The following is a 55,325-nucleotide window of genomic DNA, read 5'->3' as shown; positions in this document are numbered from 1 at the left end:
CAGGACACGCGTGACCTGATCGTCGAGCGCGGCGAGGAAGACAAGGCCAGCGAAATCGGCCGCTTTCCGCGCCTGTTCCAGAACGTCGAGACGGTGCCCCCGGGCCTGACCTGGCCCACCATGACCTTCACCGGCAAGATGACGCTGTGGCTGGGCAAGCTCGAAGTGCAGCTGCTGCAGCTGGGCCGCGGCCACACCAAGGGCGACACGGTCGTCTGGCTGCCGCAGGAGCGCGCGCTGCTGTCGGGCGACCTGGTCGAGTTCGGCGCCACGCCGTACGCCGGCGACGCCTACTTCCAGGACTGGCCGCAGACGCTGGACAACCTTGTCGCCCTGAAGCCCCTGGCCCTGGTGCCGGGCCGCGGCGCCGCGCTGACCACGCCCGAAGACGTGGCCAAGGGCCTGCAGGAAACGCGCGCCTTCATCGCCGACGTGTACGCCAGCGTGCAGGACGGCGTGAAAGCCGGCCGCGACCTGAACGCGGTCTACAAGGAGACCTACGAGAAGCTCAAGCCCAAGTACAGCCAGTGGGTGATCTTCGACCACTGCATGCCCTTCGACGTGAGCCGTGCGTATGACGAGGCCTCGGGCCATGCCGACCCGCGCGTGTGGACGGCGCAGCGCGACATCGACATGTGGAAGGCCCTGGAAGGCTGATCGCGCCGCGACCTTCCCCCGCGCGGGGAAGGCGACGGAAACGACAAGAACACGGAGACAACACGTGATCGACTACCAAAGCCTGCGCTTCGACTACACCCGCCACGCCGACCAGGACGCCGCCGCGCCCGCCCGCCACCCCGTGGTGGTCGTGGGCGCCGGCCCGGTGGGCCTCACGCTCGCCATCGACCTCGCCCTGCGGCAGATTCCCGTGGTGCTGCTCGACAACGACAACAGCCTGTCCAGCGGATCGCGCGCGATCTGCTTTGCCAAGCGCACGCTCGAGGTGTTCGACCGCCTCGGCTGCGGCGACCGCATGGTGGACAAGGGCGTGTCGTGGCACGTCGGCAAGGTGTTCTTCCATGACGAGCAGGTCTACCGCTTCGACCTGCTGCCCGAGCCCGGCCACGAGCGCCCGGCCTTCATCAACCTGCAGCAGTACTACGTCGAGGGCTACCTCGTCGAGCGCGCCGCGGCACTGCCGCTGATCGACCTGCGCTGGAACAACAAGGTGGTCGGCATCGAACAGCAGGGCGACGGCGCCGTGCTCACCATCGAGACGCCTGAAGGCAACTACGAACTGGCCGCCGGCTACGTCGCCGCCTGCGACGGCTCCCGCTCCAACCTGCGCCAGCTGCTGGGCCAGGAAGCCAAGGGCCGCACCTTCCGCGACCGCTTCCTCATCGCCGACATCACGATGGATGCGCACCTGCCCACCGAGCGCCGCTTCTGGTTCGACCCCTCGTTCCACCCCGGCCAGAGCGTGCTGCTGCACAAGCAGGCCGACGGCATGTGGCGCGTCGACTTCCAGCTCGGCTGGGACGCCGACCCGGTGGAAGAGCGCAAGCCCGAGCGCATCACGCCGCGCGTGCGCGCGCTGCTCGACAGCATCGGCTTCGAAGGCGTGCAGTTCCAGATCGGCTGGGCCAGCGTCTACACCTTCGCCTGCCAGCGCATGGAGCGCTTCCGCCACGGCCGCGTGCTGTTCGCGGGCGACTCGGCGCACGGCGTGTCGCCCTTCGGCGCGCGCGGCGCCAACTCGGGCGTGCAGGACGCCGACAACCTCGCCTGGAAACTCGCGGCCGTGCTGGCCGGCGACGCGCCCGACGCGCTGCTCGACAGCTACGCCAGCGAGCGCGAGTTCGCGGCCGACGAGAACATCCGCAATTCGACGCGCGCCACCGACTTCATCACGCCCAAGAGCGAGGTGAGCCGGCTGTTCCGCGACGCGGTGCTCGAACTGACGAAGCGCCACGCCTTCGCGCGCTCGCTGGTCAACAGCGGGCGGCTGTCGGTGGCCACGGTGCTGCGCGACTCGCCGCTCAACACGCCCGACGCCGACAGCTTCGCCGGCGCGATGGTGCCCGGCGCGGCCGCGGCCGATGCGCCCGTGCGGCGCGCCGACGGCAGCACCGGCTGGCTGCTGCGCGAATGCCATGTGGCGCGCTTCACCGCGCTGGTGTTCGGCACCGGCGACGCCGCCGAACGCAGCCTGCAAGCGCTGAACGCCAGCGACCTCGCGCTGCACGTCGTGCGCGTGGAAGGTGACGGCGCCGAACTCGCCACGCAGCGCTACGACGCGCAGCCCGGCACCGTCTATCTGCTGCGACCCGACCAGCATGTGTGCGCGCGCTGGCGGCACCCCACGGCGGCAAACATTCGCGCGGCCCTCGACCACGCACTGGCAAAGGCATGACCCCGATGCAACAACAGCTGATCACCACGCCGAACCTCGACGCGCCCGACGATTTCTACGAGGCGCTCATCGAAGCCCACCAGGGGCTTTCCACCGAAGAAAGCCACGCCTTCAACGCACGGCTCGTGCTCGTGCTGGCCAACCACGTCGGCTCGCTGGCCGTGCTGCGCGAAGCCTTCGACGCGGCGCGCGCCGGCTGAGCCGCGCCACATCCGCACACTCCCACCTCATCGCGATTTTCGAAAGAGAAGCCCATGACCCAACCCACCCCTGCCTCCGAACGGCGCTACCAGAGCGGCTTCGGCAACGAGTACGCCTCCGAGGCCGTGCCCGGTGCGCTGCCGCAAGGCCGCAACAACCCGCAGCGCGGCCCCTTCGACCTGTACACCGAGCTGCTCTCGGGCACCGCCTTCACGGCGCCGCGCCATGAGAACCGCCGCACCTGGCTGTACCGCCGCCAGCCCTCGGTGGTGTCGGGCCGCTACCAGCCCTACGCGCAGGCGCACTGGACCACCGGCGCCGACCGCGAGATTGCACTGCCGCCCGAGCCGATGCGCTGGGGCCCGCTGCCGCTGGACGGCGCGGCCGACGTCGACTTCATCGACGGCATGCACACGCTGGCCGCCAACGGCGATGCCGAATCGCAGGTCGGCATCGGCTCGCTGATGTACCTGGCAGGCCGCTCGATGGAACAGCGCGCCTTCGTCAACGCCGACGGCGAGATGCTGGTGATGCCCCAACAAGGCCGCCTCGTCGTCACGACCGAACTCGGCGTGCTCGACGTGAAGCCCGGCGAGATCGTGGTGCTGCCGCGCGGTATGGCCTTCAAGGTCGCGCTGCCCGACGGCCTCTCGCGCGGCTACGTGTGCGAGAACTACGGCGCGCACTTCCGCCTGCCCGAACTCGGCCCGATCGGCTCGAACGGACTGGCCAACGCCCGCGACTTCCAGGCGCCCGTGGCGGCCTTCGAGGAAGACGGCGGCGCCTACGAACTGGTGAAGAAATTCGGCGGCCGCTTCTGGACCGCACCGACGAAACAGTCGCCCTTCAACGTGGTCGCGTGGCACGGCAACCTCGCGCCGGTGAAGTACGACACGGCGAACTTCATGGTCATCGGCTCGATCAGCTTCGACCATCCCGATCCGTCGATCTTCACCGTGCTGACCTCGCCGAGCGACACGCCCGGCACGGCCAACTGCGACTTCGTGATCTTCCCGCCGCGCTGGATGGTGATGGAAAACACCTTCCGTCCGCCGTGGTTCCACCGCAACCTCATGAGCGAGTTCATGGGCCTGGTGCTGGGCGAGTACGACGCCAAGCCGGGCGGCTTCAAGCCCGGCGGCGCGAGCCTGCACAACTGCATGGTGCCGCACGGGCCGGATGAAGAAGCCTTCGACAAGGCCACGCACGCCGACCTCAAGCCGCACAAGCTGGACAACACGCTGGCCTTCATGTTCGAGAGCCGCTACCGTTTCATTCCGACGAACTTCGCGCTGCAAAGCCCGGCGCTCGACACCGACTACACCGACTGCTGGGCCGGCCTCAAGGACCAATTCAAGCCATGAAGATGAAGAAGAGCGCTTTCGCCCTCACCCGCCGCGCGGCGGCCGTCGCACTGCTCGCGGCGCCGTTCCTGCTGGCGCATGCGGCGGACTTTCCGTCGAAGCCGATCAAGTTCATCGTGCCCTACAGCCCCGGCGGCACCACCGACCTGGTGGCGCGCACCGTGGGCCAGAAGGTCTCGGAGAAGCTGGGCCAGCCGGTGCTCATCGACAACCGCGGCGGCGCGGGCGGCAACATCGGCATGGACGCCGTGGCCAAGGCCGCGCCCGACGGCTACACGATCGGCTTCGGCGCCATCTCGACCAATGCGCTGAACCCGCACATCTACAAGTCGATGGCCTTCGATCCGCGCAAGGACTTCACGGCCATCAGCCTGCTGGGCATGTCGACCATCGTGCTCGAAGTGCCCGCCAGCTCGGCCATCAGGACCGTGCCCGATCTCATCGCCGCCGCAAAGAAGAACCCCGGCCTGCCCTACGCCACCGCAGGCACCGGCACGTCGATGAACCTGGCCGGCGTGATGTTCGCGCAGATGACCGGCACCGAGCTCACGCACGTCGCCTACAAGGGCAGCGGCCCGGCCATCACCGACATGCTGGGCAACACCATCGGCGTGATGTTCGACAACCTGCCGGCGTCGCTGCCGCACATCCAGGCCGGCAAGCTGCGCGCGCTGGCCGTGGCAGGCGGCACGCGCTCGCCTTCGCTGCCCGACGTGCCGACAATGGCCGAGGCGGGCCTCAAGGGCTATGCGCTGGAGCCATGGTTCGGCGTGTACGGGCCGGCGAAGGTGCCAGCACCGATCGTGAAGGCGCTGAACGAAGCGTTTGTCGAAGCGCTCGCGATGCCCGACGTGAAGGCCAAGCTGCAGCAGGCGGGCTTCTCGCCGCGCGGCTCGACCGCACAGGAGCTGAGCACGCTCACCGACACCGAATACAAGCGCCTGGGCGATGTGGCCCGCAAGGCCGGCATGACCGCCGACTGATCCGATTCAAGAACCGAAAGACATCCATGACCGCACTCAACGCCACCCACGACCCGAAGCTGCGCAGCTGGGTCGCCGCCGCCAACGTGGCCGGCACCGACTTCCCGATCCAGAACCTGCCCTTCGGCCGCTTCCGCACCGCCGGCAGCAGCGAGGCCTTCCGCATCGGCGTGGCCATCGGCGACCAGATCCTCGACCTGCGCGCGGCCGGCCTCATCGACACCGACGACATGAACGTGCTGATGAACGCCAGCGTGAAAGACCGCCAGGCCCTGCGCGCCGCGATCTCCGCCGGCCTCGCCGAAGGCAGCGGCCAGCAGGCCGCGTGGTCGAAGGCGCTGCTGGCGCAAGCCCAGGCCGAGATGACCGTGCCTTGCCGCATCGGCGACTACACCGACTTCTACACGGGCATCCACCACGCCACCACCATCGGCAAGCTGTTCCGTCCCGACCAGCCGCTGATGCCCAACTACAAGTGGGTGCCCATCGGTTACCACGGCCGCGCCTCGTCGATCCGCGTGAGCGGCCAGACCTTCAAGCGCCCGCACGGCCAGACCAAGGCACCCGACGCAGAAACGCCGAGCTTCGGCCCGTCGAAGCGGCTCGACTACGAACTGGAGCTGGGCTTCTTCGTGGGCCGCGGCAATGCGCTGGGCGAGCCCATCGCCATCGCCGAGGCCGAAGACCACCTGTTCGGCGTGACTTTGCTCAACGACTGGTCGGCGCGCGACGTGCAGGCCTGGGAATACCAGCCGCTCGGCCCCTTCCTCTCCAAGAGCTTCACGAGCACGCTGTCGCCCTGGATCGTGACGGCCGACGCGCTGGCACCGTTCCGCGCGAAGTTCGAGCGCCCCGCCGAAGACCCGCAACCGCTACCCTACCTCGACGCGCCGTCGAACCGCGCCAGCGGCGCGCTCGACATCACGCTCGAAGTGCTGCTGCAGACCGCGAAGATGCGCGCCGATGGCGTCGCGCCCGTGCGCCTCACGCTCGGCAACACCACCGAGGCCGCCTACTGGACCGCCGCGCAACTCATCACGCACCACACGGTGAACGGCTGCAACCTGCAGCCCGGCGACCTGCTGGGCTCGGGCACGCTGTCGGGCCCCAAGCCCGACCAGGCCGGCTCGCTGATCGAACTCACGCTGGGGGGCAAGCAGCCGATCACGCTGGCGAACGGCGAGAAGCGCACGTTCCTGGAAGATGGCGACACGCTGGTGATGCGTGGCTGGTGCGAGCGCGAGGGCGCGGTGCGCATCGGCTTGGGTGAAGTCACCGGGACCGTGGTGGCCTGAAGTCCCGTGTTGTCCCCTCTCCCTCTGGGAGAGGGCTAGGGTGAGGGCAGTCGGCCTCACAACATTGCGCGGCCTCGATCGCCGCTCACCCTCACCCCCGCCCTCTCCCCAAGGGGAGAGGGCGTCAAACCTTCAGGGCGTAGCCGCCGCCGCCGATGCCGCACTCGCAGGCACCGGCGCAGCCGCTCCCGCCACGGGCCACACCACCTCGCTGGCCACGCGCGGCTTGCCCATCGGCGGGCCGGCGCGGCCGATGCGCACGGCGGCCATGTCGGCCTCGCTCGGGTACTGGTTCATGAGCCAGTAGTCGAACACGCGGCGCGCAATGGGCGCCGCAGAGCCTGCGCCCCAGCCCGCGTTCTCGACGATGACCGCGAGCGCGATCTTCGGGTTGTTGGCGGGCGCGTAGGCCATGAACAGCGCGTGGTCGCGCTGGTGCTCTTCGAGCGCGCGCGCGTTGTACTTGGTGTTCTTGGCCTGCGTCACGGCCTGCGCCGTGCCGGTCTTGCCGGCCGCCTGGTAGCCCGCGCCCGCGAACACGCCGCGCGCGGTGCCGCTGGTGACCACGGCGGTCAGGCCCTCGCGGATCACCGCGACATTGGCCGCCGTGTAGCCGAGGTTCTCGGCCGGCGGCTGCGGCAGCGGCACGACCTGTCCGCTGACCGTGTTGCGCATCGCCAGTGCCAGATGCGGCCGGTGCTTCATGCCGCCGTCGGCCACGATGGCCGTGGCCTGCGCGAGCTGCAGCATGGTGAAGGCGTTGTAGCCCTGGCCGATGCCCAGCGAGATGGTCTCGCCCGCGTACCACTTCTTGGCCTCGGGCCGCTTGTAGGCGTTGCGCTTCCACTCGGTGCTGGGCAGCACGCCGCGCACCTCGCCGCCCAGGTCGATGCCGGTGATCTGGCCGAAGCCCATGGGCTTCATGAAGTCGTGGATGAGGTCCACGCCCATCTCGTTGGCCAGCGAGTAGTAGTAGATGTTGCTCGACAGCTGGATCGAGCGGCGCATGTCGACGCCGCCGATGTTGCCCTCAGGGCTGCCGAAGCGGTGGCCGCCGAAGTTGAAGTAGCCGGGGTCGTTCACCACCACGTTGGCCGCGCGCTTGCCGGTCTGCAGCGCCGCCATCGCCATGAAGGGCTTGTAGGTCGAGCCCGGCGGGTAGGTGCCGCGCAGCGCGCGGTTGAGCAACGGCTTGTCGAGCGACTCGCTGAGCTCTTTCCAGCTCTCGGTGTCGATGCCTTCCACGAACAGGTTCGGATCGAAGGTGGGCTTGCTCACGAAGGCCAGCACCTCGCCGGTCTTCGGGTCGATGGCGACCAGCGCGCCGCGGCGCTCGCCGAACATGTCTTCCACCAGCTTCTGCAGCTTGATGTCCAGCGACAGCATGACGGTGTTGCCCGGCGTGGCCGGATGGCTTGCGAGCCGGCGCACGGCGCGCCCTCCGGCCGAGGTTTCCATCTGCTCGACGCCGGTCTGGCCGTGCAGCATCTTTTCGTAGCTCTGCTCGATGCCGAGCTTGCCGATGTAGTCGGTGCCTTTGTAGTTGGCCTGGTCTTCTTCTTCCCAGTCTTCCATCGCGGTCTTCTCGCGCTGGTTGATGCGCCCGATGTAGCCGAGCACGTGAGAGCCCGTCTCGCCGTTCGGGTAGTTGCGGAACAGGCGTGCCTTGATCTCCACGCCCGGGAAGCGGTAGCGCTGCGCCGCGAAGCGCGCCACTTCTTCGTCGCTCAGGCGCGTGCGGATCGGAATGGAGTCGAAGCTGCGCGAGTCTTCGCGCAGGCGCTTGAAGCGGCGGCGGTCGCGCGGCGACACCTCGAGCACGCTGGTCAGGCTGTTGATGGTTTCCTCGACATCGCCGACCTTCGAGGGCGTGATCTCCAGCGTGTAGGCCGAGTAGTTGGAGGCCAGCACGATGCCGTTGCGGTCGAGGATGAGCCCCCGGTTCGGCACCACCGGCACCACGGCCGTGCGGTTGCTCTCGGCCTGCTCGGCCAGGTCTTCATGGCGCACCACCTGCAGGTACACCAGCCGCGCCCCCAGCAGGCTGAAGGCGAACAGCACTGCCATGCCGATGACGATCACGCGGCGCTTGAAGCGCGCCAGATCGGCGGCAACGTTGCGGATTTCAGTCATGGCATCAGGAGCTTAGGCGTGCGCAGGTGCGATGGCAAATGCGGCGAAGGGCAGAACTTAGAGGGGCCGGTTCTCGTCGGGTTCAGGGGTGCGGCGCTGCGGTGCGAGCAGCAGCGCACTGGCCAGCGGCCACAGTGCGGCCTCGAGGGCCGGCGAGATCAGCACGCCCCAGCCCGGGAACACGCCGCCGCCGATCATGCGCGTGATCACCTCGATGAACTGCGACAGCGCAAACAGCGGCAGCACCTGCAGCGCCTGCGAGAGCACCGGGTACCAGAGCAGGCGCCGGTGGATCATGGCCGCGAAGAAACCCAGCGTGGTGTAGGACAGCGCATGCTGGCCCAGCATCGACGCCTGGTGCACGTCCATGAGCAGGCCGAACATGAAGGCCGCGCCGATGCCCACGCGCGCGGGCTGGTGCACGCCCCAGAACACGATCACCAGCGCCAGCAGGTCGGGCATCCAGGCGGCGCGGCCGATGGGAATCATGTTGACCAGCAGCGCCACGAGCAGGCTGGTCCACATGAAGACGGGGCTGACGGGCAGCAAGAGCTGCTGCTGGCCGGGACGCTTGATCATCGCGTGGCTCCCGCGGGCTTCTTTTCGTTCTTGCCGACGCCGGGCTTGCCGTCGGGGCGCTTGCGTTGGGTGGACGCTGCCTCGACGTGCGGCGGCGCCACGGGCGCGCCCGAGGGCTCGAGCACCAGCACGTAGCGCGCCGCGGTCACACGGGCCAGCGGCACGCAGTAGATGCGCGCAAAGGCCGAGTCGGCGCGGCGCTCGATGCGTTCGATCTTCGCCACCGGCAGGCCGGCCGGGTAGATGCCGTCGACGCCGCTGGTGGACAGCAGGTCGCCCTCCTGCAGGTCGGCATTGGCCGCCATGAAGCGCAGCTCCATGCCGCCGCCGTGCGCCGACGCGTCGCCGAAGGCCACGCTGCGCACGCCGGTGCGGGTGTTCTGCACAGGAATGGCCAGGTCGCGGTCGATCACGAGCGTGACCTCGCTCGTGAAAGGCAGCACCTGCGTGACCTGGCCCAGCACGCCGCGCGCGTCAATCACGGGCGAGCCGGCCGCCACGCCTTGGGTGAGGCCCTGGTCGATGACGATCTTGCGTGTGTAGGGGTCGGCCGCGTCGTACAGCACCTCGGCCGGGCGACCGGGCGTGGTGGTGGTCTGGCGCAGCTCGAGCAGTTCGCGCAGGCGGGCGTTGTCTTGTGCCAGCGTGTCGGCGCGGCTGGCGGTTTCGGCCTGCAGCATCAGGGCCTTGCGTGCTTCTTCTTCGTTGTGCTGCGCGGTCTGCAGCTCTTCGAAGTAGCGACTGCCGCCCATCACCAGCATGACGGGCTTGAGCGCCACCATCTGCACCGGGTAGAGCACCGCGCCGATGGCCGAGCGGATCGGCTTCACGAGGTGAAAGCGTGCGTCGGCCACCATCAGGAAGAGCGAGAGCGCGCCGAAGAAGATCAGCTTGCTGAGTGCCGATTGCCCCTGGTTGAACAGAGGTGGCGCTGTGCGATCGAGCGTGCCCAGAGGCATGTAGTCAGACCCGGCAGTGGTGCGGCATCAAATAACAAAAGGCCGGCCTGCGCAAGCAAAGGCCGGCCGATGGAGGCTTTCGCCTTTACTCGCTCGTGAAGATGCTTCCGAGACGGTCCATGCGCTCGAGCGCGATGCCGCAGCCGCGCACCACGCAGGTCAGCGGATCTTCGGCCACGAGCACCGGCAGGCCGGTTTCCTCGGCGAGCAGGCGGTCGAGGTCGCGCAGCAGCGCGCCGCCGCCAGTGAGCATCATGCCGCGCTCGGCGATGTCGGCGCCCAGTTCGGGAGGCGTCTGTTCCAGCGCGTTCTTCACGGCCGAGACGATGTTGTTCAGGGGATCGGTCAGGGCTTCCAGCACTTCGTTGCTGCTGATGGTGAAGCTGCGCGGCACGCCTTCGGAAAGGTTGCGGCCCTTGACTTCCATTTCCTTGACTTCGGAGCCCGGGAAAGCCGAGCCGATGTTCTTCTTGATGACTTCGGCCGTCGGCTCGCCGATCAGCATGCCGTAGTTGCGGCGGATGTAATTGATGATGGCTTCGTCGAAGCGGTCGCCGCCCACGCGGACCGAGCCCTTGTAGACCATGCCGCCCAGCGAGATCACGCCCACTTCGGTGGTGCCGCCGCCGATGTCGACCACCATCGAGCCCGAGGCTTCGCTGACGGGCAGGCCGGCGCCGATGGCCGCGGCCATGGGTTCTTCGATGAGGTAGACGGCCGTGGCGCCGGCGGCTTCGGCCGCGTCCTTGATGGCGCGGCGCTCGACCTGGGTCGAGCCGCAGGGCACGCAGATGATGATGCGCGGGCTCGGCGTGAGCAGCGTGCGCGGGTGCACCATCTTGATGAACTGCTTGATCATCTGCTCGGTGATCACGAAGTCGGCAATCACGCCGTCCTTCATCGGGCGGATCGCCTCGATGTTGCCGGGCACCTTGCCCAGCATGGCCTTGGCTTCGCGGCCGACGGCCTGGATCACCTTCTTGCCATGGGGACCGCCTTCGTGGCGGATCGCGACCACGGAGGGCTCGTCCAGCACGATGCCCTTGTTGCGGGCGAAGATCAGGGTATTGGCGGTGCCGAGGTCAATCGCCAGGTCGGTGGAAAAGTACCGACGGAAAGCTCCAAACATGTGCGGAATCCTCTGAGCACGGCCTGCGCATCGGCAGGACGTCGCTCTATTTTTGGGTCGTTTGACGGGGTGAATTGATCGTTTTTGGCGCAAAAGCCGGCGCGTTCGCGGGGGTTGCGGCAAAGGCGGGATAATAACCGAATCCCCTCTGAATCCCGTGTCGGCACCCTCTTCGGCGTGCGATTGCCTCTGGTTTTTTCGACCCGTCAGCCATCTATGTCTCTTTCCGCTTCCGATATTGCACGCATCGCCTCCCTGGCGCGGCTGCAGCTTGCCCCAGATGAAAGCGAGCGCATGCTCACTCAAATCAACGGCTTCTTCGATCTGGTCGAACGCATGCGCGCGGTCGACACCACCGGCGTCGAGCCGTTGGCGCACCCCGTGGCCGCGCGCGAAGACGTGACCTTGCGCCTGCGCGACGACGTCGTGAGCGAGCCGAACAACCGCGAAGCCAACCAGAAGAGCGCCCCGGCCGTCGAAGCCGGCCTGTTCCTCGTGCCCAAGGTGATCGAATAATGAGCAGCGGTGAACTGCACCAATTGAGCGTGGTCGCGCTGGCCAAAGCGCTGGCCGACCGCAAGGTTTCGGCCGTCGAAGCCTCGCAGGCCTTTCTGGGCCGCATGAAAGCCCACGAATCGCTCGGCACCTTTGTCGACGTCAACGAAGAAGTCACGCTGGCCCAGGCCCGCGCCGCCGACGCGCTCCTCGCGAAGGGCAACGCGCCCGCGCTGGCCGGTGTGCCGATCGCGCACAAGGACATCTTCGTCACCACCGATTTCGCCACCACTGCCGGCTCGAAGATGCTCGCGGGCTACCGCTCGCCCTTCGACGCGACCGTGGTGCGCCGCCTGGCCGAAGCCGGCGCGGTCACGCTCGGCAAGCTCAGCTGCGACGAGTTCGCGATGGGCTCGGCCAACGAGAACGTCGCCGTGCCCGCCGTCGGCCACGACACCGCCGTGCCGGTGCGCAACCCCTGGAACCTCGACCGCATTCCGGGCGGCTCATCGGGCGCCAGCGCCGCGGCCGTGGCCGCGCGCCTCGCACCCGCCGCCACCGGCACCGACACCGGCGGCTCGATCCGCCAGCCCGCCTCGTTCTGCGGCATCACCGGCATCAAGCCGACCTACGGCCGCGCCTCGCGCTACGGCATGGTGGCCTTCGCCTCGAGCCTCGACCAGGCCGGCCCGATGGCCCGCTCGGCCGAAGACTGCGCGCTGCTGCTGTCGGCCTTCTGCGGCCCCGACCTCGACCGCGATTCGACCTCGCTCGACAAGCCCGCCGAAGACTTCGGCCGCTCGCTGAACGACTCGCTCGACGGCCTGCGCATCGGCGTGCCGAAGGAGTTCTTCGGCGACGGCGTGGCACCCGGCGTGCGCGCCGCCATTGATGCAGCGTTGTTGCAGTACGAGAAGCTCGGCGCCAAGCGCGTCGAGGTCTCGCTGCCGCGCACCGAGCTGTCGATTCCCGTGTACTACATCCTGGCCGCGGCCGAAGCGTCGAGCAACCTGAGCCGCTTCGACGGCGTCAAGTTCGGCCACCGCGCCAAGCAGTACAAGGACCTGGCCGAGATGTACGAACGCACGCGCGCCGAAGGCTTCGGCGACGAAGTGAAGCGCCGCATCATGATCGGCACCTACGTGCTCTCGCACGGCTACTACGACGCCTACTACCTGCAAGCGCAGAAGGTCCGCCGCATGATCGCGGACGACTTCCAGCAGGCGCTGACGCAATGCGACGTGATCGCCGGCCCCGCCGCGCCGACCACCGCCTGGAAGATCGGCGAGCACGGCGACGACCCCGTGGCCGCCTACCTCGCCGACATCTTCACGCTGCCCGCCTCGCTCGCCGGCCTGCCCGGCATGAGCGTGCCCGCGGGCTTCGACGGCGGCATGCCCGTGGGCCTGCAGCTGATCGGCAACTACTTCGGCGAAGCGAAGCTGCTGAACGCAGCGCACCGCTTCCAGCAAGCCACCGACTGGCACACGCGCACGCCGGAGGGCTTCTGAAATGAGCGAGATCGTGAACACCTTCGAAGCACAACAACAAGGCCGCCCGACCGGCCCGCTGGTGCGCGGCTATGAAGTCATCATCGGCTTCGAAACGCACGCGCAGCTGTCGACGAACAGCAAGATCTTCAGCCGCGCCTCCACGGCCTTCGGCGCCGAGCCCAACACGCAGGCCTGCGCGGTCGACCTGGCACTGCCGGGCACGCTGCCCGTGATGAACAAGGGCGCGGTCGAACGAGCCATCAAGCTGGGCCTGGCGCTGGGCTCGCACATCGCGCCGCGCAGCGTATTCGCGCGCAAGAACTACTTCTACCCCGACCTGCCCAAGGGCTACCAGATCAGCCAGTTCGAGATCCCGGTGGTGCAAGGCGGTTCTGTCTCTTTCTTCCTCGGTGAAGAAAAGAAGACCGTGCGCCTCGTGCGTGCCCACCTCGAGGAAGACGCGGGCAAGTCGCTGCACGAAGACTTCATCGGCCAGAGCGGCATCGACCTGAACCGCGCCGGCACGCCGCTGCTCGAGATCGTGACCGAGCCCGACATGCGCTCCACCGCAGAGGCCGTGGCCTACGCGAAAGAGCTGCACAAGATCGTCACGTGGATCGGCATCTGCGACGGCAACATGCAGGAAGGCAGCTTCCGCTGCGACGCCAACGTGTCGGTGCGCAAGCCCGGCGACAAGCTCGGCACGCGCCGCGAGATCAAGAACCTGAACAGCTTCAAGTTCATGCAGCAGGCGATCGACTACGAAATCAACTCGCAGATCGACGAGCTCGAAGACGGCCGCGCGATCCAACAGGCGACCGTGCTGTTCGACCCCGCCACCGGCGAGACGCGCACCATGCGCACCAAGGAAGACGCGGCCGACTACCGCTACTTTCCCGACCCCGACCTGCCGCCGCTCGTGGTGGCTGCCGAGTGGATCGAGCGTGTGCGCGCCACCATGCCCGAGCTGCCGCGTGCCACGGCCGAGCGCTATGTGCGCGACCACGGCCTGTCGGAATACGACGCCGCGCAGCTCACGCAAGGCGCGGCGCTGGCGCACTACTTCGACGATGCGGTGAACGCCGGCGCAGCGCCCAAGCTGGCCAGCAACTGGATCACCGGCGAAATGGCACGCCGCCTGAACGCCGCCGAAATCGGCATCGAGGCCGCGCCCGTGAAGGCCGCGCAGCTCGCGCAGCTGGTGACGCGCATCGCCGACGGCACGCTGCCGAACAACGCGGCACGCCAGGTGTTCGAAGCACTGTGGAGTGGCGAAGGCAGCGATGTCGACGCGATCATCGAAGCGAAAGACCTGAAGCCGATGAACGACACCGGCGCGCTCGACAAGATCCTCGACGAGGTGATTGCCAAGAACGCGAAGAACGTCGAGGAATACCGCGGCGGCAAAGAGAAGGCGCTCAACGGCCTCGTGGGCCAGGTCATGAAGGCCAGCGGGGGCAAGGCGAACCCGGCGCAGGTCACCGAGCTGCTGAAAGCCAAGCTGGGCTGATCAAAAACCCCGGGGCCTTGCGCAAGGCCCCGGCCGGGTTCATTCGTTCAGCGGGGGTTGCCGCCGTTCTGCGGTGACCAGAGCGTCTTCAGGCGCCCGCGCTCCTCATCGAAGCGCGCATTCACGCGCTTCTTCTCGTCTTCCTGCTCCGCGACGAAGCGGTTCTGCACGGCCACGCTCTGCGTGTTGTCCTCGATCCTGCGGCGCACCGCGCCGGGCGCCTTGCTCGTGTCCTGCTTGTAGAACTCGAGCTCTTCGTCGATCTTCTTGCGCTCGTCGGCGAGCTCGGCGATGCGCTTCTTCGCGGCCTGGATCACGGCATCGATCTGCGACAGCGCCTCGGCGCGCTCGCGGTCGTGCGTGGTGGCATTGGGGTAGCGCACCAGCAGCGCGCGCTCGCGACGGCGTTCGTCGATGAGCCGTGCGGCCTGGATGGCGGCTTCGCGGGCGCGGTCCTCGCGCTCCTGCAGCTCGCGCGCCGTGTAGGTCGGCTCCAGCTTGCGGCGCACCGTGCCGCTCGGGCCCAGTTCGCGCTGCTCGCGGTCGCTGCACTCGGCGATCGGCCGGTCGGCCGTGAGCGTGCGTCCGCGCGCATCGATGCAGGTGTAGATGCCGACGCCGGGCGCGTCAGTCTTCGCAGGCTGCGCCAGCGCCACGCCGCACGACGACAAGGCCGCCAGGCCCAGCCACAGCGACGCCACGGCACAGGCAGAAGAAGAGGGATCGCGCGCGGGGCGTCGCATCGGCGCTGCGTCTCAAGCGCCGTAGCGCGTGCGGTAGGCCAGCACGCGCTCGCGGTGCGCGCCGAGGTCGGCAGCGGCATTGCCCGAGAGGTAGCTCAGCAGGTCGTCCAGCGTGGCGATGGCGACCACCGCGAGGCCGAGCTGGTTGCGCACGTACTGCACGGCGCTGTGGTCCACGTCGACGCCGTTCTCGGTGGCTTTTTCCTGCCGGTCGAGCGCGATGGACACGGCATGCGGCGTGGCGCCCGCGGCCTGGATGGCGGCGATCGATTCGCGCACCGCGGTGCCGGCCGACATCACGTCGTCGACGATGAGCACGCGGCCTTTCAGCGGCGCGCCCACGAGGTTGCCGCCCTCGCCGTGCGTCTTGGCTTCCTTGCGGTTGTAGGCAAAGGGGTAGTTGCGCCCGCGGCGGGCCAGCTCGGCGGCCACGGTGGCGCCCAGCGGGATGCCCTTGTAGGCGGGGCCGAAGATCATGTCGAACTCGAGCCCGCTTTCGATCAGGCGGTCTGCATAGAATCCGGCGAGCCGCGCGATCTTGGCGCCGTCGTCGAACAGTCCCGAATTGAAGAAATACGGGCTCATGCGACCGGCCTTGGTCTTGAATTCGCCGAAGCGAAGCACGCCGGCGTCGAGCGCGAACTGGACGAAGTCCTGTGCTACCGCGCTGCTTGTCTGACCGTCTACAGCCATTGGAAATTCCTTGTGTTCAAACTGACCAGTCTCAATCTCAATGGCCTGCGCTCGGCGGCCACCAAGGGCGTCGCCGACTGGGTGGCCGAACTCGCGCCGGATTGTATTTGCATGCAGGAGATCCGCGTCCAGGCCAGCGATGTCGAGGGCCGCTTCGAAAAGATGGCCGAGCTCCAGGGCCACTTCCACTTTGCCGAAAAAAAAGGCTACGCGGGCACCGCCGTCTACACGAAGCATGCGCCCAGCGCCGTGGTGGTGGGCTGGGGTGATCCCGAATTCGACGCCGAAGGCCGCTACCTCGAGCTGCGCTTCGACACGCCGAAGCGCAAGTTCTCGGTGATCAGCTGCTACTTCCCGAGCGGCAGCTCGGGCGAAGAGCGCCAGGCCGCCAAGTTCCGCTTCCTGAAGGGCTTCTTCCCGCACCTCGTGGCGCTGAAGAAGGAGCGCGAGTTCATCTTGTGCGGCGACATCAACATCGCCCACCAGGAAATCGACCTGAGGAACTGGCGCGGCAACCAGAAGAACAGCGGCTTCCTGCCCGAAGAACGTGCCTGGATGACGCGCCTGCTCGACGCGGGCACCGAAGGCGCGGGCCTGGTGGACGTGTACCGCCGCCTCAAGCCCGACACCACCGGCGACGCCTACACCTGGTGGAGCAACCGCGGCCAGGCCTACGCGAACAACGTGGGATGGCGGCTGGACTACCACCTCGCCACGCCGGCGCTGGGCGCACTGGCGCGCACCGAGGCGATCTACAAGACAGTCAAGTTCAGCGACCACGCGCCGATCACGGTGGAGTACGACTTCACGCTGTAAGTCGCCCGCCCGTCGATGCCCATCCCGACTCCGCGTCCTTCCACGAATCCCTCCGCGCCACCTGCCGCGACGGCGGTGTACCTGCCGCGCGACGTGGTGAACGCGCCCGAGGTCAAGGCCGCGATTGCGCGCCGCAGCGCCGAGCGCGGCGACGACGCCGACATGGCGGCCTGGCTGCTCAACCACTTCTTCCGCTGGGCCATCGGCAGCTTCGGCAACGTGCTGCCGGTGCAGTCGCCCGCCGACTACCTGGCCGCGGCCGGGCCCGACAAGCCGCTGCCCGAGTGGCTGGCCAAACAATTGCTGCCGCGCGCACCGGCCGTGCAGGACAAGGACAACAAGGACAAGTCCAAGGTCGGCAACACCGACCCGCCAGCCGCCGAAGCCAGTTCGAAGACTTTCTACTACCTCGACCCCGAGCACCTGCTGCTGGTCGACCGCGAACGCATGCTGGTCGAGTTCCTGCGCTCGCGGCGCGGCACGCGGCTCGAACAGAAGCTGCAGCGCATCACCTGCTTCATGGCCATGGCCCTGTGGGAGCAGGAGCACCAGCGCATGCAGGCCAAGCGCAAGAAGGGCTGGGTGCCCAGCAGCGGCCTGGCGCTGAAGGAGCTGCTGCGCACGCCCAACGGCGTGATCTTCGAGTTCATCGGCAGCCATGCGGCCTTGCGCGAGGAAATGGCCTACGAGTCGTTCCACATGCAGCACTGCCTGGGCCAGTTCGCCAACCTCAAGAAGCTGAACGGCGGCTACGGCGAGCAGTACGCCAGCGCCGCGCAGAGCGGCCGGCTGCGCCTGTTCACGCTGCGCAGCGCGGGCAACCTGCCGCACGTGACCATCAGCCTCGAAGTGCACGCCGACGGGCTGCGGGTCGACCAGATCAAGGGCAAGCAGAACCGCCACCCGGTGCGCAAGTACGCCGATGACGTGCTGCAGTTCCTGCGCACCCTGCCGCCGCGCGGCGAGCGCCACAGCGACTGCGAGGGCATGGGCCTGGTGTTCGAGCCCGAGACGGCGAACGATGCCAGCAGCACCACCCAGGGCCAGTGGAAGTTCGTCACCGACGTGCGCAGCCCCGACTTCCTGCTCAGCGTGATGAGCGGCAACTTCCACCTGATCGAGCACTTCGAGCAGCCGCCGCCGGCACTGCAGTGGCTGCTGCTGCGCATTGCGCCGCACGAGCTGGCGCGGCTGCGGCAGATGGACGTGGCGGTGGCCGCCGCCGCCCGCCTGACGCTGCCCGCGAACCGGTTGCCGCCGTCGCTGCAGGCCGCCTCCTCGGAAGCGCCCGCCGCGATGATGGAGATCGAAGGCATCTCGCTGAGCGCCGCCGTGTGCGCGCCGCTGCTGGGAGCCGCCTCGCCATGATGCAGGCGCTCCTCATCGTGATGCTGCTCGGGCTGCTGTACCTCGGGCTGCGCGTCGCATGGTTCGTCGTGCGCACCGCATTGCGCATCGTCGTGCGCGGTTCAGGCACGGCGATCGGCCACATGGAAAAGGCCAACGCCGACCTCGCGGCGCGCGCGGCGCAGGCCCGGGCCGACGCCGGCAAGGTGGCGCCCAACCGCCGCCGCTGGGCGCTGGCGCTCGGCGACATCCTGCTGCTGCGCAACGGCCTGCGCTGCGACAGCGACGCGCTGGCGCTCGAGCTGCCCGCCGAGCAGCGCCAGCGGCTGGCCAAGCAGGTGCTGCGCGAAATGAACATGGCCGCCGACCTGCCCGAGCGCGACATCGCCACGCAGATGCAGGCCGCGCTGGTCGGCTGGGTCAGCGGGCTCGGTCGCACCCACGCCAACTTCTACGAGCAGCTCGCGGCCGAAGGCAAGGTGCGCGACGCGCTGGCCTTCGACTGCGCGCGCACGGCCTTCCTGGTGCGCTGCATCGCGCTGCTGGGCTGGGTGCCCGAGTCGCAGGCCTGGCTGGTGCTGTTCCTCAATGCGCAACGCGCGCAGGACAGCTTCGAGAGCTGGGAAGATTTCGGCCACGCCTATGCGCGGGCGCGGCTGCACTGGCTGCGCATCAGCAGCCAGGACGGCCCCGCCTCGTCGCGCGCCACGCTGGAAGTGCAGGAGCACCTGCAGAACACCCAGGGCAACTGGCTCACGCTGCCGTGGAAGCGCTACCGCATCTTCGATCCCCAACCCACCCCGATCTCCATCCCCGCCCCTGCCGCGTCGGCCTGACGCGCGACCGCCGCCCATGACAACAAATACGCCTCCCGCCGCAGCGACCGTGATTCCCCCCGCGCCCGCGCGCTGGAAGCTCTGCGACATCGACGCCCTGCTGCGCGCCGGCGACTATGCCGCGCTCGACCAGCGGCTCGACGATGCGCTGGCCGCCAGCTTTCAGGACCGCGACGACGAAGAGCGCTATTACGGCGCCTTGCCCGACGACCTGGCCGGCTGCACCGCGGCCGGCGCCGAAGGGCTGGCCCGCCTGGCCGCGTGGCAGGCCGCGAATCCGCAATCGGCCCACGCCTGGCTCTGCGAAGCGCACTACTGGTACCACTGGGCCTACGAATACCGCGGCTCGGGCTGGGCCAGCTCGGTCACCGCGCTCGGCTGGGAATGCGCCCATGCCTGCGCCACGCGCTGCGCCGTCGCCGCGCTGCGGGCACTCACGCTCGCGCCCACGATGTGGACCGCCTGCGCCCTGCTGCTGCAGAGCACCTCGGCCTTCAACGAACCCGAGTGGCTGACCGAGCTGGTGCGCAGCGGCCGCGGGCCCGGCAACCCGCTGCAGCACGACTTTTCCCTGGACGATGCGGCCACCCGCGAAGAGTTGCTGGTGCAGCTCGCGCGCTCTGGCCTCTCGCACGACGAGCGCGTGGTTTGCCCCGAGGCCGTGCCCGCCGCCCTGCCTTCGCCCGTGCAGGGCAAGAAGGTGATCAGCGGCACGTCCTACTGGATCCACGCCACGATGCATGTGCATCCGCGCCTGTTCTTCTTCATGCGCCAGTGCGTCTGGTTCCAGCAGCCGCGCTGGGGCGGCAGCCACGAGCGCGTGCGCGCCTTCATCGCCTCGCCCGCCTGCGCCCATTTGAACCACGTCGAGAAAGACCGGCTGCGCCACGAGATCTGGCGTGACGAATACCAGGGCAACGCAGTCGACAAGGACGAAGACCCGGCCGAAGCGCAGCAGCGCATGGCCGCCACGCGCCAGCGCGCCAACGAGGCGCTCTACCCGTACCACCGCTGGGAAACCCAGCGCTGGCTGGCCGTGAGCCACTACATGCTCGACCAGCATGCCGAGGCGCTGGCCTGCCTGCGCGAAGCCGAGAGCCATCACCCCATCGACGACGAGTACGCGATGAACATGGCCGTGCACCTGGCACTGGAGCAGGAGCCCGACGGCCACTGGCTGGGCCAGGCCATCTGCAACAGCGCCAACGCCTACGAATGCAACACCGCGCTGATCCTGCACGGCTACTGCAGCCTGAAGGGCGCCTTCGGCTTCGTGCCCAACGAGGCGACGGGCAACGCCTGGCTGGCGGCCGCACGCGAACGCAACGCCGGCACCGAGAACTGGGACGACCTGGCGCGCGCGCTGTGGCGCGTGCCGCGCAACAAGGAAGCCTTCGAGATCCTGGAACTCGGGCTGGCGGCGGGCGACACCTCGTGCCTGCTCACGCTCGGCATCTTCCACGCGGGCGGCGAGCACGGCACCCAGGACCGACAACAGGCCATGCGCTGCTACGGCCAGGCGGCGGACGCCGGCAACAGCGTCGCGGCCTACAAGCTCGGCTACCTCTGCCACGACATGGCCTGGGAACCCGCCACACCCGTGGCGCAGCGCCCGGCGCTGCAGCTGCAGGCGGTCGAAGCCATGATGAAGGCCAGCGAACTGGGCCACGACGACGGCACCGAAGGCGCACTGATGTTCATCAGCAGCCTGTTCGACATCCCCGTGCGGCACCGCTACCTGGATTTCGTGCGCGAGCACGCCACCAACGGCGACGCCGTCGCCATGGCCGCGCTGTCGGCGCTGCTGGCCGACCCCAACGACAAGGTGCTCTACAACTACCGCGAGAGCGTGCGCTGGATCATGGGCGCGCAGGCCGTGGCGCCCGAAGACGAGTTCGTGGTGAACGTGACGAAGAACTCCCACCAGGACGGCTTTCTGTCGTCCACGCTCTACAAGCTCACGCGCCGGCAGATCAAGGCGCACGAGATCCCGGGCGGCGACAACGCGATGGTCTGAGCGCGCGAGGCGCTGAGCGGGGCGGCAGGCCGCCGCTCAGCCCTTCTTCGCGTCTCTGTACAGCTTCTCGACCTTCGGCACATTCGCCTCGAGCTTGGCGATGCGGTCCGGCCCGCTCGGGTGGGTCGACAAAAAGCTCAGGCCGCCCTGGTTCTTGGAGGCCGTGGCCATCTTCTTCCACAGCGACACCGACGCCTTCGGGTCATAGCCCGCGCGCGCGGCGAGTTCGAGGCCGACGAGGTCGGCGTCGGTTTCGTCGCTGCGGCTGAACTTCAGGGTGATGAGCTGCGTGCCGGCGCGCGCCGCGAGGTCGCCGACCTGGCCGAGCCCCAGCAGCTGCGCGCCGATGGACAGCGCCGCGCCGGTGCCGACGCTCTTGGCCATGCGGGCGCGGGCATGCTCGCGCAGCGCGTGCGCCATTTCATGGCCCATGACCATCGCGACCTCGTCGTCGCTCAACTTGAGCTGTTCGAGGATGCCGGTGAAGAAGGCAATCTTGCCGCCGGGCATGCAGAAGGCGTTGATCTGCTTGCTGCCGATCAGGTTGACCTCCCACTTCCATTCGCGTGCGCGGGCGTTCCACGGCAGGGCGAAGGGAATGAGCCGCTGCGCGATGGTGCGCAGCCGCTGCAGTTGCGCGTTGCCGTCGCCGGCCAGCGCGCCCTTGGCACGCGCCTGTTGAAGCAGCTGGCCGTACTGCTGCACGCCGGCCGACTCGATCTGGTCGGCGGGCACGAGGTTGCGCGCCACCGAGGCGTTGCCGACGTTGACCTGCGCCAGCGCCGGCGCGCTCAGCGCGGCACCGGCGGCGGCGAGCAGGAAGGCCCGGCGCGGGTTCCATGCCGAGGCTTCAGAGAGGGCAGAAAGGGGGCGTTCGCATCGTGTGCACATAGGTGCCCGGATGATAGGAACAAATGGAGACGAGCGCGCACGCCGATCTCCCCGACAGCTCATGGACAATCCCCCACTCATGTCCGCACCGCCCGCCGAAACCACCCAAGCCCCCGCGAGCGCCGCCCTGCCCTGGCGTGACGCGCTCAAGGTCTACCTCGAACCCGCCACCCTGCGCATGCTCGCGCTGGGCTTCTCGGCCGGCCTGCCGCTGCTGCTGGTGCTGGGAACGCTGAGCTTTCGGCTGCGCGAGGCGGGCATCGACCGCACCACCATCGGCTACCTGAGCTGGGTCGGCCTGGCCTATGGCTTCAAGTGGGTCTGGGCGCCGCTGGTCGACCGGCTGCCGCTGCCGCCGCTGACCACGCTGCTCGGGCGCCGGCGCGGCTGGCTGCTGCTGGCGCAGGGCCTGGTCATTGCCGGGCTGATCGGCATGGCGATGAACGACCCGCGCCTGGGGCTGCAGCCGCTGATCTGGTGCGCGCTGCTGGTGGCCTTCGGCTCGGCCACACAAGACATTGCGCTCGACGCCTTCCGCATCGAATCGGCCGAGACGCGCAAGCAGGCTGCGCTGGCCGCCGCTTATCAAACGGGCTACCGGCTGGCGATGATCTGGGCCGGCGCCGGCGTGCTGTGGGTCGCGGCCTGGGCCGAGGTGGCGCCCGCCGTGGCGGTCACCGGCGCGGCGGCGTACCAGAACGGCGCCTGGAAGACGGCCTACCTCGTGATGGCGGCCTCGATGGCGGTCGGCGTGCTCACGGTGCTGCTGTCGCCCGAACCCGCGCGGCGCGTGCTGCCGAAGGCAAAAAACGCAGGCGAATGGCTGCGAAGCGTGCTGATCGAGCCGTTTGCCGACTTCATCCGCCGCTACAGGTGGCAGGCGGCGCTGATCCTCGCGCTGATCGCCATCTACCGCATCAGCGACGTGGTGATGGGCATCATGGCCAACCCGTTCTACGTGGACATGGGCTTCACCAAGGACCAGGTGGCCACGGTCAGCAAGATCTACGGCGTGATCATGACGCTGGTGGGCGCCTTCGTGGGCGGCGTGCTGTCGATGCGCCTGGGCGTGATGCGCGTGCTGATGCTGGGTGCGGTGCTGAGTGCCGCGAGCAACCTGCTGTTCGCCTGGCTGGCCACGCGCGGGCACGACCTGACGGCGCTGATCGCGGTGGTCTCGGCCGACAACCTGGCCGGCGGCATCGCTTCGGCGGCCTTCATCGCCTACCTGTCGAGCCTGACCAACGTCAGCTACTCGGCCACGCAGTACGCGCTGTTCAGCTCACTGATGCTGTTGCTGCCCAAGTTCATCGCCGGCTACTCGGGCGCCTTTGTCGACGCCTACGGCTACAGCACCTTCTTCACCGCCACCGCCCTGCTGGGCGTGCCGGTGCTGCTGCTGGTGGCACTGGCCGCGCGTTCGGCGGCCCGCACAGGCGGCGGCGAGCGTCAATAGGGCCTACGCCGGAGCTGTCATCTATAGGAAACAGCCGACGCAACCCGATACGCATCGCTGGTAGGCTGTGACATTCATTGCGTGAAAATTGCGCTTTTCCGGTATTTCTTCTGTCGTTGACGCCTTTTCGCCTGTCGCCAGCCCCCACATCCATCGTGCCGTCCCGAATTTCTCCCCTTCAAATCAGTGCCTACACGGCCACCTCGGCCGTCGGCGTCGGCAAGGAAGCGCACGCTGACGCGCTCGCGCACTCGCGCAGCGGCCTGCGTGCCAACGATTTCGGCGATGCGCCGCTGCCGACCTGGATCGGCCGCGTCGACGGGCTGGAAGAAGTCCGCCTGCCCGAATCGGCGATGTCGTGGGACTGCCGCAACAACCGCCTGGCCTGGCTGGGCCTGCAGGCCGACGGCTTCCTCGAGGCGGTTGCGGCCGCGCGCGAGAAGTACGGCGCCACGCGCATCGCGCTGGTGCTCGGCACCTCCACGGCCAGCATCGGCGAGACCGAGCTGGCCTACACGCAGCTCGACGCCGACGGCAACTTTCCGCCGGACCAGCGCCGCGCGGCCGTCCACACACCGCATTCGCTGGCCATGTTCGTGCAGCAGGTGCTGGGCATCGACGGCCCGAGCGAGACGATTTCGACCGCCTGCTCGTCCAGCGCCAAGGTGTTCGCCTCGGCCGAGCGCCTGATCCGCCTGGGCCTGGCCGACGCGGCCGTGGTCGGCGGTGCCGACACGCTGTGCGGCAGCGTGCTGTTCGGCTTCAACGCGCTGGAACTGGTCTCCACCGAACCGTGCCGCCCGTTCGACGCCGGACGCAAGGGCATCAGCCTCGGCGAGGCAGCGGGTTTCGCGCTGGTCGAGCGCGTGCAGGCCGGTGACACCGCCACGCCGCTGCTGTTGGGCTACGGCGAGGCCAGCGACGCACATCACATGTCAACACCGCACCCCGAAGGCCTGGGCGCCGAGCGCGCGCTCGACGACGCGCTGGCGCGCGCGGGCCTGTCGACCGACGCCATCGACTACATCAACATGCACGGCACGGCGAGCCAGAAGAACGACGAGGTCGAGGGCGCGCTGGTGGCGCGCCGCTTCCCGGCGCGCACGCACGCCAGCTCGACCAAGGGCTTCATGGGCCACACGCTGGGTGCTGCGGGCATCGTCGAGGCAGTGGTCTGTCTGCTGGCGATCGAGCGCGGCCTGATGCCGGGCACGGTCAACACGCGCACGCTGGACGAGGGGTTCGGCCCCCAGATCAAGCTCGAGCCTGCGACGAGCGAGGTGCGCTACGCGCTCTCCAATTCCTTCGGCTTCGGCGGCAACAACTGCGCGCTGGTCTTCGGCAAGGCGGTGACATGACATTGCTCGCCCCCAGGCTCCGCACACTTCGTGTCGCTTCTCCAACCCCCTACCGGGGGCAACACCAGTGGCCCGGCAAAGCCGGTTCCACGGTGTTCCGCGAGGAAGCCATTCAATGACAACAACGATGAGCGTTCCCACGCCCCCCACGCTGTACATCGAAGGCCCCGCCTTCTGGACCCCCACGCTGCCCGGCTGGGACGCCGCCCGCGCGGCCTTCCGCGGCGAAGGCGCGCTGGCCGATCCGCCCGCCAAGCGGCCCTCGCCGCAGGTGCTGGCCCCGGCCGAGCGCCGCCGCGCGCCCGACACCGTGGCGCTGGCGCTCGAAGTGGCCGCCGCGGCCATCGCAGGCGCCGACCGCAACGCGGCCGACGTGCCCTGCGTGTTCACGTCGGCGCACGGCGACCTGTCGATCAACGACTACATGTGCAGCACGCTCGCGAGCGATCCGAAGATGCTGTCGCCCACCAAGTTCCACAACTCGGTGCACAACGCGGCCGTGGGCTACTGGACCATCGGCACCGGCTGCATGGCGGCCAGCAACGCCGTCTCGGCCTACGGCCACAGCTTTGCCGCCGGCCTGCTCGAAGCGGCCGTGCAGTGCGCGGCCGACCAGACGCCCGTGCTGCTCGTGGGCTACGACGCCCCCACGGTCGGCGCGCTGACCTCGGTGACCGACAGCCGCGGCCTGCTGGCCGTGGCGCTGGTGATCGCGCCCGAGCGCACGGCCCGCACCGTGGCCAGCCTCGACTGGTCGCTGGTCGGCGATGCCGCCGGCACGCCGACCGCGCCGCGCTCGGCCGCCGCCACCACGCTGAAGAACATCAACCCGATGGCCGACGCCCTGCCCCTGTTCGAGGCGCTGGCCCAGGCCCCGGGCAGCGCCGACGCGCCCATCGACCTGCCGCTGTCGGCCGCGCTGGCCCTGCGGCTGCGCCTGCAGGCCGCAGGCTGACCGGTCCACGCCGGAGCGGGGCGTGATACACCACGCTCCGACACGTCATCATTGCCACATGGCGCCCCTGAAACCTGGGCGAGGCGCCATGTTTTCCGCAGCAATCCAGGTTGACAGGGCGATGCTGCGTTTACCCAACTTTACGGAGCGTTCAAGCCCGCTTGCTCCCGGTGAACGACCATGAAGCGCATGAGCACCCCCCAACTCCTGATGATCGAAGACGACGCCCGCCTGGCGCAGATGGTGGGCGAGTACCTGACGCAGTCGGGTTTCGCCTTCAACCACGCCGGTGACGGCGCCAGCGGCCTGGAGCAGTTGCAGCAGCACGCGCCCGACCTGGTGATCCTCGACCTGATGCTGCCCGACACCGACGGCCTCGAGGTCTGCCGCCGCATCCGCGCCCTGCCCGGCCCGCTGGCCAAGGTGTCGGTGCTGATGCTGACCGCCAAGGGCGACCCGATGGACCGCATCATCGGCCTGGAAATCGGCGCCGACGACTACCTGCCCAAGCCGTTTGAACCGCGCGAGCTGCTGGCGCGCATCCGCGCCGTGCTGCGCCGGCGCAGCGAGAACGCCACCGAGAGCGAAGCCTCCACGGTGATGCGCTTCGGCACGCTCGAGATCGACCGCAACGCGCGCACCGTGTCGGTGGCCGGCGCGCTGGCCGACCTCACCTCCTACCAGTTCGACCTGCTCGTGGCCATGGCCGAGCGCGCGGGCCGCGTGCTCACGCGCGACCAGATCATGGAAGCCGTGCGCGGCCGCGAGCTCGAAGCCTTCGACCGCTCGATCGACGTGCACATGGGCCGCATCCGCGCCGCCATCGAGGTCGACGCGAAGAACCCGAAACGCATCCTCACCGTGCGCGGCGTCGGCTACGTGTTCGCCAAGCAACAAGACTAGGACGCGCCCACGATGCTGCGCAGCCTCTACCGCCGCCATCTCTACGTCCGCATCTGGCTCGCGGTGGTCGGCGGCGTGGTCATCCTCACGCTGATGGCCAACTGGATCGTGCGCGTGGCCGCCGAGGCCGAGCGCGAGCGCCTGGCGCCTGTGCCGCGCGAAGTGGTCGTGCTCGACAGCCAGGACCGCACCATCGGCACCGGCAAGGCCATGCGCGTGCCCGGCCAGGGGCTGGAGTTCGACGTGTCGCTGAGCGACGGCCGCGACATGACCTTGCGCGTCGCGCCGCGCGAACGCCCCACCGGCACCGGCGGCTTCGCGCCCTGGCGCACCCCGTTCGGGCTGGGCTGGATGATCGCGCTCGTGGGCGTGGCGGTGGCGCTGGGCGTCTACCCGATCGTGCGGCGCATCACCCAGCGGCTCGAAACCCTGCAGCGCGGCGTGCAGCGCTGGGGCGAGGGCGACCTGTCGGCGCGCGTGCCCGAGGAAGGACAAGACGAAGTGGCCGATCTCTCCAAACTTTTCAACGCCTCCGCCGAACGCATCGAACAGCTGGTGCGTTCGCACAAGTCGCTGCTGGCGAACGCCTCGCACGAACTGCGCTCGCCGCTCACGCGCATCCGCATGGGCCTGGAGCTCATGGGCGACCGGCCGAGCCCGACGGCGCGCGAAGAAATCTCGCGCAACATCGGCGAGCTCGACCAGCTCATCGACGAGATCCTGCTGGCCAGCCGGCTCGACGCCAGCGAGGCCGATATGGGCACCATCGAAGCCGTCGACCTGACGGGCCTGGCCGCCGAAGAGTGCGCGCAGGTGAACGCCGAGCTCGACCTGGCCGAAGGCACCGACAACGCCACGCTCACCGTGCCGGGCGTGTCGCGCCTGCTGCGCCGCGCGATCCGCAACCTGCTCGAGAACGCCCGCCGCTACGGCGCGGGCGAGATCAGCGTCGAACTCGGCAGCGCCGGCGGCTACGCCACGGTGCGCGTCAACGACCGCGGGCCGGGCGTACCGGCTGCATTGCGCGACCGCATCTTCGAACCCTTCTACCGCCTGCCGGGCGCCAGCGAGCGCAACGGCGGTGTCGGCCTCGGGCTGGCGCTGGTGAAGTCGATCGCTGAACGCCACGGCGGCTCGGTGCAGTGCGAAGACCGGCCGGGTGGGGGCGCGAGCTTCGTGATCCGCCTGCCTGTGGCCGCGACCGGCCACTGAATCTCCCGGTCTTATTGGTGAGACGCCGCGGAACCGGCTTTGCCGGGCCGCTGGCGTCGCCCCCGGCGAGGGGGTTGGAGAAGCAACACGAAGTGCGCGAAGCCTGGGGGAGTTCCATTTCGCGCACCTAAAATCCCGCCCCTATGCAGAGATCGCACATCGTTCGGCCCGCGGCCATGTTCTGGGGGCTGGTGGTGTTCATGCCGGTCGGCGTCACCTACCTGTCGGCCATCGTGCTGCTGCTCGCCCTGCTCGTGGGCGGTGGCTTGCGCGAGCGCTACGCGCGGCTGCGCGCCAACCCGCTGTGGTGGCCGGTGGTCGCCTACGTGGCGTGGACCTTCATCGTCCTGGCCGTGCGGCCGCACTACCCCGAAACCCCCTCCAACCTGTTCCACGGGCTGCGCATCGCCTTCACCTTCCTGATGGCGATGGCGCTCACGCGCGAAGAAGCGCTGTGGGCGCTGCGCGGCTTCCTGCTGATCGCGGCGTTGAACATCATGCTCATCGTGCTGCACTACACGCTGGGCTTTCCGGTGCCGGGCGCGCTGCGCGGCGTGGTGATGGAGGTGGGCAACAAGTCGATCAGCAACGCGCTGCTGTTCAGCATCGTCGCGGCCAGTGCCGCGGTCTACGGGCTGTCGCAGATCACGGGCCACCGGCCCTGGCGCGCGCTGGCGGCCTTCGCGCTCGTGCTCGGGCTGGGCGCCGTCGTCGCGCTGCCGCTCACGTCGCGCACCTCGGTGCTCGCGCTGCTGCTGGTGATTCCGGTGGTCTGCCTGCACCAGTGGAAGAACCATTTGAAGGCGCTGTCGGCCGCGCTGATCCTGGGCGCGGTGGTGATCGGTGCGAGCCTGTACCAGCTGCCGCAGCTTCAGCAGAAGGTCGAGACCGGCATCGAGGAACTCGAGAAGGCGCAGGCCGGCGCCGTGTTCCACGGCAGCTGGATCATTCGCTACTACATGTACCGCGACACCGGCGCCATGATCGCCGACCAGCCCGTCGCGGGCTGGGGCATCGGCGGCTGGACCGACCAGTGGCACAAGCGCGGCCCCGCGCTGTTCGCCGACTCCAACATGCCGCACAACGACTTCCTCTGGGTGGGCGCACAAAGCGGCATCCCGGGCATCCTGAGCCTGCTGGCGATCATGCTCGTCGCCGTCTGGCAGGCCTGGCGCCGGCCCGACATCGCCGGCCGCTACGCATTGGCCGCGACGCTCATAGCGCTCATCGCGTCGAGCGTGAACTCGGCGATGCGCGACGCGCAGATCGGGCTGGCGGTGTTGTGGATCGCGATGGTCTACCTGCGGCTGGCGCAGGAATCGCAGGACCCCGATCCGTGGCGTGGCCTGTGGCCAGCCCGTCTTCAGGCCTGACCGCGGTCGGTCTTCTGCTTCTGCGCGGCAGCGAACTGCTTGCCGCTGAGCCCGACAAAGAAATAGATCGTCACGGCGTGCAACACGCCGATGAAGAGCAGCGAGAACAGCAACGGGCCCATCTGCGGGGCCAAGGCCCCGGAAAGCAGGCCCACGCCCAGCCCGAACACGGCCTGGAGTGCCAGGTCGACCGCCAGCATGCCGAGCACGGCACGCGGCTTTTCTTCGCGGGTGAAGTAGCGGCCGTTGCGCTTGCCGAACGCCATGCACGCCCACATGACGGCGCCGAGCAGCGCCGCCGTGTTGGTGCCGGCGTTGGTCTTGACGCCCAGCAGGCTCAGCGCGATGGCGATGCCGAGCAGCAACACCAGGTAGGCGAGGCCGAATCGCACCAACAGGCCGCGGATCGACACGTCAGTGGCGGCTCGACACGGTCTCGCCCGCCTTCAGGCGGTACACCGTGCCGCAGTACGGGCACTTGGCTTCACCGGTGCGCGCCACGTCGAGGTAGACCTTCGGGTGGCCGCTCCAGAGCTTCATGTCGGCCTTGGGGCTGGGGCAGAACACGCCGCCCTGGTGGTTGAGCTCCTTCGCGAGGAGTTCGACAACTGCATTGGTGGACATGTTTTCTCTCAGACCTTCGTGAGCCAGTGGGCGTACTTGGGATTCTTGCCGTTCACGATGTCGAAGAAGGCCGACTGGATCTTCTCGGTGATCGGGCCGCGCGAGCCACCGTCGCCGCGGTTGCCGATCTCGATGCGGTCGAGTTCGCGAATCGGCGTCACTTCGGCGGCGGTGCCGGTGAAGAAGGCTTCGTCGGAAATGTAGACCTCGTCGCGCGTGATGCGCTTTTGCACGAGTTCGATGCCGAGGTCCTTGCAGATGTGCAGGATGGTGTTGCGCGTGATGCCGTTCAGGGCGCCGGCCGACAGGTCGGGCGTGTAGACCACGCCGTTCTTGACCACGAACACGTTCTCGCCCGCGCCTTCGGACACGAAGCCGCTCGCGTCGAGCAGCAGCGCCTCGTCGTAGCCGTCGTCCAGCGCTTCCATGTTGGCGAGGATCGAGTTGGTGTAGTTGCTGACCGACTTGGCCTGCGTCATCGTGATGTTCACGTGGTGGCGCGTGTAGCTCGAGGTCTTCACGCGGATGCCGCGGCGCATGCCTTCTTCACCGAGGTAGGCGCCCCAGGACCAGGCGGCGACCATGGCGTGGATCTTGTTGCCCTTGGGGCTCACGCCCAGCTTTTCGGAGCCGATCCAGATGAGCGGGCGCAGGTAGCAGCTTTCGAGCTTGTTCTCGCGCACGACCTGCTTCTGGGCTTCGTTCAGCTGCTCTTGCGAGAAGGGGATCTTCATGCGCAGGATCTTGGCGCTGTTGAACAGGCGCTCGGTGTGCTCGGCCAGGCGGAAGATGGACGTGCCGCCGTCGGCCGTCTTGTAGGCGCGCACGCCCTCGAAGGCGCCGCACCCGTAGTGCAGCGTGTGGCTCAGCACGTGGATCTTGGCGTCGCGCCAGTCCACGAGTTCGCCGTCCATCCAGATCTTGCCGTCACGGTCGTCCAGCGAGGGGGGGATCGAGCTCATTTCCTGATTCCTTTGGGAGCGGTGTGGGGGTGCGACCCACTGGGAAGTCGCAAAAGCTTTCGATTTTACGGCCGAGCCCGGAACGCGGTGCCCGACAATGGCCGGTTGTGCCAACCAGTGGAAAAAGGGTTCCCGTGTCCGTATTCAAGAACGTCATCGTCTATCGCATCGAACCTGCCTGGTCCCAATCACTGACCGAGGCAGAAGAAGGGCTGGCCAAGCAACGCTTCGTGCCTTGCGGCCCCTCGCAGGAAAAGTCCGCCGGCTGGGTCGAGCCCCGCGGCGAAGCCAACGGCCCGCTGGTCGAATCCATCGACGGCCAGTGGCTGGTCGAGTACATGATCGAAAGCAAGCAGGTCCCCGGCTCCGTGGTGCGCCGCAAGCTCGACGAGCGCTGCGCCAGCATCGAAACGACCACCGGCCGCAAGCCCGGCAAGAAGGAAAAGAAGGAGCTCAAGGAAGACATCACCCTCGAGCTGCTGCCCATGGCCTTCACGCGCAGCGCGCGCGTGACGGTGTGGATCGACAAGGCCGAGAACCGCCTCGTGATCAACAGCGGCAACGCCTCGCGCGCCGACGAGGTGGTCACCAGCCTCGTGAAGTCGCTCGACGGCTTTGCCGTGGCGCTGATCAACACGCAGATCGAACCCGCTGCCGCCATGGCCAACTGGCTGCTGACGCAGGAGCCGCCGGCCGGTTTCAGCATCGACCGCGAGTGCGAGCTCAAGGCCTCCGACGACTCGAAGGCCGTGGTGCGCTATGCCAAGCACGCGCTGGACATCGACGAGGTCAAGCAGCACATCACCGACGGCAAGCGTCCGACGCGCCTGGCGCTCACCTGGGACGACCGCGTGTCCTTCGAGCTGACGCACGGCCTGCTGATCCGCAAGATCACCTTCCTCGAAGGCACGGGCGACGGCGCGGCAGGCGGCAAGAAGGAAGACAACTTCGACGCCGACGTAGCCATTGCCACGGGCGAACTCGGCCAGCTGGTGCCGGCGCTGCTCGACGCACTGGGCGGCGAAGCGGCGTTCTCGGCGGCACCGCCAGATGAAGCACCCAAGGCTGCGGCTACTGCCACCGCACCTGCGGCGCAGGCCGACACGCCCGAAGAAGAAGACGCGCCGTTCTAAGCAAGGCTAAGGCGAAGCGCCCGCGCCGCCTTCAGGCCGCGGGCGTTTCTTCGTCGGCCGACGTCTCGGGCCGCGTGAGCGTCCAGCTCTGCAGCTTGCCGCCATTGAACACGGCATCGACGTAAGAGCCGCCGGCATCGGCCCAGCGGTACAGCTCGGGCTGCTCGTTCTCGGGCGAGCGCAGTTCGCCGAGCGCGCGCGTCATCGCAATGACGTGCATCAGCGTCACGCCGGGCTTGAGCTTGGCGTTGAGCATCACCGAGCTCGCCACCGTGCCGATGGGCCGGTCAGCCGCCCGCTTGAGCACCTGCATCGTGCGGTTGAAGTGCATCAGCAGGAACATCACGATCGCGCCGCCGGCAAACGCCACGCCGCCCCATCCGTATTGATGCCACGACAGGCCGAGGAGCACGACGGCCCCCACGGGCACCAGCAATTTCTGGAAATTCATGGGGCGCATTGTCGCCGCCCAGTGGAAGGCCCCCGCAAACCGAGGCAGTTGCCCCAGGGGTCGCGCACCTGCGCCATGTGCTCGTCGCCCTCCAGCCGCAACGGGCCGCGGTACAACGGCGCGCCGCATGCCTCGAGGTGGGCCAGTGCCGCATCGAAGTCGGCGACGTTCCAGTACACGACCGAACCGCAGGCACCGGCGCCGACCTTCGCATCGGCCGGCACGAGCTCCAGCAGCACGCCGTGGACCGACAGGCACTCGAAGGCCGGCGAGCCGATCGACATCGGCACGGCGTCGGGGAAGGCGCGGGCGTACCAGCGCAGCGCCGCATTCACGTCTGTGACGTGGACCATGACGGCGGCAATGGGGGGAGCGGTGGATTTCATTCGGCGACAGCGGGAAACGGGCCGCGATTGTGCGGCCCCGACCACGCCGCAGTAGCGACCGTGGCTACCGCCGGGCGCAGAAAGCGGTACTCACCCCGAAAAGCGCAGGGTACCGAGGCGGCTGCGGGCACATTTCGTCGCACGGGCATCTGCCCGGGCCACCGAGAAACGCATGAACATCCCGCGCTCCGTCACTTTCGTTCGACTCACCCTTGCCGCCGCACTCGCGGGCACCGCACTCAGCGGCTGCTACGTGGTGCCGCTCGGGCAACCCGCTCCCATCGCGCCGTCGCAGCAAAGCTATGCCGTCGCACCGGGGCCTGTGTCACAGACCTTCAGCGCGCGGCTCTATCCGTCGAACGCCGAAGCCGCGCGCTACGGCGCCGTCGGGGGCACGGTGACCAACGACATGAACGGCCGCGGCCACTTCAATGCGCAGATCGGTGCCGAACAGTTTCAGGGAGAGGCGACCCGCGTGGCCGGCTCGCGCACCACCGGCGTGGCGAACGCCACCGGCAGTCGCGGCGGCAACCTGAATTGCCAGTACACGATGAACTCCGCCACCTTGGGCAGCGGCCAGTGCGTGCTCAACAACGGGCCGGCGTTCACGATGCACATCGGAAGCTAGACAACGTCACACACACAGAAACAGAAGGCCAGGGAGGCCAGGGAGGCCAGGGAAGGTAGGGAGGGTCTGCCCGGCGCGTCCACCACGCGCCGGGCATTTTTTTGTCGACTTGCCCGTTCACCAGTTCACGAGCTGCCGCATCTTGCGTCGCAGCTCGCGCTCGCGCTTCTGCTCGGCGTTCCAATCGTCGCGGATGGCCAGCGTGACCGACAGCGCCATCAGCAGGATCACGAACGCAAACGGCAGCGCGAACACGATGGTCGCGGTCTGTATGGCCTTGATGCCGCCCGCGAACAGCAGGCTCAGCGCAATCGCCGCCACCAGCACGCCCCAGGTGATCTTCACGCGGGCCGGCGGGTTCGGGTTTCCCTTGGTGCTCATGATGCCCAGCACCAGCGTGGCGGAATCGCCCGAGGTCACGAAGAACACGAACACCAGCAGCGTGGCCACGATCGATAGCAGCCCGCCCATGGGCATGGCCTTGAACATCACGAACATGGTGGTCGACACGTCGGCCTTCACCGCTTCGACCAGCGGCACGCCCTGGAAGATCTCGAAGTTGAGCGCCGCGCCGCCAAACACCGAGAACCAGGCGAAGCCCACCAGCGTGGGCGCGATCACCGTGCCCAGGATGAACTGGCGAATCGTGCGGCCGCGCGACACGCGCGCAATGAACAGGCCCACGAACGGCGACCACGCGAGCCACCAGGCCCAGTAGAACAAGGTCCAGTCGGCCACCCATGAGCTGTTGCGGAACGGGTTCATGCGCAGGCTCATGCGCACGAAATCGGCCAGGTACGCGCCCAGCGTGTTGGTGAAGGTCTCGACGATGGCAATGGTCGGCCCCACCACCAGCACCGTGAGCGCCAGCAACGCGGCCAGCACCAGGTTGCCCATCGACAACCACTTCACGCCGCGCTCGACGCCGGTGACCGCCGAGGTGATGAACAGCGCCGTCGTCACCACGATGATCGTCGCCTGCGTCCAGCGGCCGATTTCTGTGCCGAAGGCCGCGTGCAGCCCGCTGTTGATCTGCGTCGCGCCCATGCCCAGCGAGGCCGCGACGCCGAAGGCCGTGGCCACCACGGCCAGCACGTTGAAGGCCGGCGACAGCCGCTGCACAAAGCGCCAGGGCAGCGCCTCGGTGGCCGAGCTGACCAGCGGCAGCGCCTTGCGTCGGAAGCTGAAGAAGGCGATCGACAAGCCCACGATGCCGTAGATCGCCCAGGGGTGCAGCCCCCAGTGGAAGAAGGCGTAGCGCATCGCCACGCCCGCGGCATCGGGCGAGGCAGCGATCACGCCGGGCGGCGGGTTCGCATAGTGCGAGATCGGCTCGGCCACGCCCCAGAACACCAGCCCGATGCCCATGCCGGCCGCGAACAGCATCGAGAACCAGGCGCCGAGGGAGAACTCGGGTTCGTCGTCTTCGTCGCCCAGCTTCAGGTCGCCGAAGCGGCTGAAGGCCAGGAAGACGGCCAGCACCACCAGCCCGAGCACCACCCATAGGTAGAACCAGCCGAAGTTGCGCGTGATGTCGGCGAGCGCGGTGCTGAACACGCGGTCGAGCGACGCGGGAGAGATCAACCCCCACAGCACGACCACGGCGATCAGCCCGGCGGAGACGATGAGTTGCATGGCGGGACCCTCCGTAAAAATGAATGATGCGCCTGCCGCGCCGCGCGTCAGTCCAGACGCCGCACCACGTCCATCGCTTCTTCGATGCGCTCGACCGGGTGAATGGTCAGGCCTTCGATCTCCTTCGTGCCCTTGCGCGGCGCGTTCGCCTTCGGCACCACGGCCACGCTGAAGCCCAGCTTGGCCGCTTCGCGCAGGCGCTCCTGGCCGCGCGGCGCGGGCCGCACCTCGCCGGCCAGGCCCACTTCGCCGAAGGCGATGAAACCCTTGGGCAGCGGCTTGCCGCGCAGGCTCGAGGTAATGGCCAGCATCACGGCCAGGTCGGCCGCGGGCTCGCTGATGCGCACGCCGCCCACCGCGTTGACGAACACGTCCTGGTCCATGCAGGCCACGCCCGCGTGGCGGTGCAGCACGGCCAGCAGCATCGCGAGGCGGTCGCGGTCCAGGCCCACCGACAGGCGGCGCGGGCTCGGACCGCCGTTGTCGACCAGCGCCTGGATTTCCACCAGCATCGGCCGCGTGCCTTCGAGCGTGACCAGCACCACGCTGCCGGGCACCGGCTCGGGATGCTGGCTCAGGAAGATCGCACTCGGGTTGGTCACGCCCTTCAGGCCGCGCTCGGTCATGGCGAACACGCCGATCTCGTTCACGGCGCCGAAGCGGTTCTTGATGGCGCGCACAAGGCGAAAGCTCGAATGCGTGTCGCCTTCGAAGTACAGCACCGTGTCGACCATGTGCTCGAGCACGCGCGGGCCGGCCAGCGCGCCTTCTTTGGTGACGTGGCCCACCAGCACCACGGCCGTGCCGCTGGTCTTGGCAAAGCGCGTGAGGTGCGCCGCGCATTCGCGCACCTGCGCCACCGAGCCGGGCGCGGACGTGAGCTGGTCGGAGTACACCGTCTGGATCGAGTCGATCACCGCGATGGCCGGACGCGTGGCGTCGAGCGTGGCGATGATTTTTTCGAGCTGGATCTCGGCCAGCACCTGCACCTGCGAGTGGTCGAGCCCGAGCCGCCGGGAGCGCAGCGCGACCTGCGCGCCGCTTTCTTCGCCCGTGACGTAGAGCGCGTTCTGCCCCGCGCGCTGCAGCGCGTCGACCGCCTGCAGCAGCAGCGTCGACTTGCCGATGCCCGGGTCGCCGCCGATGAGCGTCACGCCGCCCGACACGATGCCGCCGCCGAGCACGCGGTCGAGTTCGTCGATGCCGGTGGGCGTGCGCGCAATGTCGGTCGCTTCGATTTCCGAGAGCGTGGCCAGTTCGGATGCGCCCGCGAGCGACGCGAACTGCGTGCCGAAGCGGTTGTTGGCCGGGCCGTTGGCCGCGCCGGCGACCTGTTCGATGAGTGTGTTCCATGCCCCGCAGCTCGGGCATTTGCCGAGCCACTTGGGGCTGGTGCCGCCGCATTCGCTGCAGACGAAAGTTGTTTTGTCCTTGGCCATGCAGCGAGTTTAGGGGGCGCGGTTCAGGGGATGGCGAATTCGCGCACCAGCAGGTCCGCGAACGCCGCCGCGGCCGGCGACAGCGAACGGCCTTGCCGCGTCACGACGGCGATGTTGCGCGCCACCGTCGGGCGCATGAGCCGCCGCGCGACCAGCCGCGTGTGATCGGCATGCGCGAGGATCGACGCCGGCAGCAGCGCCGGGCCGAGTCCGCTGGCCGCCATCGCGAGCGCCGTGGTCAAGAGCGTCACCTCGTAGGCGATGTCCAGCCGCACGCCGGCGGTCGCCGCGGCGATGTCGATGCTGCTGCGCACGCCGTACCCCGGCTTGACGGTGATCAGCGGATGGCCCGCGAGCTGCCGCCAGGTGATGCGGTCGGTGCCGGGCAGGCGCAGGTCGCGGTCGGCAATGACCGCGAGGTGGTCGTGCACGAACACACGCTCGTCGAGCCCCGGCGTGCGCGCCTGCAGCGTGCCCACGCCGAAGTCGACCTGCTCGCCGACGACCTTCTCCACGAACTGCCCGGGCGCGCAGTCTTCGATGGCCACCTTCACGTCGGGATGCAGGTCGAGGTAGCGGCGCAGGGCCTTGGGCATCAGCGTCTGCGCGATGGTGGAGGTTGCCGCGATGCGCACGCGTCCGCGCCGGCCCGCCGCCAGCTCGGCCATCCCGGTGCCGAGCGCATCGAGTTCGGCGAGCACGCGCTCGGCGTAGCCGATGGCTTCGTTCGCGGCCTCGGTGCGTTGCAGCGAACGCGTGGTGCGGTCGAACAGGCGCACGCCGAGCCGATCTTCGAGCTCGCGCAGCAGCACGCTGACGGCCGGCTGCGTCAGCGACAGCGAGGCCGCCGCGCTCGACAGCTGGCCGCTGTGATACACGGCCGCGAATGCGCGCAGCTGCCGCACCGAGGGTACGCCGCGCATTGATAACGGTTTTTTATGAATGGCCATGAAAGTTTCACTTTTTCCGTGAGCCGGTTCGGCACTGTAATGGCGCCTCACAAGAATCTGGAGACAAGCGAGCCATGACCGAACAACTGCAAGCCCAGGTGCTGATCGTCGGCGCCGGCCCCGTGGGGCTGACGCTGGCGATCGACCTGGCGCAACGCGGCATCGACGTGCTGATGACCGAGATCCGCCACCGCGGCGAGCCGCCCAACGTGAAGTGCAACCACGTGGCAGCACGCTCGATGGAGGTGTTCCGCCGCCTGGGCGTGGCGCAGGCGCTGCGCGATGCGGGCCTGCCGGCCGACTACCCGAACGACGTGGCCTACCGCACGGCCGTGACCGGCATGGAGCTGTCGCGCATTCCGATTCCCGCGCGCCGCGACCGCTACACCGCCACCGGCGGCCCCGACACCTGGTGGCCCACGGCCGAGCCGCCGCACCGCATCAACCAGATCTTTCTCGAGCCGGTGCTGTTCGCGCATGCCGAGGGCACGCCCGGCCTGCGCATCCGCAACCGCACGCGCATCGACGACTTCGAACAGGACGACGACGGCGTGTGGGCCACGGGCGTGGACCTGGACGACGGCCGCACGGTGCGCATCCGCTGCCAGTACCTCGTCGGTTGCGACGGCAGCCGCTCCACGGTGCGCAAGAAGATCGGCGCCAGCCTGCACGGCACCGACGTGGTGGGCCGCGTGCAGTCGACCTACTTCCGCGCGCCCGCGCTGCTGGGCCTGCTGAAGCATCCGCCGGCCTGGGCCACCTTCGCGCTGAACCCGCGGCGCTGCGGCAACGTGTACGCCATCGACGGGCGCGAGACCTGGCTGCTGCACAACTACCTGCTGCCCGAAGAGACCGACTTCGATTCGATCGACCGCGACTGGGCGATCCGCCAGATTTTGGGCGTGGGCGACGACTTCGACTACGAAGTGATCTCCAACGAAGACTGGGTCGGCCGCCGGCTCGTAGCCGACCGCTTCCGCGACCGGCGCGTGTTCATCTGCGGCGACGCGGCGCACCTGTGGATTCCGATGGCGGGCTACGGCATGAACGCCGGCATCGCCGATGCGATGAACCTCTCGTGGCTGCTCGCGGGCCGGCTGCACGGCTGGCTGGCCGAGGCAGCGCTCGCGGCGCACGAGGCCGAGCGCCAGCCGATCACCGAGCAGGTGTCGCGGTTCGCGATGAACCACGCGCTCGCGCTCCAGCGCCAGCGCGAAGGCGTGCCCGAGAACATCGAGGCGCCGGGGCCTGAAGGCGAGGCGCTGCGCGCCGCGCGCGGCCAGGCGCTGTACGACCTGAACGTGCAGCAGTACTGCTGCGGCGGCCTCAACTTCGGCTACTTCTACGAAGGCTCGCCGCTCATCGCCTACGACGGCGAAGCCGCGCCGGCCTACACGATGTACGAGTTCACGCCCTCGACGGTGCCGGGCTGCCGCACGCCGCACCTGTGGCTGGACGACGGCCGCTCGCTGTACGACGCGATGGCCGTGCCCGGCGAGGGCTACACGCTGCTGCGCTTCGACCCCGCGATCGATGTCGCGCCGCTCGAAGCCGCTGCCGCGGCGCGCGGCCTGCCGCTGCGCACGCTGGACATCCGCGCCTCGGACACCACCGCCATGTACGACCGGCCGCTCGTCATCTCGCGCCCCGACCAGCACGTGGCCTGGCGCGGGCATGCCGTGCCGGCCGACGCGCTCGCGCTGATCGACCTGCTGCGCGGCGCCACTGCAGTGGCCGCACCGACACCCGAAAAAGAAAGAGAGACAAGCCAATGAACCGCCGCCATGCCTTGCGCCATCTGGGCGCGCTGTCTGCCGCCACCTGTGCCGCGCACCCGCTCGCTGCACTGGCACAAGGCGAGAAGCCCGTCACCATCGTCGTGCCCTACGCGCCCGGCGGCACGACCGACATGCTCGGGCGGCTCATCGCGCAGCAGCTGGGCACCGCCTTGGGCCGCACCGTGATCGTCGACAACCGGCCGGGCGCCGGCACCGCCATCGGCGCCTCGCAGGTGGCGCGTGCAGCACCCGACGGCACGACGCTGCTGGTCGCGACCAGCACCACGCTCGCCATCAACCCGTGGCTCTACAAGAAGCTCTCGTACGACCCTGCGAAAGACTTTGCACCGGTCGGCCTCATCGGCGCGGTGCCGCTGATGGTGGTGGTGCACCCGTCGGTGCCCGCGAACACGCTGGCCGAGCTGGTGGCACTCGCCAAGTCGCGGCCCGATGCGCTGAGCTACGGCTCGGCCGGCAACGGCAGCCCGCAGCACCTGGGCGCGGAGATGTTCAAGGTCGCGACCGCGGCGAACATGGTGCACGTGCCCTACAAGGGCAGCGCGCTCGCGCTGACCGACCTGCTCGGCGGCCAGCTGCAGCTCATGTTCACGGACATCGCGCCGGCCCTGCAGCACGTGCGCAGCGGCAAGCTGCGCGCGCTGGCCGTGACCTCGCGCAAGCGCCAGCCGACCTTCCCCGCCGTGCCGACCGTGGCCGAGTCGGGCGTGGCCGGCACCGCCGATTTCGAGGCGGTGGCGTGGCAGAGCGTGGTCGCGCCCGCGGGCACGCCCAAGGCCTTCATCGACCGCTGCAGCCAGGAGATCGCCCGCCTCGTCGCGCAACCCGCGCTGCGCCAGAAGCTCGAGAGCGAGGGCTTCGAACCGGCCGCGCCGGGGGCGCACGGCGCGGGCTCGCCGGAGCAATTGGCCGCCTACATCCGCAGCGAAACCGAGCGCTGGGGCCGCGTGATCCGCGCCTCGGGCACGACGATCGACTGAGCGCCTGCAAGCCCGCAAGGGTTATCCCGCAAGCGTGTTTTCTCGGCATTCATTTAACATGTTAAATAATTCTGAGAGGCACAGCTTTTGAGCACCACCTTCACGCACCGCAATTTGCCGCGCCTGCTGCTGCAGGCCCGCGAAGCCGTGATGGCCCACACGCGGCCCAGCCTGCGCGAGCACGCGCTGTCCGACCAGCAATGGCGCGTGCTGCGCGTGCTGGGCGAGCACGGCGCGGTCGACACGGGCCGCGTCGCGCGCGAGGCCTTCATCCTCGGCCCCAGCCTCACAGGCGTGCTGGCACGCATGGAGCGCGACAACCTCATCACCCGCGCCCGCGACCCGGCCGACCAGCGCCGCACCGTGGTCGAGGCCACGCCGCACGGCATGAAGCTCGTGAAGCGCCTGGGCAGCAGCATCGAGGCGCACTACGACTGGATGGAAAAGTCGATGGGCAAGGCCAAGCTGACGCAGCTCTACGGCCTGCTCGACGAACTCATTGCGCTGGAGCAACCCGAACCATGACCACCTCTTTTCTCCCCACCGGCACCGTGTACGGCACGCTGCTGAACTTCCGCGCCGAGGCCGCGGCGCTCGCGCCGCAGATGACCGAGGCGCCCTACAAGGCACCGCCGAAGGCGCCCGTGCTCTACGTGAAAACGGCCAACACCTGGAGCCCGCACGGCAGCGCGATCACCGTGCCCGCTTCGGTGCCCGACGTCGAAGTCGGTGCCAGCATCGGCATGGTGATCGGCGCCGAGGGCGACGTCGAAGGCTTCGTGCTGCTGAACGACCTGTCGATTCCGCATGCGAGCTTCTTCCGCCCACCGGTGAAGTTCAAGTGCGTCGACGGCTTCCTGGGCATCGGCCCGGCGCTGCGCGACGCACAGGACGTGGCCGACCCGGCGCAGTTCCGCGTCGAGGTGCGCATCAACGGCGAGCTGAAGCAGTCGATCGACTTCTCTCAGCTCGTGCGCCCCGCACCGCAGCTGCTCGCCGACGTGGGCGAGTTCATGACGCTGGCGCACGGCGACGTGCTGATGCTCGGCTGCGACCTCGGCCGCCCATTGGCCCGCGCGGGCGACCGCATCGACATCTCCGCGCCAGGGTTCGAAACCCTGAGCAATACGCTGGTGAAGGAAGCAACGGCATGAAGCACGCACGCGTCATCTTCGAAGGCCGCGAGCACACCGGCACCGCGCACGAACTCAACGGCCAGGCCGATGCGGCCGTGCGGCTGCAAGACGGCCGCGTCGTGCCGCAGGAGCAGCTCGTGTGGCTGCCGCCGCTCGCACCCACGGCGCGCCCGCGCACCATCCTCGCGCTCGGCCTGAACTACGCCGATCACGCGAAAGAGCTGGAGTTCAAGGCGCCCGAAGAACCGCTGGTGTTCGTCAAGGGCCAGAGCACGCTCATCGGCCACCGCCAGTTCACGCACCGCCCGGCCGACGTGAAGTTCATGCACTACGAGTGCGAACTCGCCATCGTGGTCGGCAAGACCGCCAAGCACGTGAAGCGCGACGACGCGTACGACTTCATCGGCGGCTACACGGTAGCCAACGACTACGCCATTCGCGACTACCTCGAGAACTGGTACCGCCCCAACCTGCGCGTGAAAAACCGCGACACCTGCACGCCGCTGGGGCCGTGGTTCGTCGATGCGGCCGACGTGGCCGACCCGATGGCGCTCGCGCTGCGCACCACGGTGAACGGCACCGTCACGCAGCAGGGCAACACGCGCGACATGATCTTCGACGCGCCCTTCCTCATCGAATACTTCAGCCGCTTCATGACGCTGTCGCCGGGCGACCTGATCCTCACCGGCACGCCCGACGGCGTGGTCGATTGCCAGCCGGGCGACGTGGTCGTGACCGAGATCGACGGCGTCGGCGCGCTGGTCAACACCATCGCCGCGCGCTGACGGGCCGACTGCGCCACCCCTTTCAAAAAAAACGGAGACACACCGCCATGACGACTGCCAGAACCCGGACCTTCCGCCTTGCTGCCGCCCTCGTGGCGGCCAGCGCCGCCACGATGTTCACGCCGGCCTCGACAGCACAGACCACATCGGCCTACCCGACCAAGCCCGTGCGCTGGGTCGTGGGCTACCCGGCCGGCGGCGGCACCGACTACCTCGCGCGCACGGCCGGCGCGCAGCTCTCGCAGCAGCTCGCACAGCCCGTCACGGTGGACAACCGTCCCGGCGCGGGCGCGATCATCGCGTCGGAAAACGTGGCGCGCTCGCCGGGCGACGGCTACACCGTGTTCTCGGCCGACAACGGCGTGCTGGTCTACAACCCCGCGCTCTACAAGAAGCTGCCCTACGACGCCGAGAAAGACTTCGCGCTGCTCGGCATGATGGGCCGCTCGCCGCTCATCATCACGGCCGCGCCGGGCGCGGGCTTCAGCGATGCCAAGGCGCTCATCGCCGCACTCAAGGCCTCGCCGGGCAAGTACAGCATCGCCACGCCGGGCACCGGCAGCCCGCACCACCTGGCCTACGAGCTGTTCCAGCGCGAAGCCGGCGTCTCGCTGCTGCACATCCCCTACAAGGGCGGTGCGCCGGCCCTGCAAGACCTCATGGGCAACCAGGTGCCGCTGATGATGCTCGACCTGCCCAGCGGCATCAGCGCCGTGAAGGCCGGCAAGGTCATTCCGCTGATGGCCATGTCGGCCGAGCGCGTGCCGCAGCTGCCCCAGCTGCCGACGGCCAAGGAGCTCGGCTACGCCGTCGAGGCCTACACCTGGCAGGGGCTGGTGGCACCGGCCGCCACGCCCAAGGACATCCAGGCGCGCCTCGGCGCCGACCTGCTCAAAAGCATGAACGACCCCGGCGTGAAGCAGAAGCTCTACGACGCCGGCTGGGAAGCCCGCCCCACGGACGCCGCCGAGATGGCCCGCTTCGTGGACACCGAACGCAAGAAGTGGCACGCGCTGATCAAGGCGCGCGACATCAAGCTCGACTGACGACACACCGCCGCAAGGCCGCAACACCTTCACGCCCATGCAACAGATCCATCACCTCATCGACGGCAAGCAAGTCCACGGCGCCGACTACTTCGAAACCGTCAACCCCGCCACGCAGGAAGTGCTGGCCGAAGTCGCCTCGGGCGGCGAGGCCGAAGTGAACGCCGCGGTGGCCGCCGCCAAGGCCGCGTTCCCCAAGTGGGCCGGCATGCCCGCGCCGGAGCGCGCGAAGTTGATTCGCAAGCTCGGCGACCTCATCGCCAAGCACGTGCCCGAGATCGCGCAGACCGAGACCAACGACTGCGGCCAGGTGATTGCGCAGACCGGCAAGCAGCTCATTCCACGCGCGGCCGACAACTTCTACTACTTCGCCGAGATGTGCACGCGCGTCGACGGCCACACCTACCCCACGCCCACGCACCTGAACTACACGCTGTTCCATCCGGTGGGCGTGTGCGCGCTCATCAGCCCGTGGAACGTGCCCTTCATGACCGCCACCTGGAAGGTCGCGCCCTGCCTGGCCTTCGGCAACACGGCGGTGCTGAAGATGAGCGAGCTGTCGCCGCTCACGGCCGCGCGCCTGGGCGAGCTGGCGCTCGAAGCGGGCATTCCCGCCGGCGTGCTGAACCTCGTGCACGGCTACGGCAAGGAAGCGGGCGAGCCGCTGGTGGCGCACCCCGACGTGCGCGCGATTTCGTTCACCGGCTCCACCGCCACGGGCAACCGCATCGTGAAGAGCGCGGGCCTGAAGAAGTTCAGCATGGAACTCGGAGGCAAGAGCCCCTTCGTGATCTTCGAAGACGCCGACCTCGACCGCGCACTCGACGCGGCCGTGTTCATGATCTTCAGCAACAACGGCGAGCGTTGCACGGCCGGCTCGCGCATCCTGGTGCAGCAGTCGATCTACGCCGACTTCGCCGCGAAGTTCGCCGAGCGCGCCAGGCGCATCACCGTGGGCGACCCGCTCGACGAGAAGACCATCGTCGGCCCGATGATTTCGCAGGCCCACCTGGCCAAGGTGCGCAGCTACATCGAGCTGGGACCGAAGGAAGGTGCGACGCTGCTGTGCGGCGGCCTCGACACACCGGCCAACCTGCCCGACCGCGTGAAGAAGGGCAACTACGTGATGCCCACCGTGTTCGCCGACGTCGACAACCGCATGAAGATCGCGCAGGAAGAAATCTTCGGCCCGGTCGCTTGCCTGATTCCGTTCAAGGACGAGGCGCACGCCATCGAGCTGGCCAACGACATCGCCTACGGCCTGAGCAGCTACGTGTGGACCGAGAACATCGGCAAGGCGCACCGCGTGGCCGCAGCGGTCGAAGCCGGCATGTGCTTCGTCAACAGCCAGAACGTAAGAGACCTGCGCCAGCCTTTCGGTGGTACCAAGGCCTCGGGCACGGGCCGCGAAGGCGGCACCTGGAGTTATGAAGTGTTCTGCGAACCGAAGAACATCGCGGTGTCGATGGGCTCGCACCACATTCCGCACTGGGGCGTGGCATGACGCTGCACCGCCGCGCGCTCATGCAGGGCGTTGCCGCACTCGCGGCACTGCCCGCACTGGCACGCGCGCAAACGGCATGGCCCGCCAAGCCGGTGCGCATCGTCGTGCCCTTCACGCCCGGCGGCACCACCGACTTCGTCGCGCGCCTTGTCGGCCTCGAACTCGGCAAGGCGCTGGGCCAGCCGGTGATCGTCGAGAACAAGCCCGGCGCCGGCACGGTGATCGGCGTCGATGCGGTCGCCAAGTCGGCGCCCGACGGCCACAGCTTCGTGTGCGTGGCCAACAGCTTCACGGCCAACCCCACGCTCGTGCGCAAGCTGCCCTACGACACGCTCAAAGACCTGCGCCCGGTCGCGCTCATGGGCATGTCGGAGCACGTGCTCGCCACCCACCCGGGCAGCGGCCTGAAGACGCTGGCCGACCTGCGCAACCAGGCCAAGGCCAAGCCCGGCACGCTGAGCTTCGCCTCCTTCGGCAACGGCACCTCGGCGCACCTGTCGGGCGAGATGCTCAAACTGCAGATGGGCCTGGACATCGTGCACGTGCCCTACAAGGGCCAGGGCCCCGCGCTCGCCGACCTGCTCGGCGGCCAGGTGAGCGTCATGTTCGGCAACTGGCCCGAGTTCCGCAGCCATGTGCAGGCCGGCAAGCTCGTGGCGCTGGGCATGGCGACCGCGCAGCGCTCGCAGTACGCGCCCGCGATACCCACACTGGCCGAACAGGGCGTCGCCATCGAGTCCAATTCGTGGAACGGCCTGCTGGCCCCGGCCGGCACGCCCGACGCCATCGTGCAACGCATGAACGCCGAGGTGAATCGCGCCCTGGCATCGCCGGCCGTGACCGAGGCGTTCCACAAGGGCGGCATCGCGTCGCTGTCGGGCACGCCCGAGCGCTTTGCCGAGTTCATCCGCAGCGAGATCGCGAAGTACGGCGACGTGATCCGCAAGGCCAACATCCAGATCGAGGGCTGACCATGAGCCTCTATGCGATGCAGAAGTTCCTGTTCGCGCTGAACCGCGACGCCGAGGTGCAGCGCCGCTTCGGCGAAGGCGGCGACACGCGCGCCGCGCTGCTGGCCGGCTACGACCTGAACGACGAAGAGCGTGAAGCGATCGGCACCGGCGACATCGGCAAGCTCTACGTGCTCGGGTGCAACGGCCAGTTGCTGATGCACTTCGCGCCGCTGCTGGGCATCGCATGGGCGGACTATCTGGAAGCCATGCGCGAAGGCGTGCGCAAGTACGGCCCCGTGCGCGCCGGCATCTACGCCATGACAACAGGCACGAACGAAAAGGTGGCAGGCGTATGAGTCTCGTATTCGCAGGCGTATGCAGCCACGCCCCCGGCATCACGGGTCGCGCGCATCTCGCCGACCCCGCGGTGAAGGACGAGTTCCACGCGCAGTTCCATCGCTTCGGCGAGGCGATGCGCGCGACGAAGCCCGACGCGGTGATCGTCATCGCGGCCGAGCACTTCGCGAACTTCTTCATGAACAACATGCCGGCCTATGCGATCGGCATGGCCGACAGCTACGAGGGCCCGATCGAAGACCCGAAGTGGCTGGGCATCGAGGCGCGCACCATCCCCGGCGACGCCGCGCTGTCGCAGCGCCTGATCCGTGAGGTGATGCAGACCGTGGACGTGGCCTACGCGGAAGAGTGGAAGTTCGACCACGGCATCATGGTGCCGCTGAACTTTCTCACGCCGGACTTCGACACCAAGGTCATTCCCGTGAACATCAACTGCCAGGGCCCGCCGCTCACGCCGCTGCACCGCGCGTGGGCCTTCGGCGAGGCCTTGCGCCGCGCCTGCGACAAGGCGCCCGAGCGCATCGCGCTGGTGGGCACGGGCGGCATCTCGCACTGGCCGGCCACGCCCGATTCGGGCAAGGTGAATGCGGAGTGGGACGCCGAGTTCATGCGCCGCTGGTGCGCCAATGACCGCGAAGCGCTGCTCTCACAGGCCGACTACGGCGACGAGGCCACCTACCGCGAAGCGGGCCAGGGCGGCTTCGAGATCCGCACCCTCCTCAGCGTGGCCGCGGCCGCGCGCGGCAAGGGCGAGATCTTCCACATGAAGGCCATCCCGATCTTCGCGGTGACCTGCACGGCCGCCGTGATGTCGGTGGCCTGAACAAGACAAGAGAACAAGCATGCCGCACCTCGTGATCCTGTACACGCCCAACATCGAGGCCGAGACCGACGTGTCGGCGCTGTGCCGCACGCTGGCCGACACCATGCTCGAACAGCGCGACGAGGCCGGCAAGCCGGTGTTCCCCACGGGCGGCACGCGCGTGCTGGCCTACCCCGCCGCGCACTACGCGGTGGCCGACGGCCAGGCCGACTACGCCTTCGTGTACCTCAACCTGCGCATGGCTTCGGGCCGTTCCGAGGCGGTGAAGAAGAAAGCCGGCGACGAGCTGCTGGCCGCGGTGCGCACGCATTTCGAACCCATCTTCACGCAGCGCCACATCGGCATCACACTGCAGATCGACGAAGCCCCGGGGCAGGTGTACGACGGCAAGCACAGCAACCTGCATCCCCTGTTCAACAAGACCTAAGCACAAGAAGCGAGCCCCCATGCTCTCCACCGCCACCATCGCCCAACTGGCCGCCGAACTGCACGAGAGCGAGAAGTCGCGCGTGCAGGTCGAGCATTTTTCCAAGCGCTTCCCCGAGATGACGATCGAGGACGGCTACGCCATCTCGCGCGAGTGGGTGAAGCACAAGATCGCCGAAGGCCGCATCGTCAAGGGCCACAAGATCGGCCTCACCTCGCGCGCCATGCAGCAGTCCAGCCAGATCGACGAGCCCGACTACGGCACGCTGCTGGACGACATGTTCTTCGAGCAGGGCGGCGACATTCCGTTCACGCGCTTCATCGCGCCGCGCATCGAGGTCGAGCTGGCCTTCGTGCTCGGCAAGAAGCTGCAGGGCCCGAACGTGACCCTCTTCGACGTGCTGGCCGCCACCGACTACGTGGTGCCCGCCATCGAGATCATCGACGCGCGCATCGAGCAGTTCGACCGCCACACCAAGGCCATGCGCAAGGTGTTCGACACCATCGCCGACAACGCAGCCAATGCCGGCATCGTGCTCGGCGGCCGGCCCGTGAAGCCCGACGCGGTCGACCTGCGCTGGGTGAGCGCGCTGCTCTACAAGAACGGCGTGATCGAAGAGTCGGGCGTGGCTGCGGCCGTGCTCAACCACCCGGCCACCGGCGTGGCCTGGCTCGCGAACAAGCTCGCGCCGTGGGACGAATGCCTCGAAGCCGGCGAGATCGTGCTGGGCGGTTCGTTCACGCGCCCCACCACCGCCGTGCCGGGCGACACCTTCCATGCCGACTACGGCCCGCTCGGCTCCATCGCTTTCCGTTTCGTCTGACGAGTTTTTTCCATGCACACCCCACTCAACACCTTCAAGCAGGCCATGCAGGCCGGCCAACCCCAGATCGGCCTGTGGGTCGGCCTGGGCGACGGCTACGTGGCCGAGCTGCTGGCCGGCACCGGCTACGACTGGCTGCTGGTCGACGGCGAGCACGCGCCCAACGACGTGCGCTCGGTGCTCGCGCAGCTGCAGGGCATTTCCAGCGCGTGGTCGGCGCAGCCCGACGCGCAGCGCTCGCACCCCATCGTGCGCATTCCCGTCGGCGACACCACGCTGATCAAGCAGTACTTGGACATCGGCGCGCAGACGCTGCTGGTGCCGATGGTCGACACCGCCGAGCAGGCCGCCAAGCTGGTGCAGGGCATGCGCTACCCGCCCGAAGGCATCCGCGGCATGGGCAGTGCGCTGGCGCGCGCCTCGCGCTGGCAGGCCTACCCCGATTACCTGCACGAAGCCAATGCGCAGACCTGCCTGCTGGTGCAGGCGGAGACGGTCGAGGCGATGAAGAACCTCGACGCCATCGCGGCCACGCCGGGCGTGGACGGCGTGTTCATCGGCCCGGCCGACCTGTCGGCCTCGATGGGCTTCGTGGGCCAGCCCAACCACCCCGAGGTGCAGGCCGTGATCGCCGACGCCGTGGCGCGCATCCGCAAGGCCGGCAAGGCGGCCGGCATCCTGTCGACCACCGAGGAACAGGCACGCAAGTGGCTCGCGGCCGGCGCGCTGTTCGTGGCCGTGGGCGTCGACACGATCCTGCTCGCAGCCGCCGCCAAGCAGCTGCTCGCGAAGTACAAGGCCGCGCCGGGCGCCACGGCGCCCAACGGCTACTGACCTCTCACGCCCTTTCACGAGCCAGCCTTCGCCAGCCGCATGACCACGCCCACCGATCCGACACCCAAGCGCTTCCGCTCCGCCACCATCCGCGAGGGCACGATCCGCGCGACCACGCGCAGCTTCCTGCATGCGCTGGGCCAGGACGACGAGGACATCGCGCGCCCGCACGTCGGCGTGTTCCACACGGGCGGCGAGATGAGCCCGTGCAACCTCAACCTGCGCGAGCAGGCGCAGCACGCCAAGACCGGCATCTACGCGGGCGGCGGCACGCCGCACGAATGCCCGGTGGTGTCGGTGAGCGACGGCCTGACGATGGCGCACTCAGGCATGCGCTTCTCGCTGATCTCGCGCGAGCTCATCGCCGACAGCGTGGAAGCGTCCACCCGCGGCCACCAGTGGGACGGCATCTTCGCCATCGGCGCCTGCGACAAGAATCTGCCGGGTCTGATGATGGGCATGGTCCGCTGCAACGTGCCCAGCGTGTTCGTGCATGGCGGCTCGGCGCTGCCGGGCCAGATGCCCGGGCCCGACGGGCGCGACCTCAACGTGGTCGACACCTACGAGACCATCGGCAAGGTGCTGGCCGGCACGGCCACGCACGACGAGCTCGACGCCATGAGCCGCGCCTGCCTGCCCACGGCCGGCGCCTGCGCGGGTCAGTTCACGGCCAACACGATGGGCATGGTGTCGGAAGCGCTGGGCCTGGCGCCCATCGGCTCGAGCATGGTGCCCGCGGTGTTCAGCGAGCGCGCGCCGCTGATGCGCCGCGCCGCCAAGCAGCTCATGAAAGCGGTGCTGGGCGATGGCCCGCTGCCGCGCGACGTCGTGACGCGCAAGGCGCTCGAAAACGCCTGCGCCGTGGTGTCGGCCACGGGCGGCTCGACCAATGCGGCGCTGCACCTGCCGGCCATTGCGCACGAGGCGGGCATCAAGTTCCACCTCGACGACGTGGCCGAAATTTTTGCGCGTACGCCGCTCATTGCCGACCTGCGCCCGGGCGGCCAGTACCTGGCGCGCGACGTGTACTACATCGGCGGCGCGGGCGTGATCCTGCGCACGCTGCTGGAGCAAGGCTTCCTGCACGGCGAAGCGCTCACCTTCACCGGCCGCACGCTGGCCGAGGAAGTGGCCGACGCCGCCGCGCCCGATGGTCGCGTGGTGCGCGCGGCGGGCAACCCGATCACGCGCGACGGCGGGCTGGCCGTGCTCAAGGGCAACCTCTGCCCCGACGGCGCGCTGCTCAAGACGGCCGGCCTGCAGACGCTGGTGTACCGCGGTCCGGCGCGCGTCTTCAACTCGGAAGAAGAAGCGCAGGCCGCCGTGCAGAACCGCCGCTACGAAGCGGGCGACGTGATCGTCATCCGCAACGAAGGCCCCAAGGGCAGCCCCGGCATGCGCGAGATGCTGGGCATCACCGCGCTGCTGTACGGCCAGGGCATGGGCGACAAGGTGGCGCTGCTGACCGACGGGCGTTTTTCGGGCGCCACGCGCGGCCTGTGCATCGGCTACGCGGGGCCCGAGGCGGCCGACGGCGGACCGATTGCGGTGCTGCGCGACGGCGACATGGTGGCCATCGATGCACGCGCCGCGGCGCGCAGCATTTCGGTCGAACTGAGCGCCGAAGAAATCGCCTCGCGGCTGGCCGGACGTGAGGTAAACGCGGGGGTGGTGCACGGTGGTTTGTTGGAAAAATACGCGCTCACCGTGCGCCCTGCCCACCAGGGCGCCGTGACCCACTCGGGCGCGGTCACCTGGCTGCGCGACGAGTCGTGATCCTGTTCACTCCTCACCCTCCAGAAAAGAGACAGACATGACCTTCACCCGCCGCCACATGCTGCAGTCCACCGGCGCCTCGGCGCTGCTTGCCAGCCTCGGCCAGCAGGCCTTTGCGCAGGCTGCCGCGCTCGAGAACGCGACCATCGTCACCGGCTTCGCGGCTGGCGGCACCTCGGACACCACCTGCCGGCGCATTGCGCTGAAGCTGAGCCCCGACTACGCCAAGACCGCCGTGGTCGAGAACCGCACCGGCGCGGGCGGCCAGATTGCCGTGAGCTACGTGAAGGGCCGTCCGGCCGACGGCACCACCATCCTGCAGACGCCGACGTCGATCCTCACGATCTACCCGCACATCTACAAGAAGCTGCCGTACGACCCGATGGTCGACCTCACGCCCGTGAGCCTGGCCTGCATCTTCGACTTCGGCTTCGCCGTGGGCCCGGCCGTGCCGGCCACCGTCAAGACGGTGCCCGAGTTCCTCACCTGGGCCAAGGCCAACCCGGCCGGCGCCAACTACGGCTCGCCGGCCGCGGGCTCCACACCGCACTTCATCGGCGCGCTGCTGGGCAAGCAGGGCGGCGTCGAGCTCAAGCACGCGGCCTACCGCGGCACGCAGCCGGCCATGCTCGACCTGCTGGGCGGCAACATCTCGGCGGTGTCGGGCCCCATCGGCGACATCACGCAGCATCTGCAATCGGGCAAGGTGCGCATCCTGGGCGTGTCGGGTGCCAAGCGCAGCCGCTTCGCGCCCGATGTGCCGACCTTCGGCGAGCAGGGCATCAAGAACATGGCGCACAGCGAATGGTTCGCCTTCTTCCTGCCGGCCAAGGCCTCGCCCGAACTCGTGGCCAAGCTGAACACGGCGATGAAGAACGCGCTGGCGCAAAAAGACGTGATCGACGGCCTCGGCACCTTCGGCCTGGAAGCGATGTCTTCCACGCCCGCCGAGCTGGGCGATCTGTTGAAGAAGGACACCGCCAAGTGGGCGCCGATCGTCAAGGAAGTCGGCTTCACCGCGGAAGGCTAATCACATGAAGGAACTGCCATGAACACACTCGCCACCACTGCGCCGTCGGCGCTGGTCCATCCCTCGATCCATCCCGACGAGCGCGCCGCGCGCGAAGAGCTCGCGGCCTGTTATCGCGTGTTCGCGATGCTGGGCTGGGTCGAGATGATCTACAACCACATCACGGTGCGGCTGCCCGACAGCGTGACGGGTGGCGAGAAGCAGTTCCTCATCAACCCCTTCGGCCTGCACTACAGCGAGGTGACGGCCAGCAACCTGGTGAAGATCGACCTGCAGGGCAAGGTGCTCGACGGCTCGACGCACCTGGTGAACCCGGCCGGCTTCGTGGTGCATGCGGCCATCCACGACGGCCTGCCCGGCGCGCACTGCGTGATGCACACGCACACCACGGCCGGCGTGGCCGTGGCCTGCCTGCAGGGCGGCCTGCAACAGACCAATTTCTATACCGCCCAACTGCACGGCATGGTGGCGTACCACGACTTCGAGGGCATCACGGTCCATGCCGACGAAGGCCCGCGCCTCTTGAAGAGCATCGGCGACCGCAACGCGGTGATCCTGCGCAACCACGGCCTCTTGGCCTGGGGCCAGACGCTGCCGCAGACCTTCGCGATTTTGTGGACGCTGCAACGCGCCTGCGAGATCCAGATGGCGACCTTCTCGATGGGCGCCGCGATTCCCGTGAGCGAAGAGATCGCGCAGCGCTGCACGCGCGACGCGCTGCAGTTCAGCCCCGCGCACGGCGCCGGGCAGGACGTGTTCAATGCGCTGGTGCGGCAGGTGGACCGCATCGACCCGAGCTACCGCAACTGAGGCGCTTGTTCCCATGAAGATTTGCATTTACGGCGCCGGCGCGATCGGCGGATGGATCGGCGTCGGCCTCGCACAGGCGGGCCAGCGCCTCAACGTGGTGGCGCGCGGTGCCACGCTCGACGCGCTGCAGAAGGACGGCCTCTCGCTCATGCGGGGCGACGTGCGCACGCGCGTGCCGGTGAACGCGGTGGCCGACCCCGAGGCACTGGGCGTTCAAGACCTGGTGGTGATCGCCGTGAAGGCGCCCGCGCTGGCCGGCGTGGCCGAACGCATCGGGCCGCTGATCGGGCCCGACACGATCGTGCTGGTCGCGATGAACGGCGTGCCGTGGTGGTTCCTCGAAGGCGGCTTCGGCGGCGAGATCACGGGGCATCGCCTCGCGGCCGTCGACCCCGAAGGCGCGATTGCGAAGGCCATTCCGTCGCGCAACGTGATCGGCTGCGTGGTGCACGCCAGCTGCTCGCTCGACGGGCCGGGCGTGGTGCGCCACCATTTCGGCAACGGACTGATCGTGGGCGAGCCTTCGGGCGAGGCCACGCCGCGCGTGCAGAAGCTGGTCGAGCTGCTCAAGAGCACGGGCATCGACACCACGCTGTCGCCGCAGATCCAGAAGGACGTGTGGTTCAAGCTGTGGGGCAACATGACGGTGAACCCGATCAGCGCGCTCACGGGCGCCACCACCGACCTGATCATGGGCGACGACTACGTGCGCGGTTTCATCTCGGCAGTGATGCTCGAGGCCAAGGAGATCGGCCGGCGCATCGGCATCGAGATCACGCAGAGCCCCGAAGACCGGCATGCAGTGACGATGAAACTCGGCGCGTTCAAGACCTCGATGCTGCAGGACGTGGAAGCAGGCCGCTCGGTCGAGCTCGACGCGCTCGTCACCGTGGTGCGCGAGCTGGGCGAACTGACGGGCGTGGCCACGCCGTTCACGGATGCGCTGCTGGGGCTGGCGCGGCTGCGGACGCGGCAGCTCGGGTTGTACTGAGCAGCCTGCCGCTGACTTACCAGCGCTTTTCGGGCGCGGCGGCGATGAACTTGGTGCAGACCTCCACGGCCTTCGCGCGCTCTTCGCGCAGCAGTTGCCAGTTGTCGGCCTGCCACCGCGCCCATGCAACCGCCTCCGACTGGTAGCGGCATTCGATGGGCGGACGCATGAAGCCGGGGCGCCCCAGGTCGGCGCCGAACTTGAGGCGGAACAACTCGTCCGATCCCAGCAGGTTTTCGTAGACGAGATGCCACGGCCCAGGGAGCAGCAGGGTGTCGGCTTCCTTCGGAATCTGGCGCGCCGCCTCGATTTCCTCGGGCGTGGAGCCGTCCGTCAGGGCGGTGGCCAGCGCGGCCTCGGCACGCTTGCGGTAGATGTCGGTGGCGACCTTGCTCAAGGCGTCGTTGAGTTCGCGCATGGCGGGGTTGACGCCGAGCGGATCGTCCTTGAGTTCCTCGAGCGTGGTGCCGCCCAGGTCGTCTTTCGAGAAGCCTTGCGCACCCACGCCGCCCGCCAGCACCGCGAACGCGACGTTCAGCGCCACCTGTCCGGCGACGTTGTTGATCGTGTTCTCGCGGCGCACCACGCGCAGGTGCTCGATGCCGGGCTTGTAGGTGCCGCGGTTGAAGCGCAGACGGGTTTGCTGGGTTGCGGCGGGTGCTGCTTCGGCGGGCGCTGAAGCTGCGGCCATGGGTTGCGGCGCGGCCGCTTCGGTCTGGGCTTGCGCCGAGAAGCCAGTGATGGCCAGTGCCAGGCCGAGGGCATGCCGTGCGGCACGCGACGGCGTTCGTTTCTTCGTCGAATGGGTCATTGAACTGTTTTCCTCCGGCGCGGATTGTCTCCGGCGGCGTGCTCAGTTCATGCGGGGAGGTTCAGGGCGTGTGCACAGGCCACCGGGTACTTCCCTCCGCGAATGTCCCCCGGGCTTCGCCCTCCTCCTGATATTGTTTAACCCGCTCCCCCTGCGCTAAAGGGAGCCCGTTCGGTGAACCCCGATCTCCTCCTTGGGCCAACCAGCCCGCAATCAAGACTGGGAGCCCGAACGGATTCGACGCTGTAGCTCGAACGGTGTCTTGGGGCGTCGCCAGCCGGGCGCTGGCGATGACCCCGCATATCAGGGTGTGCATGTCGAATGCGGCGCATTGATCCTTCAAGCAAGGAGTACTGCGGTGACATGCAAAGTAGGCGTCGACATCAGCAAGATGAAGCTGGATGCGGCATGGCTCAGAGTGGACGGCAAGTACCGATCCAAGGTGTTTCCCAACAATGCGAGCGGCTTCGCGGACCTGCTGCGATGGCTGGATTTCCATCTGCCCGACGGCAAGGCCGACGCCCATGTGTGCATGGAAGCCACGGGCACGTACCACGAGGGCCTGGCGTTTTTCCTGCATGACCATGCCGTGGCGGTCTCGGTCGTGAACCCGCTGCAGGTCAAGCGATTCATGGAGCTGGAGCGGGTGCGCAACAAGACTGACGAAGGCGATGCGAAGGCCCTGGCGCGGTTTTGCGACAAGACAGAGCCACCGGTGTGGGAGGCGCCTTCCGCGGGCGTGCGCTCCCTGCAAGCGCTGGTGGCCCGACTGGACACGCTGCAGGAGCTCAGGCAGGGAGAGTTGAATCGACTGGAAGTCGCTCACGACTCGGTCAAGCCCTCCTTTGTTGCAGTCATCACCAGCCTGGACGAATCCATCGAAGAGGTGCGCAAGAAGATCCGTCAGACCATCGACGACGACCCCGATCTGCACCAGCGCAGCGAGCTTCTGGCCTCGATTCCCGGCCTGGGCGACAGGACAATCCCCCAGCTGCTGGCGTACATCGGGCGTCCCGAGCGGTTCACGTCCGTGAAGGCGCTGATCGCCTATGCCAGCCTGACGCCGATGATTCGGCAGTCCGGAACCTCGCTGGACAAGCGACGAGGCACACACCCGCAGGGGCATCGGGAGTTGAAGAAG

55 protein-coding genes (2 of these 55 cut by a window edge) are annotated in these 55,325 nt (G+C 68.5%); 39 read left to right on the top strand and 16 right to left on the bottom strand.

What is annotated here, in order from left to right:
- The 6 genes from IG196_RS00505 to fahA all read left to right on the top strand — a co-directional run.
- On the top strand, positions 1–657 hold the 3' portion of the coding sequence (locus IG196_RS00505; protein ID WP_192194503.1) for an MBL fold metallo-hydrolase. Its footprint begins 303 nt before the window's first position; the window shows 657 of its 960 coding nt (coding positions 304–960); its start codon lies beyond the left edge, outside the window; its stop codon occupies positions 655–657.
- Between the two features lie 64 nt (positions 658–721).
- Positions 722–2,353 (top strand): FAD-dependent oxidoreductase, encoded by a 1,632-nt coding sequence (locus tag IG196_RS00500; protein WP_192194502.1) that lies wholly within the window; start codon positions 722–724, stop codon positions 2,351–2,353.
- Positions 2,354–2,358: 5 nt separating this feature from the next.
- Positions 2,359–2,553 (top strand): DUF2783 domain-containing protein, encoded by a 195-nt coding sequence (locus IG196_RS00495; RefSeq protein ID WP_192194501.1) that lies wholly within the window; start codon positions 2,359–2,361, stop codon positions 2,551–2,553.
- Positions 2,554–2,607: 54 nt separating this feature from the next.
- Positions 2,608–3,918, top strand: coding sequence for a homogentisate 1,2-dioxygenase (hmgA, locus tag IG196_RS00490; protein ID WP_101493442.1), 1,311 nt, complete (start codon positions 2,608–2,610; stop codon positions 3,916–3,918).
- A 2-nt stretch (positions 3,919–3,920) separates the two neighbouring features.
- Positions 3,921–4,901 (top strand): Bug family tripartite tricarboxylate transporter substrate binding protein, encoded by a 981-nt coding sequence (locus IG196_RS00485; protein WP_192196877.1) that lies wholly within the window; start codon positions 3,921–3,923, stop codon positions 4,899–4,901.
- Between the two features lie 26 nt (positions 4,902–4,927).
- Entirely contained in the window at positions 4,928–6,196 is a 1,269-nt protein-coding gene (gene fahA, locus IG196_RS00480; protein WP_192194500.1) for a fumarylacetoacetase, read from the top strand.
- 132 nt (positions 6,197–6,328) lie between these two features.
- Here fahA and mrdA read toward each other — a convergent pair whose 3' ends face one another.
- The 4 genes from mrdA to IG196_RS00460 all read right to left on the bottom strand — a co-directional run bounded on the left by mrdA (position 6,329) and on the right by IG196_RS00460 (position 10,996).
- Positions 6,329–8,329 carry a penicillin-binding protein 2 gene (gene mrdA / locus IG196_RS00475; protein ID WP_192194499.1) on the bottom strand — a complete coding sequence of 667 codons (2,001 nt, stop codon included), beginning with the start codon at positions 8,327–8,329 and terminating at the stop codon, positions 6,329–6,331.
- A 57-nt stretch (positions 8,330–8,386) separates the two neighbouring features.
- Positions 8,387–8,908 carry a rod shape-determining protein MreD gene (gene mreD / locus IG196_RS00470; RefSeq protein ID WP_101493445.1) on the bottom strand — a complete coding sequence of 174 codons (522 nt, stop codon included), beginning with the start codon at positions 8,906–8,908 and terminating at the stop codon, positions 8,387–8,389.
- Positions 8,905–9,867, bottom strand: a complete 963-nt coding sequence (gene mreC / locus IG196_RS00465; protein WP_192194498.1) for a rod shape-determining protein MreC — start codon at positions 9,865–9,867, stop codon at positions 8,905–8,907. Before mreC ends, mreD begins: the two co-directional genes overlap by 4 nt.
- 85 nt (positions 9,868–9,952) lie before the next feature.
- Positions 9,953–10,996: a rod shape-determining protein gene (locus IG196_RS00460; protein ID WP_056583929.1), complete on the bottom strand. Its 1,044-nt coding sequence runs from the start codon at positions 10,994–10,996 to the stop codon at positions 9,953–9,955.
- Between the two features lie 216 nt (positions 10,997–11,212).
- Here IG196_RS00460 and gatC point away from each other — a divergent pair, with 216 nt between their 5' ends.
- Genes gatC through gatB form a run of 3 tightly spaced genes read left to right on the top strand, consistent with a single transcriptional unit; the run spans position 11,213 to position 14,494 of the window.
- Positions 11,213–11,512 (top strand): Asp-tRNA(Asn)/Glu-tRNA(Gln) amidotransferase subunit GatC, encoded by a 300-nt coding sequence (gene gatC, locus IG196_RS00455; protein ID WP_101493447.1) that lies wholly within the window; start codon positions 11,213–11,215, stop codon positions 11,510–11,512.
- Positions 11,512–13,002, top strand: a complete 1,491-nt coding sequence (gene gatA, locus IG196_RS00450; protein ID WP_192194497.1) for an Asp-tRNA(Asn)/Glu-tRNA(Gln) amidotransferase subunit GatA — start codon at positions 11,512–11,514, stop codon at positions 13,000–13,002. The genes gatC and gatA overlap by 1 nt, the downstream gene beginning before the upstream one ends.
- Before the next feature lies 1 nt (position 13,003).
- On the top strand, positions 13,004–14,494 hold the full coding sequence (gatB, locus tag IG196_RS00445) for an Asp-tRNA(Asn)/Glu-tRNA(Gln) amidotransferase subunit GatB (protein WP_192194496.1): 1,491 nt from the start codon (positions 13,004–13,006) through the stop codon (positions 14,492–14,494).
- Positions 14,495–14,541: 47 nt separating this feature from the next.
- Here gatB and IG196_RS00440 read toward each other — a convergent pair whose 3' ends face one another.
- Positions 14,542–15,237 carry a DUF4124 domain-containing protein gene (locus tag IG196_RS00440; RefSeq protein WP_192194495.1) on the bottom strand — a complete coding sequence of 232 codons (696 nt, stop codon included), beginning with the start codon at positions 15,235–15,237 and terminating at the stop codon, positions 14,542–14,544.
- 12 nt (positions 15,238–15,249) lie between these two features.
- Entirely contained in the window at positions 15,250–15,930 is a 681-nt protein-coding gene (pyrE, locus tag IG196_RS00435; RefSeq protein WP_192194494.1) for an orotate phosphoribosyltransferase, read from the bottom strand.
- A gap of 12 nt (positions 15,931–15,942) precedes the next feature.
- Here pyrE and IG196_RS00430 point away from each other — a divergent pair, with 12 nt between their 5' ends.
- The 4 genes from IG196_RS00430 to IG196_RS00415 are packed head-to-tail and all read left to right on the top strand — an operon-like array spanning position 15,943 to position 20,946.
- Positions 15,943–16,746, top strand: coding sequence for an exodeoxyribonuclease III (locus IG196_RS00430; protein WP_192194493.1), 804 nt, complete (start codon positions 15,943–15,945; stop codon positions 16,744–16,746).
- A gap of 15 nt (positions 16,747–16,761) precedes the next feature.
- Positions 16,762–18,114: a PcfJ domain-containing protein gene (locus IG196_RS00425; RefSeq protein WP_192194492.1), complete on the top strand. Its 1,353-nt coding sequence runs from the start codon at positions 16,762–16,764 to the stop codon at positions 18,112–18,114.
- Positions 18,111–18,929, top strand: coding sequence for a DUF1266 domain-containing protein (locus tag IG196_RS00420; RefSeq protein WP_225616873.1), 819 nt, complete (start codon positions 18,111–18,113; stop codon positions 18,927–18,929). The genes IG196_RS00425 and IG196_RS00420 overlap by 4 nt, the downstream gene beginning before the upstream one ends.
- A gap of 16 nt (positions 18,930–18,945) precedes the next feature.
- Positions 18,946–20,946 (top strand): DUF4034 domain-containing protein, encoded by a 2,001-nt coding sequence (locus IG196_RS00415; protein WP_192194491.1) that lies wholly within the window; start codon positions 18,946–18,948, stop codon positions 20,944–20,946.
- 36 nt (positions 20,947–20,982) lie between these two features.
- Here IG196_RS00415 and IG196_RS00410 read toward each other — a convergent pair whose 3' ends face one another.
- On the bottom strand, positions 20,983–21,837 hold the full coding sequence (locus IG196_RS00410) for a M48 family metallopeptidase (protein ID WP_192194490.1): 855 nt from the start codon (positions 21,835–21,837) through the stop codon (positions 20,983–20,985).
- A 61-nt stretch (positions 21,838–21,898) separates the two neighbouring features.
- On the opposite strand from IG196_RS00410, the gene IG196_RS00405 reads away from it, so the two are divergent.
- The 6 genes from IG196_RS00405 (at position 21,899) to IG196_RS00380 (ending at position 29,094) form a co-directional block, all read left to right on the top strand.
- Positions 21,899–23,293 (top strand): AmpG family muropeptide MFS transporter, encoded by a 1,395-nt coding sequence (locus tag IG196_RS00405; RefSeq protein WP_192194489.1) that lies wholly within the window; start codon positions 21,899–21,901, stop codon positions 23,291–23,293.
- 155 nt (positions 23,294–23,448) lie between these two features.
- Complete coding sequence (locus IG196_RS00400) at positions 23,449–24,651, top strand: beta-ketoacyl-[acyl-carrier-protein] synthase family protein (RefSeq protein WP_192194488.1); 1,203 nt, start codon at positions 23,449–23,451, stop codon at positions 24,649–24,651.
- Between the two features lie 127 nt (positions 24,652–24,778).
- On the top strand, positions 24,779–25,606 hold the full coding sequence (locus IG196_RS00395) for a beta-ketoacyl synthase chain length factor (protein ID WP_225616872.1): 828 nt from the start codon (positions 24,779–24,781) through the stop codon (positions 25,604–25,606).
- A 180-nt stretch (positions 25,607–25,786) separates the two neighbouring features.
- Positions 25,787–26,509, top strand: coding sequence for a response regulator transcription factor (locus IG196_RS00390; RefSeq protein ID WP_101493458.1), 723 nt, complete (start codon positions 25,787–25,789; stop codon positions 26,507–26,509).
- Positions 26,510–26,521: 12 nt separating this feature from the next.
- The gene (locus tag IG196_RS00385; RefSeq protein ID WP_192194486.1) at positions 26,522–27,721 is read left to right on the top strand and encodes an ATP-binding protein; all 1,200 of its coding nucleotides are present in this window, start codon (positions 26,522–26,524) and stop codon (positions 27,719–27,721) included.
- Between the two features lie 143 nt (positions 27,722–27,864).
- Positions 27,865–29,094, top strand: a complete 1,230-nt coding sequence (locus tag IG196_RS00380; protein ID WP_192194485.1) for an O-antigen ligase family protein — start codon at positions 27,865–27,867, stop codon at positions 29,092–29,094.
- Here IG196_RS00380 and IG196_RS00375 read toward each other — a convergent pair.
- The 3 genes from IG196_RS00375 to IG196_RS00365 are packed head-to-tail and all read right to left on the bottom strand — an operon-like array spanning position 29,085 to position 30,680.
- Complete coding sequence (locus IG196_RS00375) at positions 29,085–29,507, bottom strand: ABZJ_00895 family protein (RefSeq protein ID WP_192194484.1); 423 nt, start codon at positions 29,505–29,507, stop codon at positions 29,085–29,087. The genes IG196_RS00380 and IG196_RS00375 overlap by 10 nt on opposite strands.
- A 1-nt stretch (position 29,508) precedes the next feature.
- A complete protein-coding gene (locus tag IG196_RS00370) occupies positions 29,509–29,718 on the bottom strand; it encodes a zinc-finger domain-containing protein (RefSeq protein ID WP_101493462.1) in 210 nt (69 codons plus the stop codon).
- Between the two features lie 8 nt (positions 29,719–29,726).
- Positions 29,727–30,680, bottom strand: a complete 954-nt coding sequence (locus IG196_RS00365; protein ID WP_101493463.1) for a branched-chain amino acid transaminase — start codon at positions 30,678–30,680, stop codon at positions 29,727–29,729.
- A gap of 134 nt (positions 30,681–30,814) precedes the next feature.
- Between IG196_RS00365 and IG196_RS00360 the strand changes: the two genes are divergently transcribed.
- Positions 30,815–31,813, top strand: coding sequence for a recombination-associated protein RdgC (locus IG196_RS00360; RefSeq protein WP_192194483.1), 999 nt, complete (start codon positions 30,815–30,817; stop codon positions 31,811–31,813).
- Between the two features lie 31 nt (positions 31,814–31,844).
- Here IG196_RS00360 and IG196_RS00355 read toward each other — a convergent pair whose 3' ends face one another.
- Together IG196_RS00355 and IG196_RS00350 are read right to left on the bottom strand one after the other, a co-directional pair.
- Positions 31,845–32,273 carry a glycerate kinase gene (locus tag IG196_RS00355; protein WP_192194482.1) on the bottom strand — a complete coding sequence of 143 codons (429 nt, stop codon included), beginning with the start codon at positions 32,271–32,273 and terminating at the stop codon, positions 31,845–31,847.
- Complete coding sequence (locus IG196_RS00350; RefSeq protein WP_225616871.1) at positions 32,261–32,650, bottom strand: VOC family protein; 390 nt, start codon at positions 32,648–32,650, stop codon at positions 32,261–32,263. The genes IG196_RS00355 and IG196_RS00350 overlap by 13 nt, the downstream gene beginning before the upstream one ends.
- A 172-nt stretch (positions 32,651–32,822) precedes the next feature.
- Here IG196_RS00350 and IG196_RS00345 point away from each other — a divergent pair, with 172 nt between their 5' ends.
- On the top strand, positions 32,823–33,278 hold the full coding sequence (locus IG196_RS00345) for a hypothetical protein (protein ID WP_101493467.1): 456 nt from the start codon (positions 32,823–32,825) through the stop codon (positions 33,276–33,278).
- 117 nt (positions 33,279–33,395) lie between these two features.
- On the opposite strand, the gene IG196_RS00340 is transcribed toward IG196_RS00345, so the two are convergent.
- The 3 genes from IG196_RS00340 to IG196_RS00330 are packed head-to-tail and all read right to left on the bottom strand — an operon-like array spanning position 33,396 to position 37,275.
- Entirely contained in the window at positions 33,396–34,913 is a 1,518-nt protein-coding gene (locus tag IG196_RS00340) for a BCCT family transporter (protein ID WP_192194481.1), read from the bottom strand.
- Positions 34,914–34,960: 47 nt separating this feature from the next.
- Entirely contained in the window at positions 34,961–36,352 is a 1,392-nt protein-coding gene (gene radA / locus IG196_RS00335) for a DNA repair protein RadA (protein WP_101493469.1), read from the bottom strand.
- Positions 36,353–36,375: 23 nt separating this feature from the next.
- A complete protein-coding gene (locus tag IG196_RS00330; RefSeq protein ID WP_225616870.1) occupies positions 36,376–37,275 on the bottom strand; it encodes a LysR family transcriptional regulator in 900 nt (299 codons plus the stop codon).
- 101 nt (positions 37,276–37,376) lie between these two features.
- On the opposite strand from IG196_RS00330, the gene IG196_RS00325 reads away from it, so the two are divergent.
- The 17 genes from IG196_RS00325 (at position 37,377) to IG196_RS00245 (ending at position 53,373) form a co-directional block, all read left to right on the top strand.
- Positions 37,377–39,077, top strand: a complete 1,701-nt coding sequence (locus tag IG196_RS00325; protein WP_192194479.1) for an FAD-dependent oxidoreductase — start codon at positions 37,377–37,379, stop codon at positions 39,075–39,077.
- On the top strand, positions 39,074–40,078 hold the full coding sequence (locus tag IG196_RS00320) for a Bug family tripartite tricarboxylate transporter substrate binding protein (protein ID WP_192194478.1): 1,005 nt from the start codon (positions 39,074–39,076) through the stop codon (positions 40,076–40,078). The genes IG196_RS00325 and IG196_RS00320 overlap by 4 nt, the downstream gene beginning before the upstream one ends.
- Positions 40,079–40,165: 87 nt before the next feature.
- The gene (gene hpaR / locus IG196_RS00315; protein WP_101493473.1) at positions 40,166–40,603 is read left to right on the top strand and encodes a homoprotocatechuate degradation operon regulator HpaR; all 438 of its coding nucleotides are present in this window, start codon (positions 40,166–40,168) and stop codon (positions 40,601–40,603) included.
- Complete coding sequence (locus tag IG196_RS00310) at positions 40,600–41,232, top strand: fumarylacetoacetate hydrolase family protein (RefSeq protein ID WP_192194477.1); 633 nt, start codon at positions 40,600–40,602, stop codon at positions 41,230–41,232. The genes hpaR and IG196_RS00310 overlap by 4 nt, the downstream gene beginning before the upstream one ends.
- Entirely contained in the window at positions 41,229–41,999 is a 771-nt protein-coding gene (locus IG196_RS00305) for a fumarylacetoacetate hydrolase family protein (protein WP_192194476.1), read from the top strand. Before IG196_RS00310 ends, IG196_RS00305 begins: the two co-directional genes overlap by 4 nt.
- A 47-nt stretch (positions 42,000–42,046) precedes the next feature.
- Positions 42,047–43,045: a Bug family tripartite tricarboxylate transporter substrate binding protein gene (locus IG196_RS00300; protein ID WP_192194475.1), complete on the top strand. Its 999-nt coding sequence runs from the start codon at positions 42,047–42,049 to the stop codon at positions 43,043–43,045.
- A 37-nt stretch (positions 43,046–43,082) separates the two neighbouring features.
- The gene (gene hpaE / locus IG196_RS00295) at positions 43,083–44,549 is read left to right on the top strand and encodes a 5-carboxymethyl-2-hydroxymuconate semialdehyde dehydrogenase (protein WP_192194474.1); all 1,467 of its coding nucleotides are present in this window, start codon (positions 43,083–43,085) and stop codon (positions 44,547–44,549) included.
- Positions 44,546–45,520 carry a tripartite tricarboxylate transporter substrate binding protein gene (locus tag IG196_RS00290; RefSeq protein WP_192194473.1) on the top strand — a complete coding sequence of 325 codons (975 nt, stop codon included), beginning with the start codon at positions 44,546–44,548 and terminating at the stop codon, positions 45,518–45,520. The genes hpaE and IG196_RS00290 overlap by 4 nt, the downstream gene beginning before the upstream one ends.
- 2 nt (positions 45,521–45,522) lie before the next feature.
- On the top strand, positions 45,523–45,858 hold the full coding sequence (locus tag IG196_RS00285; protein ID WP_099794589.1) for an aromatic ring-opening dioxygenase subunit LigA: 336 nt from the start codon (positions 45,523–45,525) through the stop codon (positions 45,856–45,858).
- Positions 45,855–46,682 carry an extradiol ring-cleavage dioxygenase gene (locus tag IG196_RS00280; RefSeq protein ID WP_192194472.1) on the top strand — a complete coding sequence of 276 codons (828 nt, stop codon included), beginning with the start codon at positions 45,855–45,857 and terminating at the stop codon, positions 46,680–46,682. The genes IG196_RS00285 and IG196_RS00280 overlap by 4 nt, the downstream gene beginning before the upstream one ends.
- Positions 46,683–46,701: 19 nt before the next feature.
- Positions 46,702–47,109 carry a 5-carboxymethyl-2-hydroxymuconate Delta-isomerase gene (locus IG196_RS00275; RefSeq protein ID WP_192194471.1) on the top strand — a complete coding sequence of 136 codons (408 nt, stop codon included), beginning with the start codon at positions 46,702–46,704 and terminating at the stop codon, positions 47,107–47,109.
- A gap of 19 nt (positions 47,110–47,128) precedes the next feature.
- Positions 47,129–47,932 carry a 2-oxo-hept-4-ene-1,7-dioate hydratase gene (gene hpaH / locus IG196_RS00270; protein ID WP_192194470.1) on the top strand — a complete coding sequence of 268 codons (804 nt, stop codon included), beginning with the start codon at positions 47,129–47,131 and terminating at the stop codon, positions 47,930–47,932.
- Positions 47,933–47,944: 12 nt separating this feature from the next.
- Entirely contained in the window at positions 47,945–48,766 is an 822-nt protein-coding gene (gene hpaI, locus IG196_RS00265; RefSeq protein ID WP_192194469.1) for a 4-hydroxy-2-oxoheptanedioate aldolase, read from the top strand.
- Between the two features lie 39 nt (positions 48,767–48,805).
- Entirely contained in the window at positions 48,806–50,542 is a 1,737-nt protein-coding gene (gene ilvD / locus IG196_RS00260; RefSeq protein ID WP_192194468.1) for a dihydroxy-acid dehydratase, read from the top strand.
- A gap of 37 nt (positions 50,543–50,579) precedes the next feature.
- Entirely contained in the window at positions 50,580–51,572 is a 993-nt protein-coding gene (locus tag IG196_RS00255; RefSeq protein WP_101493485.1) for a Bug family tripartite tricarboxylate transporter substrate binding protein, read from the top strand.
- Between the two features lie 18 nt (positions 51,573–51,590).
- The gene (locus tag IG196_RS00250; RefSeq protein WP_192194467.1) at positions 51,591–52,382 is read left to right on the top strand and encodes a class II aldolase/adducin family protein; all 792 of its coding nucleotides are present in this window, start codon (positions 51,591–51,593) and stop codon (positions 52,380–52,382) included.
- Positions 52,383–52,395: 13 nt separating this feature from the next.
- A complete protein-coding gene (locus IG196_RS00245; RefSeq protein ID WP_070063517.1) occupies positions 52,396–53,373 on the top strand; it encodes a 2-dehydropantoate 2-reductase in 978 nt (325 codons plus the stop codon).
- Positions 53,374–53,389: 16 nt separating this feature from the next.
- Here the strand turns inward: IG196_RS00245 and IG196_RS00240 are convergent, their stop codons facing one another.
- Positions 53,390–54,184, bottom strand: coding sequence for a hypothetical protein (locus IG196_RS00240; RefSeq protein WP_192194466.1), 795 nt, complete (start codon positions 54,182–54,184; stop codon positions 53,390–53,392).
- 310 nt (positions 54,185–54,494) lie between these two features.
- Here IG196_RS00240 and IG196_RS00235 point away from each other — a divergent pair, with 310 nt between their 5' ends.
- Positions 54,495–55,325, top strand: partial view of an IS110 family transposase gene (locus IG196_RS00235; RefSeq protein ID WP_318646657.1) — the 5' portion only. The gene runs 198 nt beyond the window's last position; only the first 831 of its 1,029 coding nucleotides appear in the window; it begins with the start codon at positions 54,495–54,497; its stop codon lies beyond the right edge, outside the window.

The organism is Variovorax sp. 38R (assembly GCF_014843395.1).
GTDB lineage: Bacteria > Pseudomonadota > Gammaproteobacteria > Burkholderiales > Burkholderiaceae_C > Variovorax > Variovorax paradoxus_H.
Note: the sequence above shows the minus strand (reverse complement) of the source record. Positions and strands in the feature narration are given on the sequence as shown.

Excerpts from the sequence above, each read along its gene's own strand:
- IG196_RS00370 (WP_101493462.1), bottom strand. The coding sequence starts at position 29,718 with ATGTCCACCAATGCAGTTGTCGAACTCCTCGCGAAGGAGCTCAACCAC.
- IG196_RS00255 (WP_101493485.1), top strand. The coding sequence starts at position 50,580 with ATGACCTTCACCCGCCGCCACATGCTGCAGTCCACCGGCGCCTCGGCG.
- IG196_RS00330 (WP_225616870.1), bottom strand. The coding sequence starts at position 37,275 with ATGCGCGGCGTACCCTCGGTGCGGCAGCTGCGCGCATTCGCGGCCGTG.
- IG196_RS00395 (WP_225616872.1), top strand. The coding sequence starts at position 24,779 with ATGAGCGTTCCCACGCCCCCCACGCTGTACATCGAAGGCCCCGCCTTC.
- IG196_RS00405 (WP_192194489.1), top strand. The coding sequence starts at position 21,899 with ATGGACAATCCCCCACTCATGTCCGCACCGCCCGCCGAAACCACCCAA.
- ilvD (WP_192194468.1), top strand. The coding sequence starts at position 48,806 with ATGACCACGCCCACCGATCCGACACCCAAGCGCTTCCGCTCCGCCACC.
- pyrE (WP_192194494.1), bottom strand. The coding sequence starts at position 15,930 with ATGGCTGTAGACGGTCAGACAAGCAGCGCGGTAGCACAGGACTTCGTC.
- IG196_RS00425 (WP_192194492.1), top strand. The coding sequence starts at position 16,762 with ATGCCCATCCCGACTCCGCGTCCTTCCACGAATCCCTCCGCGCCACCT.
- IG196_RS00250 (WP_192194467.1), top strand. The coding sequence starts at position 51,591 with ATGAACACACTCGCCACCACTGCGCCGTCGGCGCTGGTCCATCCCTCG.
- gatC (WP_101493447.1), top strand. The coding sequence starts at position 11,213 with ATGTCTCTTTCCGCTTCCGATATTGCACGCATCGCCTCCCTGGCGCGG.
- IG196_RS00290 (WP_192194473.1), top strand. The coding sequence starts at position 44,546 with ATGACGCTGCACCGCCGCGCGCTCATGCAGGGCGTTGCCGCACTCGCG.
- mreC (WP_192194498.1), bottom strand. The coding sequence starts at position 9,867 with ATGCCTCTGGGCACGCTCGATCGCACAGCGCCACCTCTGTTCAACCAG.
- IG196_RS00280 (WP_192194472.1), top strand. The coding sequence starts at position 45,855 with ATGAGTCTCGTATTCGCAGGCGTATGCAGCCACGCCCCCGGCATCACG.
- hpaE (WP_192194474.1), top strand. The coding sequence starts at position 43,083 with ATGCAACAGATCCATCACCTCATCGACGGCAAGCAAGTCCACGGCGCC.
- radA (WP_101493469.1), bottom strand. The coding sequence starts at position 36,352 with ATGGCCAAGGACAAAACAACTTTCGTCTGCAGCGAATGCGGCGGCACC.
- IG196_RS00460 (WP_056583929.1), bottom strand. The coding sequence starts at position 10,996 with ATGTTTGGAGCTTTCCGTCGGTACTTTTCCACCGACCTGGCGATTGAC.
- IG196_RS00245 (WP_070063517.1), top strand. The coding sequence starts at position 52,396 with ATGAAGATTTGCATTTACGGCGCCGGCGCGATCGGCGGATGGATCGGC.
- IG196_RS00350 (WP_225616871.1), bottom strand. The coding sequence starts at position 32,650 with ATGAAATCCACCGCTCCCCCCATTGCCGCCGTCATGGTCCACGTCACA.
- mrdA (WP_192194499.1), bottom strand. The coding sequence starts at position 8,329 with ATGACTGAAATCCGCAACGTTGCCGCCGATCTGGCGCGCTTCAAGCGC.
- IG196_RS00325 (WP_192194479.1), top strand. The coding sequence starts at position 37,377 with ATGACCGAACAACTGCAAGCCCAGGTGCTGATCGTCGGCGCCGGCCCC.
- IG196_RS00380 (WP_192194485.1), top strand. The coding sequence starts at position 27,865 with ATGCAGAGATCGCACATCGTTCGGCCCGCGGCCATGTTCTGGGGGCTG.
- IG196_RS00440 (WP_192194495.1), bottom strand. The coding sequence starts at position 15,237 with ATGCGACGCCCCGCGCGCGATCCCTCTTCTTCTGCCTGTGCCGTGGCG.
- IG196_RS00410 (WP_192194490.1), bottom strand. The coding sequence starts at position 21,837 with ATGTGCACACGATGCGAACGCCCCCTTTCTGCCCTCTCTGAAGCCTCG.
- IG196_RS00495 (WP_192194501.1), top strand. The coding sequence starts at position 2,359 with ATGCAACAACAGCTGATCACCACGCCGAACCTCGACGCGCCCGACGAT.
- IG196_RS00285 (WP_099794589.1), top strand. The coding sequence starts at position 45,523 with ATGAGCCTCTATGCGATGCAGAAGTTCCTGTTCGCGCTGAACCGCGAC.
- hpaI (WP_192194469.1), top strand. The coding sequence starts at position 47,945 with ATGCACACCCCACTCAACACCTTCAAGCAGGCCATGCAGGCCGGCCAA.
- IG196_RS00365 (WP_101493463.1), bottom strand. The coding sequence starts at position 30,680 with ATGAGCTCGATCCCCCCCTCGCTGGACGACCGTGACGGCAAGATCTGG.
- IG196_RS00275 (WP_192194471.1), top strand. The coding sequence starts at position 46,702 with ATGCCGCACCTCGTGATCCTGTACACGCCCAACATCGAGGCCGAGACC.
- mreD (WP_101493445.1), bottom strand. The coding sequence starts at position 8,908 with ATGATCAAGCGTCCCGGCCAGCAGCAGCTCTTGCTGCCCGTCAGCCCC.
- IG196_RS00355 (WP_192194482.1), bottom strand. The coding sequence starts at position 32,273 with ATGCGCCCCATGAATTTCCAGAAATTGCTGGTGCCCGTGGGGGCCGTC.
- IG196_RS00240 (WP_192194466.1), bottom strand. The coding sequence starts at position 54,184 with ATGACCCATTCGACGAAGAAACGAACGCCGTCGCGTGCCGCACGGCAT.
- gatB (WP_192194496.1), top strand. The coding sequence starts at position 13,004 with ATGAGCGAGATCGTGAACACCTTCGAAGCACAACAACAAGGCCGCCCG.
- IG196_RS00320 (WP_192194478.1), top strand. The coding sequence starts at position 39,074 with ATGAACCGCCGCCATGCCTTGCGCCATCTGGGCGCGCTGTCTGCCGCC.
- IG196_RS00420 (WP_225616873.1), top strand. The coding sequence starts at position 18,111 with ATGATGCAGGCGCTCCTCATCGTGATGCTGCTCGGGCTGCTGTACCTC.
- IG196_RS00485 (WP_192196877.1), top strand. The coding sequence starts at position 3,921 with ATGAAGAAGAGCGCTTTCGCCCTCACCCGCCGCGCGGCGGCCGTCGCA.
- gatA (WP_192194497.1), top strand. The coding sequence starts at position 11,512 with ATGAGCAGCGGTGAACTGCACCAATTGAGCGTGGTCGCGCTGGCCAAA.
- IG196_RS00310 (WP_192194477.1), top strand. The coding sequence starts at position 40,600 with ATGACCACCTCTTTTCTCCCCACCGGCACCGTGTACGGCACGCTGCTG.
- IG196_RS00300 (WP_192194475.1), top strand. The coding sequence starts at position 42,047 with ATGACGACTGCCAGAACCCGGACCTTCCGCCTTGCTGCCGCCCTCGTG.
- fahA (WP_192194500.1), top strand. The coding sequence starts at position 4,928 with ATGACCGCACTCAACGCCACCCACGACCCGAAGCTGCGCAGCTGGGTC.
- IG196_RS00340 (WP_192194481.1), bottom strand. The coding sequence starts at position 34,913 with ATGCAACTCATCGTCTCCGCCGGGCTGATCGCCGTGGTCGTGCTGTGG.
- IG196_RS00345 (WP_101493467.1), top strand. The coding sequence starts at position 32,823 with ATGAACATCCCGCGCTCCGTCACTTTCGTTCGACTCACCCTTGCCGCC.
- hmgA (WP_101493442.1), top strand. The coding sequence starts at position 2,608 with ATGACCCAACCCACCCCTGCCTCCGAACGGCGCTACCAGAGCGGCTTC.
- IG196_RS00390 (WP_101493458.1), top strand. The coding sequence starts at position 25,787 with ATGAAGCGCATGAGCACCCCCCAACTCCTGATGATCGAAGACGACGCC.
- IG196_RS00305 (WP_192194476.1), top strand. The coding sequence starts at position 41,229 with ATGAAGCACGCACGCGTCATCTTCGAAGGCCGCGAGCACACCGGCACC.
- hpaH (WP_192194470.1), top strand. The coding sequence starts at position 47,129 with ATGCTCTCCACCGCCACCATCGCCCAACTGGCCGCCGAACTGCACGAG.
- IG196_RS00415 (WP_192194491.1), top strand. The coding sequence starts at position 18,946 with ATGACAACAAATACGCCTCCCGCCGCAGCGACCGTGATTCCCCCCGCG.
- IG196_RS00385 (WP_192194486.1), top strand. The coding sequence starts at position 26,522 with ATGCTGCGCAGCCTCTACCGCCGCCATCTCTACGTCCGCATCTGGCTC.